Genomic DNA, 43,655 nt, shown 5'->3' with positions numbered 1-43,655 from the left:
TGCTATATTATTGTTTTTATCAATCTTATAATTGATATTATTTGCAGTAAATACTGCGAAATTGGTTGTAGAATAAAAATTATTAATATTGCTTGCAGTAAGATTTAGTGTTTCAAATTCTTCAGAAGCTATATTAAATTTTATAATCTTTCGTTGCCAAGTTGTTTTATTTAAGGAAGTATAATATATATTTCCGTTAAATAAATTTTGAGAAATAGTATAATATGATTGTTCAAACTCAGATCCTGCAGGAATTATAATCTCTTCTTTTATTTTTGTATTAATATCAAATTTTATAACCTTAAGATCACTTACAAAATAAATAGTATGATTGTCTATTACTTGATTTTTTAAAGAATCATCATTTGTATTTATTAACTCTTCTATACCGGTACTTGTTAGACGAGCAATATGGTGTATTTTATTTTGTACATAGGAAATAATCAAAAAACTAGGTTGTTTTTGCAGAATATTAAATTCAGTAAAATTTGATAAAACATTCTGTTCTCCATTAGTTTCTGAAAGCAAGTACAATTTTTTATTATCGTAACTATTCTCATCTACATAATAAATTGTTTCATCTAAATTTCCAATAAATGATACTTTATTATAATTTCCTTTTACAGTAAAATTTGATTGTTCTATTTTTTTAGAATTCTTATCTAAATTCCATAAATAATAATCACTATAATTTTTACCACTATTGGCAAAAAAATAAGCTTTATCTTTTAAAGAAACAAGACTATTTGGATTAGAATCTTCTGACTTTATAACATCAATTGTTTTAAAATTAATCTCTTGTTGAGCTTGTGCATTATGCTGTATAAATATCAAACTTAATAACAGTAAATATGTCTTCATTAGTTTTTAATTAGCTTATTCGTATAAATTTTATTGTCGGTTGTTATTGTTTGTAATAAATAAACTCCTTGTTTTAATTGTTCCGTAGATAGCTTTACCTCTTGGTTATTTATTTTTTTTGTGAAAATTATTTTTCCAAGTAAATCATATAATCTTACCTCTTTTATTACTTCGTTACTATTTCTTTTTATTGTTAGTTGATTATCAAAAGGATTTGGGTATACTAATATTTTATCTTTTTTATAGTTTTGATTATCTTGATCATTTATTGATAAATCTGCTAAATTAAAATCTTTAAAATTAGTAACAAACACTTCTTTACCTGCATAATGATGATACATGTTAAGAAAAACTTTATCATTAATAATCTCCATATCGTAAACATAATTAAGATTTAAAACTAAATCTGGCAATTCATTAAATTTTATATCAAATGCTTTATTATCATTACCATTTATCACATTAATCTTACTACCATAATAATCTCCTACATAAAACAAATTATCTTTATAACATTTGATTGAAGTGTAATTAATATTATAACCATGATCCATAATATCTATAAATTTTGTACCAATAGCACTTCCATTCGTTTCATATAAATATTTACCTGCAACAAAGTAGAATTTATTGTTACAATTTTGAAATGAATGTAAATTCTCCTCCAAATTCAGTTTCAAATTTTCTTCGTTCTTTCCATCTGTAGACCATAATTCAAAAATATAATCATTAGCTGTAGGTTTCAAAAACAATAATTTATCATTAATTGTAGCGTATGTATTTTGACTTATTTTTTTAGGAAAATATAGTTTTAGACCTTTACCATCTGCAAATTTTGTCATAGTTTGTCCATCAAAATAATACAATTGACCTGCATGCTCTACAATTATTTTATCTTTAAATTTTGCTACAAAAATAGCTTGATCAGAATCATATCCAGATTTAAATTGATATGCTATAGATGTTGTATTTATTGTGGGATTTAATTGTAATATTGTCCCTTTATTATCACCGTCTGTTGTGTAATAATAATTTCCGTTATACTCGTATAATCCTGTATAATTAGAACCTAATTTCTGAATAAATGTATTGTCAGGTTTCTTAACAGCTCCAATTTCTTTTGTTTTTTTATTAAAATAATTAAGCTGTAAATTATAATACTGTTTAGGATCATTGATGTGATGTGATTTAAAATAGACATTATCTCCTATTGTTTGTATCAAGTTAGGATATCCTTCAAATCCTGTGGAAACTGTTAAAATTGGGTCAAATTTCTGAGTGCTTTCATTTAAGATAGAAAAAACATGTTTCTCCGCAATTGATGATACAGAAATTACATCATCATTACTTTCAATAAAAGATTGTTTACCATAAGACTCTTTTTCTAAACTAGTTGGATGATTGACAACTACAGATCCAGAAGTACTATATGCTTTATTAATATTTCCTTTAAAAAATACATTATTACCAATAGGCGTCATATCTATAACTTCTCCGCTATTCTGATAATTTATATTACGAATAAACTTATTTGTATTTGTATTCTCATCATAAGTCCATAATTCGTTACCATTCAATTCATCGCTTTTTTGATAGTAAATATTATTATTAATTATTCCTAATGAATTTGAGTAATTTTTCGTTTCATCAACAGCTAACGTTCCTGTAATTGTCCCATCACTTTTGATTAATTTAATATTATTATAATCTTCATAATTATTCCCTAAAAAATAAATATTATTTTCCGAAGCATATAAATCACTATAAGTACTATAAATAGTATAAAACTTTTTTAACTGATTGTTTTCTAGCTTAAAAAGAGAATTAGAATACTGACCTCCAATAACTTCCTGTAGAATAATATAGATGTTATTTTTAAAATTTATATACTTCAACTTATTGTCTAACAAATACGTTTTTTGATTTTCAGTATCAACTTTCACTGTATTTCCTACTGTTCCATCAGTCGAGTATAATTCATTTAGATCTTCGTAAGACTCGCCTTTAGTATAGCCAAAATATAATCTATTATCAAAAATAAATGAATTAAAATTTGTCGCAATATTATTATTTTTATACTTTAAAAAAGTTTCACATTTTCCATTTGTACACTTCTTTATTTCAGGAAAATCTACATAATTACTTGTACCTATATAATAACTATTATTAAAACTTATCGCTTCACTAAATCCTGAAAAAGATGACGTAAAATCTGATATTTTTTTTACTTTTAAATCTTCAGTAATCTTATAAATTTGTATAATGCTATTCTCTGTTGCAGTAAAAAGCAACTCGTTATTGCTATTCTTTAGGTTTCTTATATCAGACAAATTTTCTGTAACAATAATTTTTGTACCATTTTTAGTACCATCTGATACATAAATATTTTTCTTAGAACTATTGTTAGATTCTTTAGCCAAATAAAATAATTTATCTTGATATAAAGCATACTCATTATCAAAATAAAATAATTCTTTAATTTCTTGAGCTTCTGAATTTTGAAGGTTTACTATATTTAAATATGATTTACTATTTTTCTCAGATACAAAAAATAAATTATTAATATTTAATTTCACAAGTGATTTATTGGAACTCAAGATTCCAAAATCATCTTTTTTTAATAACTCATTAATTCCATTTTGTTCATTGTAAGTAAAAAGTTTTCTTTCTCCAGATTTTCTTTCTGCCACAAAAGCAATCTTATTGTCTAAAGAAGTTATCATATTAATATTAGCTCCTTCTTTAGAATCTATATCAAGAATTGAAAATTTAATAGTAGAATCTTGAGCTAACAAGCTAGAGGAGCATCCACACAATAGTGAACAAATAAGTAAAATTTTATTCATAAATAGTTAATTAATTAAACGAATATAATAATTATCTAGTACACTATCCTTATCTTATATATGATCAACATCTTAACTAATTTTTTTTTTAAAATATTTAAAACACATTTTTTTATTATAAAACAAAAAAAACCTTTTACTTTTACGTAAAAGGTTTTTTAAAATTTTTTAAAAAGTAATCTATTTAATCTATTGCTTTCACAACTGCTTTTTCAGCTTCTTTTCGTGTTCCGTCAAAACCATCAACACCAGAAACTGTTGTATATTTTAAGACAAACTTTTTACCTGGATTTAAACGATTATAAACAGATTGACACATCAAGGTTGCTTCGTGAAAACCACATAAAATTAATTTTAATTTACCCGGATATGTATTTACATCACCAATAGCATAAATACCTTCGATATTTGTTTGATAATCTAACGCATTGTTCACTTTAATTGCATTTTTTTCAATCTCTAATCCCCAATTTGCAATTGGACCTAATTTCGGAGAAAGACCAAATAAAGGAATAAAATAATCGGTTTCGATTTCAAAAGTTTCACCTTCTTTTTCAATTACCAAACCTTCTACCTTATCTTCTCCTTTTATTCCTACAATTTCTGCAGGTGTTATTAGATTTATTTTTCCAGATTTTTTTAATTCAATCACTTTATCAACAGAATCTAAAGCTCCACGAAATTCATTTCTTCTATGAATCAGTGTTACATCGGCAGCTACTTCGGCTAAGAAAATTGACCAATCCAAAGCAGAATCTCCACCACCAGCAATTACAATTTTTTTATCGCGAAACATTTCAGGATCACGAACAAAATATTCGACTCCTTTTTCTTCATAATTCGCAATATTCTCAATAACTGGTTTACGAGGTTCAAAAGATCCTAATCCTCCTGCAATTGCAACAGCTTTTCCATGTATCTGTGTCCCACGATTTGTGGTAACAATAAAAGAGCCATCTTCCTGCTTATCTATTGTTGTTGCTTGTTCGCTTAATGTAAAACCTGGTTCAAATTGTTTAATTTGATCCATCAAATTATCAATCAATTCGCCAGCACCAACAGAAGGATAACCTGGAATATCAAAAATTGGTTTTTTTGGATAAAGCTCTGTTAACTGACCACCTGGTTGTGGTAAAGCATCAATAATATGACACCTTAATTTTAATAAACCAGCTTCGAAAACAGCAAAAAGACCCGTTGGTCCTGCTCCAATTATAATTATATCTGTTTGAATCATTTTTAAAATTTATTTAGAATGTTACTAAATTGATTGCAAATTTACAGATTTTGAATATATTAATCGATGATTATCATCAGAAGTGTTATAAAATTTTGTGATAATAAAAAAAGGCAAATTCAATTATCTTGAATTTGCCTTAATCTTGTAGCGAAGAGCAGAATCGAACTGCCGACCTCAGGGTTATGAATCCTGCGCTCTAACCATCTGAGCTACCTCGCCTTGTTTTTGGTGGTGCAAATATAAGAGGTTATTTTTGATTAAAACAAATATTTTTTAAAAAATATACAATAAAAACTCACTCATATAGGCTAATTGATTGAAATTCATTAAAATTAAATTCAAAAAAAACATAAAATTATCTCAAATAAAAAAATCCTCAAGCAAAACTTGAGGATTTATCTGTTTTATATTTTGATTTTGAATTACGCTAAAGCATTTTTGATGCGCGTCATCGCTTCTTGCAGTTCTTCTACAGATGCTGCATACGACATACGAATACAATTGTTAGAACCAAATGCCGAACCAGAAACTACTGCAACTTGTGCATATTCTAATAAATACAATGCCAAATCATCTGCATTGTTTATTGTTACACCTTTGTAAGTATTCCCAAAAGTTGCTGTTACATCTGGAAATAAATAAAATGCTCCTTTTGGCTCGTTTACTTTAAACGTAGGAATTTCTCTTGCCCAACCTAACATCAATTCACGACGTTCTGCAAATGCATCAATCATATATTGTAAAGAGCTTGGATCTGCTTCTAAAGCTGTAATTGCAGCACGTTGTGCAATAGAATTTGCTCCAGAAGTAACTTGACCTTGTAATGTTTCGCATGCTTTTGCTAACCAAGCTGGCGCTCCGATATAACCAATTCTCCAACCTGTCATTGCAAATGCTTTTGCTAAACCGTTAATTGTTACAGTTTGGTTATAAACTTCTGGAAAAGATGCTATCGAAATATTTTTTTCTCCATAAACAATGTGCTCATAAATTTCATCTGAAATAATGATAACATTTGGATGTTTTGCTAAAACTTGTGCTAAAGCTTTTAGTTCTTCTCCTGTATAAACAGATCCTGATGGATTACATGGAGATGAATAAATAATTGCTCTTGTTTTATCTGTAATAGCAGCCTCTAATTGAGCTGGTGTAATTTTGAAATCAGCTTCTAAAGTTCCTTCTACAAAAACGGGTGTTCCTCCTGATAATTCTACAATATCAGAATAAGAAACCCAATATGGTGTCGGAATAATAACTTCTGCTCCTTCATCTATAATAGATTGTATTACATTGTAAATAGATTGTTTTGCTCCTGTTGAAACTACAATTTGATCTGCTGTATACTCAATATTATTATCACGTTTAAATTTCGTAATCACTGCCTCTTTTAAATCTGCATAACCAGCAATAGGTGGATATCCCGAATAATTTTCGTCAATTGCTTTTTTGGCTGCCTCTTTGATAAAATCAGGTGTATTAAAATCAGGTTCACCAATACTTAAACTGATAACATCAATACCTTGTTGTTTTAATTCTCTTGCTTTTGCAGACATTGCAATTGTTGCAGATGGTTTCAAATTTTGTAAACGTTTTGAAAGTTGCATAATATTTGTGAGTTATTTGTGTGTAATAAATTATTAATGCGAAGATACTTTTTTCTACGTATTATTTTGTTACTTTTAATCATTAAAAATCTAAATAAATAAGAATATTATGGCTGAAATTACATTTAAAGGAAATCCAATTCACACAGGTGGAAGTTTACCAACGGTAGGAGAAAAAGCACCAAGTTTTGCATTAACAGCTGCTGATTTAAGCGAAAAAACCTTGGCTGACTATGCTGGTAAAAATGTTGTCTTAAATATTTTTCCTAGTGTAGATACTGGTGTTTGTGCGCAATCTGTTCGTACATTCAATAAAGAAGTTTCTTCTGCAGAGAACACTGTAGTTTTGTGTATTTCTAAGGATTTACCATTTGCTTTATCTCGTTTTTGTGCAGCAGAAGGTTTAGAAAATGTTGTGACTTTGTCTGATTTTAAAACAGATGAATTTGTAAATGCTTATGGTGTAAAAATGGTTGATGGACCATTGAATGGCTTGCTTGCTCGCGCTGTTGTAGTGATTAATCCAAACGGAGAAGTTGCTTACACAGAATTGGTTCCGGAAATTGCTCAAGAACCAGATTACAAAGATGCTTTGGCTGCTATAAAATAATAAAAATAGTTTTCAAAATAAAAAGCGTTACCCGAAAAGTAACGCTTTTTTGTTTTGACTATTTTTGCTTAATCAATAATAATGGATGAATTTATTTTTTGTAAATCTTGAATAAATTCTTGTTCATTTTTAGGCGAAATTATTACTGAATCATATTTATTATAAAATATTTCAATTCTATCTAATGATAAAGCTGGTGAACTTATTGGATTATTGGTTTTAGAAATTTTTGTGATTGAATTTATATCAATCTTTTTATTCACTAAAAAACCTGATTTCACAATTAATGTTTGTTGATTATAAATCGTATAATTTGTTGTTACAAAAAGATATACGATAAATAAAATTGTTAACACATAAACAACTACACCAAAATTATTTTTAATATTTGAATCTATTATTACAAAACCTGAAATAACAAATACAAGGATTATAAAAATCAATATACCTAAACTTATTTTAGATGTATATATTTTTTTAACCGCTGTCATTTAATTATTATTTCGCAAACTGAACAGCTAATTTTTCTGCTTTCTTCGATTCTGAATAATCATAGAAACCTTCGCCAGATTTTACTCCTTTTTTACCTGCTGTTACCATGTTTACTAACAACGGGCAAGGTGCGTATTTAGGATTTTTGAATCCGTCATATAAAACTTCTAAGATTGATAAACAAACGTCCAAACCAATAAAATCTGCTAATTGTAATGGTCCCATTGGATGCGCCATTCCTAATTTCATTACTTCGTCTATTTGTTTAACGCCCGCAACACCTTCGTACAACGAATAAATTGCTTCGTTAATCATTGGCATCAAAATACGGTTGGCGATAAAACCTGGATAATCGTTTACTTCAACAGGCGTTTTTCCTAATTTTGTAGACATTTCCATAATCGTATTTGTTACTTCATCTGTCGTGTCATAACCTCTGATAATTTCTACCAAAGTCATTACAGGAACGGGATTCATGAAATGCATTCCGATAACTTGTTTTGGACGATTGGTAACAGACGCAATCTTCGTAATAGAAATAGAAGACGTATTTGACGCTAAAATTGCATTGGTAGGCGCAGCTTCATCAATTTGTTTGAAGATTTTTAATTTCAAATCTAAATTTTCTGTTGCAGCTTCTACAACCAAATCTGCATTTTTTACTGCTTCGGCTGTATCTGTGTATGTTGTAATATTGTTAAGAGTTGCCGTTTTATCTTCTTCTGTAATTTTTGCTTTTGCAATCATACGTTCCAAATTTCCTGCAATAGTTTTCAATCCACGGTCTAAACTATCTTGAGAAACGTCAACTAAATTAACATTAAATCCTGATTGAGCGAAAACATGAGCAATTCCATTTCCCATTGTTCCTGCTCCAATAACTGTAATATTTTTCATCTTTTGTTTGTTTGGCTTTTATTATTTATATTTTTAGTAATTCAAAATTCAAAGTACGTTTTTAGTCTTTTTTGATGAGAAGCTGAAATAAATTCAGCTTGACAAGATTTCGTACTTTTAACTTCGAATTATCCTTTATCTATTGTTTGATTTTTGATAACTTGTTGTTCTTTCTCAAAATAAGCAATAATTTCTAACGCAACTTTCAATGCATTTCGTCCATCTTGTAACGAAACTTTGATAGGAGAATTATTTTCGATAGAATCTGCAAAACTTTCTAATTCATCTAAAATTGCATTATTTGGTAAAACTTCTGGATGCTCAAAACAAATTTCTCTACGATCTCCTTTATCATTTTCCAAAATCATTGCAAATTCGTTTGGATTTTCTGGCGCTTTGTGCATTTTTATGATTTCCGTCTTTTTTGTCAAGAAATCAATCGAAATATAAGCATTTCGTTGAAAAACACGCATTTTTCGCATATTTTTCATCGACATTCTGCTTGTCGAAACATTAACAACACAACCATTCTCAAACTCAATACGTGCATTTGCAATATCAGGCGTATCACTAATCACCGAAACTCCAGACGAATGAATTGATTTTATTTCTGATTTCACGATTGATAAAATCACATCCAAATCATGAATCATTAAATCTAACACAACAGGAACATCTGTTCCACGTGGATTAAATTCTGCCAAACGATGCGTTTCTATAAACAATGGTTCGTCTATAAAAGGTGCAGCCGCTGTAAATGCAGGATTGAAACGTTCTACATGCCCAACTTGCGCTTTAAGACCTTTTTCATTTGTCAATTTTAGCAAATGATCAGCTTCTTCTAACGTATGTGTAACGGGTTTTTCGATGAAAAAATGTTTATTTTTTTCAATCACTTTTAATGCAACTTCATAATGCGATAAAGTTGGTGTTACAATATCTATAACATCAACTGCATCAATCAAATCATCCATCGAACTAAAATATTTGTAACCAAATTCAGCTTCTACTTTTTTTCCATTTTCTTCAAATGAGTCAAAGAAGCCAATTAATTCGTATTTTTCCGATTGATTTAATAATTTTAAATGAATTTTCCCAAGGTGTCCTGCACCTATCACTCCTACTTTTAACATTTGGTAGATTTTGGGTTAAAATTAATGAGAATTAGTTGTATTTAATGCATTTTTGTAAAAATTTTGGAACATGCCAGTAGACGATTTTAAACATCAGGGACGACGTAAGATGTTGGTTGATTTATTAATGACCAAAGGAATTGAGGATAAAAAAGTTCTTGAAGCAATAAATATTGTTCCTCGACATCTTTTTTTAGACAGTGCTTTTGTAGAATTTGCCTACCGAGATGAGGCTTTTCCTATTGCGGCAGGACAAACCATTTCGCATCCGTACACGGTTGCTTTTCAGACGCAATTATTAGATGTGCATCCTACCGAAAAAGTTTTGGAAATAGGAACTGGTTCTGGTTATCAAACAGCAGTTTTAGTCGCAATTGGCGCAGAAGTTTTTACGATAGAACGTCAAAAAGAATTGTTTGATTTTTCTAAAATTATTCTAAAAAAAATAAATCTTGAACCGCGCTATCAAACGTATGGCGATGGTTACAAAGGTTTACCTTCTTTTGCTCCATTTGATAAAATTATTGTGACGGCTGGTGCGCCAGAAATACCAACTGATTTGTTGCAACAACTTAAAATTGGTGGAATTATGGTGATTCCTGTTGGAGAAAAATCGCAACAAATGATTGTAATTATTCGATTGGAAGAAGATAAATTTGAGAAATATCTTTTTGGAGATTTCAAATTTGTACCGATGTTAGAAAGTCGTGATAAATAAACATAAAAAACCACTTCGAAATTGAAGTGGTTTTTTGTATTATGGTAAATGCTCTACAAACTCTCCATTTTTATTAAATTTCAGGTCTATATCATTGGTTAATTCTACGATAAAACCATCTTTTTCTCGGTTTATTTTCTCTATCAATTTATCTTTATAAGCTTTCGAAATATAAAGGTGAATAGATTGATGAACAACATTTTTTGGTAAAGGGTTTTTTCCTACTTTTTCGATTGAAGTCCAGTTACCCATTTTATCAAAATCAATTAAAAATTGATCGTTCAAATTTACTTCATATAGAGAACCATCTGGCTTTTGCGGTTCAAATTGAATCACTTCTTTTACAGAAAATGGCGCAAAATGCGTTTTCAGAAAAGTAGTAGAATTTATAGACAATACAGTATTGTTGACTTTTTTTACTTCATAACTTATTCCATCATCACTTTTACAAGAAAAAGGAATAAAAGAAATCGTCAAAAGAAATATATAGATAAAACGTTTCATTCAAATAAATCTAATTTGTTGCAACTAATTTAGCATTTTTCGAAACGTTATTCAATAAAAAAGTTCAATCTTTTTGGACTGAACTTTTCTTACTTAATCATCAATTCTTACAAAATTTCCGTTTCGATCAAATTCCACATCTAAACCATTGTTTAATTCAATATCAATTGAATTTCGGTCTTTTTCAATTTTTGTAATCATCGTATTCGGAAAACTTCGTTTTACATAATTTGTAATTTTCACAGGAATAAAACCCGTCGGAATTGCGTTATGGTTACCATCAATCTCTTTCCAAGAACCATTTCCTTCAAATTCTACTTTCGTTCCATTATTCAAGTAAACTTTATATTCTTTCGAGAAATAATCATCATCCAAAATCGTACTACCAACTTGTTTTACTCCAAAATATTTGTTCACAAATTGCTGACTTGTTTTTGGCATTTGATTATAATTTATCGCTCTATCTTGCGCAAAAGAAATCATTGAAAATCCCAACATCGCAATACTTAATAACTTTTTCATCTTGTTTGATTTTTTAATTTTACAGGACAAAATTGCGATACGAATTGGGAAAGAATTGGGAATTTAGATTTTTTTCAAAATAAATTGATGTAATGAATTTTCAAATTTATAATTCAACTGAACTGAAGATTGATTTTTCAGAATTGTATCAATAATAGAAAGTCCCAATCCATTGCTATTCTCACTATTTCCTTGTTTGTAAAAACGATTAAAAATCAATTTTGGATTAAGCGCAACTTGATTACTCGTATTTGTAAAAATTAGTTGATTTTCTTCACTTTTAATCTTAATTCCTTTCTGATTATTGTTGTGTTTTATTGCATTTCTAATCAAGTTTGAAACTAAAATACGCGCTAAATCGGGATTAAATTCAACAATAAAATCATGTTGAATTAAAAATTCTAACTTAATATTTTCCGATTCAATAAAAGGTTCAAAATCTTCTATAAAATCTTGAATAATTGTTGTGAAATTAACTAATTTCTTCTCCGAAAATTGTTGATTTTCTATTCGAGAAAGCATTAATAATGATTTATTCAAATTCACCATTCGCCAAAGTGTATTTTTAGTTTCCGCTAAATCTGTCAATTGTTTTTCCGATAATTTTTCATCATCCAACAATAAATCCAATTTATTTAGCGCAATTGCCAAAGGCGTTTGTAACTCGTGCGAAGCATTCTCTATAAACAATTTTTGATCACTAAAAACTTGCTCATTTCGAAGCATCATTTCTTTAAAATTTTCTTGTAAAATCAAAAATTCTTTTACATTCGTTTCAATATTTTCCAACTTTTTAGATTCTCCAATACGATATTGCTGAATTTGATTTAAAATTCCTCTAAATGGCTTGAATGCTTTGTTCAAACCAAAATAATTAATCAACAATACACTTATCAAGATAAAAATATATAGAAATATCAACGAAATCGTCAAATCATAAATCAGATCATCTTCTTCTACTGTAGAAGTTCTGATTTCTAAAGAATAATGTTGTTTATCTACACCAATAAAACCCGTTTTCATGACACGATATGGCTCCATATCATTGTCATATTCCATAAAAATCATTTCATTCGAAAAATGATTAAATTCGGAATAATTTTCGACAGAAACTGGAATGATTTTGAATTGAGCTAAACCAAATTCATTTGTTTTTACGATTGAAGGATCAAGAAAAGCATGACGAATAATTTCTATTTTCTGATTTTTTAATCCATCGTCAACATTATCATATACTTCATCTAAAATAAGTCCACGAAATAATAAAGCCCAAATTGCTATAACTATTAAAAGCAAAAAAGTTAAATATCGAAATGTATAATTTTTTATAGAAATTTTCATCTAAATTAATTTATATCCTACACCGTAAACAGCTTGTAAATCGGCTTCAGAGTTTGCTTCTTTTAATTTTTTTCGAAGATTTTTTATTTGAGAATAAATAAAATCTAAATTATCTGCCATTTCAGTATGATCGCCCCAAACACTTTCTGCAAGCATCGTTTTCTGAAAAACGCGCTCTGGTCGTAACATAAAATAATACAACAAATCATATTCTTTCCGATTTAGTTTTATTTCTTCATTATTTACAAAAACTCGGCGATCTTCGGGATAAATAGAAAGATTTTTGAACGAAATAATTTCTTCTCCATGTTGTTGATTTTTACGCATCGCAACTTTGATACGAGCCAATAATTCGGCAAAATGAAATGGTTTTGCCAAATAATCATCCGCACCAACCAAAAGCCCTTCCACTTTATCGTCAACAGAATCTTTTGCCGATAAAATAATAACTGAAGTTTTCTTTTGTAAGTTTTTCAGTTCGCGTAAAACGTCCATTCCATCACCATCTGGTAACATCATATCCAACAAAATACAATCATAATCAAACGAAGTAATTTTATCAATCGCCTCGGAAAAATTAGTTGCAGATTCTACAATTATTTTTTCTTTTTCTAAAAATTCAATAATAGTTTCTTGTAACTTTATCTCATCTTCTACCACCAAAATTTTCATCAAAATTTGTTTAAAATCAATGTAAAATTACCATATAAAATGGGAAAGATTTAGGAAAACTCGTAATTTTAACCTTTATATTAAAGTAATTTATTTTGGAAAAATATAGTTTTAAAAATGATTATAGCGAAGGTGCACATCCTGCAATTTTGCAAAAATTAGTCGAAACAAATCTTACTCAAACCATAGGTTATGGTGAAGATGAGTTTTGTGATGAAGCGCGGGAATTAATCAAAAAACAATTGAAAAAAGAAGCAGAAATTCATTTTGTTTCAGGTGGAACACAAGCAAATTTGATTGTAATTTCTTCTATTCTGAAACCTTATGAATCTGTAATTGCAGCAGAAACTGGACACATTGCGGTACACGAAACTGGCGCAATAGAAGCAACAGGACATAAAATAAATACGATTGCAACATCGGACGGGAAAATTTCGGCAATACAAATAGAGAAAGTCCTGAAATTGCATACGGATGAACACATGGTAAAACCAAAAATGGTTTATATCTCCAATTCTACAGAAGTTGGAAGTGTATACACGAAGGCTGAATTAAAATCAATATATAATTTCTGCCAAGAAAATAATTTGATTCTTTTTGTTGATGGCGCACGTTTGGGTTCAGCTTTAACCTCATCAAAATGTGATTTAACGCTAGAAGATATGGCGAATTTGTGTGATGTTTTTTACATTGGTGGAACAAAAAATGGAGCTTTGATTGGAGAAGCTATTGTTTTTAACAAGTTGGATTTGAACGAAAATTTTAGATTTCATATCAAACAAAAAGGTGGAATGTTAGCGAAAGGACGTTTGATTGGGATTCAGTTTTCAGAATTATTTAGGAATGATTTATTTTTTGAAATGGGAAAACATGCCAATAAAATGGCAGAAAAATTAGCGAAAAACATTTCAAACAAAGGTTTTGAATTTTTAACTGAGCCATCGTCTAATCAAATTTTTCCTATTTTCCCGAATGAATTAATTGCAAAACTTCAACATCATTTTGAATTCTTTGTTTGGGAAAAAATTGATGAAGAAAAATCTGCCATTCGTCTTGTTACTTCTTGGGCGACATCAGAAGAAAAAGTAGAGTATTTTATTCAATCCATATAAATTAAAAGCCACTCAAAATTGAGCGGCTTTTATATTTTTTAATAATAATCTTTTACATTTTCTAAACGCTCTTTAGTACGTTTATATTCTGATTTTCTGATTTCTTTTTTATGTTTCATTAGATTTTTGTCGTAAGAATATCGACGTTCAATACGTTTGATATCTCTTTCATATTCATCTTCCAAACGATCCAATCTATCATCAATACGATCTTCATAATAATCATCTCTGTGAGAATTTGACCATTTATAACGTTGATTATCATTCAATATTCTATCAATATCACGTTGCAAATTGATCGAGATTTCTCGCTTTCTTCTACCTTTTTCGTATCCAGATAAATTACGATCTCTTCCTATATGTTCAAAATCTCTACTTGCTTGCTTTTTTAAGGCGATAATTTTATTTTTTTGACTACTTGAAATTTCATAATAATCAGCTCGCTCTATTAAAGCATCTACATTTCTATTACTTCCATCATTTGGTCTATGTTGCGCATAACTTGACATTGTGCATAAAACAAAACCAAAAATTAAAATCTTCTTCATATTCTAAACTTTCATTTAGACTAAGCAAAGTCCATGCTGGAATGAATAAATTTTTAAAAATTATTTTTAATCAACAATTAATCAATGATTTAAATTTTACTTCGACTTTTCTAAAGCTTGTAAAATATCTTCGATAATATCTTCCTTATCTTCCAAACCAACCGAAAGTCTGATAGAACCTGGTTTTATTCCTAAATTAATACGTTCCTCTTCTGTCAATTTAGAATGTGTTGTAGAGCCTGGATGTGTTGCAATTGTTCTCGAATCGCCCAAATTAGATGTATACAAAATCATTTCTAAAGCATCTATAAATTTAAATGCACGCTCTCTTCCTCCTTTCACTTCAAAAGTTACAATTCCTCCACCAGCTTTCATTTGTCTTTTAGCCAATTCATATTGAGGATGTGATGGTAAAAACGGATATTTAACATCTTCTATTTCTTGATTATTTTCCAAAGCTTCTGCCAAAGCCAATGCGTTACTACAATGACGATCCATACGAAGTCCTAAAGTTTCTAAACTTTTAGAAATTGTCCAAGCATTAAATGGCGACATTGCAGGGCCTGTATGGCGAATAAAAAATAACATTTCATCAATCAACTCTTGCTTACCAACTACAACTCCACCTAAAACGCGTCCTTGTCCGTCCATATATTTTGTTGCAGAATGTATCGATAAATCAAACCCAAATTGCAAAGGTTGTTGTAAATATGGTGTCGCAAAACAATTGTCTATCGCAAAAATAATATGTGGATATTTTTCTTTTAACTTTCCTAATTCAGCTAAATCAAACAATTCTAAACCTGGATTAGACGGAGATTCTAAAAATATTATACGAGTCGTTGGTTGTATAGCTTTTTCCCAATCTTCTATATTTGGTGTATCAACATAGGTATGCGTAACACCCCAACGAGGAAATAATTGTGTTAATAATTGATGTGTAGAACCAAAAATTGCACGACTAGACACAATGTGATCACCACTTTTTATGAATGATGCAAAAGAAGCAAAAACAGCTGCCATTCCTGATGCAAAAGATAAACCTGCTTCTGCATTTTCTAATTTACAAACTCGGTTTATAAACTCCGAAGTATTCGGATTTGCATAACGCGAATAAACCATTCCTTCCTCTTCGTCTGCAAAAATTGCACGACCTTGTTCTGCACTATCAAAAATAAAACTTGAGGTTAGGTATAATGGAACCGAATGCTCTCTAGTAGCTGATCTAGGAGCTTGCTCTCGAATAACTTTAGACTGATCTTTTTTCATAATAATCAAATTTAAACATTGTTTTATTAAGACATAAATAAATAATAAAGTTTTATTTAGAATATTTTTCTATTATTGATACGTTAATATGAAAAGTAATAATATGAATGATTAAGATTTAGAATGATATAAACTTTACCTAAAAACAGTATAAAAGCCTAACTTCAAAAATGGCAGATTCCTATAAAAGTCTCACAAAAAATTAATCTTTATAAAAGTTATTAAATCATGATGAATTAAATCTTTTATTAACTTCAGCTACAAAAAGTTTACCTTTGTACACTTAATATTATTTATGTCATTCGAAAATCTAGGATTATCACCATATTTATCAAAAGCAATTGCTAAAAATTTAGGTTTCATCAAACCTTTTGAAATTCAGACCGAGTCTATTCCGGCTATTTTACAAGGAAAAGATGTAATGGGAATTGCAAAAACGGGTTCGGGTAAAACGTTGTGTTTTGTTGCACCATTATTACAAAAAATTCAACATCAATCATACGAAAAATCTCGTGCTATAAAAGCATTAATTTTAGTACCAACTCGTGAATTAGCAGTTCAGATTGAACAAACTTTTGTGGGTTTACAAGAAGCTTTACGTCGTGAAGTAAAAACACAAGCCGTTTATGGAGGAACTTCTATTAATCCGCAAATGAAAAATTTGTACGGAACAGAAATTCTGATTGCTACGCCTGGACGTTTGTTAGATTTGATGGATCATAATGCATTTACGTTAGATCAATTGCAATATTTGGTGATTGATGAAGCGGACAAAATGTTTCAGATGGGATTTGGCGAAGAAATGGATCGAATTTTAAAAGCAGTTCCAGCAAAAAAACAATCAATTTTATTTTCAGCGACTTTAAATGAAAAAGTGGACGAAATTAAAGCAACTTTAAAAATTAACCCTATTGTTATCGAAGTTGAGAAACAAGATATTGATTTGGATCAAATCGAACAAATTGCTTATAAAGTTGATGGCGAAACAAAAGGTCCATTTTTGAGATATTTAATAAAATCTGAAAATTTAGATCAAGTTTTGATTTTTGTTTCATCTACAAGAACGGCAGACAATTTGGTGGAAAAACTGAAAAAGAATAAAATTCCGGCAATGGCAGTTCACAGCAAGAAATCGCAAGGTGCCAGAATGGATAATTTGGAAGATTTTAAACTTGGTGATGTTAAAGTTTTGGTAGCGACAGATTTGATTGGACGAGGAATCCATATCGAAGGATTGCCAACGGTTATAAATTACGAATTACCACGTTCGCCACTTGATTATGTTCACAGAATTGGACGTACAGGACGTGCAAACTCATCTGGAAAAGCTATAAGTTTGATTACCGAAGAGGATTTACATCATTTCAAAATCATTCAGAAAAAAATGGGTCGCAAAGTAGATTTACTTTCTATTGACGACGTTAATTTACACGGTTATTAAAAATTCATATTTCAATACATTAAAATCCACTTTTATTAAGTGGTTTTTTTTATATTTAAAAATAATATAAAACTTAAGAATGAAACCACCACGTTACTATTCGTTAGATGTTTTTCGTGGCGCAACAGTTGCGTTGATGATATTGGTAAATAATCCTGGCACTTGGTCGGCAATGTTCGATCCTTTAGAACACGCTTTATGGCACGGATGCACACCAACAGATTTGGTTTTTCCTTTCTTTTTATTTGCCGTAGGAAATGCAATGGCATTTGTAATTCCGAAATTGCAACAACAACCTCAACATATCTTTTGGAGAAAAGTTATCAAACGAACTTTACTCATTTTCGCAATTGGACTATTTATCAATTGGTGGCCATTTTTTAAATGGGAAAATAATGAATTAATTTTTAAAGTTTGGCAAGACTCAGACGAAGTTGGAATTAGAATAATGGGCGTTTTACAACGCATCGCAATTGCCTATTTCTTCGCATCTATAATTGCATTTTATTTTAAACAAAAAACAGTTTTATGGATAAACGGTTTTATTCTACTTTTTTATTGGTTATTAACAAAATTTATGGGCGGATCAGACCCTTATTCTATCGAAGGATTTATCGGAACAACATTCGACAATCAAATTCTTGGTTTAGCACATATATACAAAGGCGAATCTATTCCGTTTGATCCTGAAGGTATTTATAGTACAATTGCAACAATTCCGCAAGTTTTATTTGGATATTTGATTGGAGATTATATTCAAAAACAAGGAAATATAACATGGTTTAACCGTTCTTTACCTGAGACAAATAATACACAATACAAAATGTTGTCGGGCTTATTTGTAATTGGTTGTATAGCTCTAACAATTGGTTATTTTTGGCAATTAGATTTTCCTTTCAATAAAAAAATATGGAGTAGTTCTTATGTTTTAAATACAACAGGATTAGCAATTTTAACAATTGGAACGATGATATGGTTCATCGAAATTATTGGAATAAAAAATGGATTGATGAAGTTTTTTGACGTTTTCGGAAAAAATCCTTTATTCATATTTGTTTTAAGCGGATTATTACCTCGCATTTTAGGTTTGATACGAATTGATGGTGGATTAAATGATAAAGGCGAAATCAATTATATTTCTCCTTTAGGCTGGTTTTACCAAAATGTTTGTGCAAAAATTCCGGGAATACCAGAAGTTGGTTCATTTGTTTATTCCCTACTATTTTTAGCCGTTTTTTGGTTGTTGGCGTATTGGTTAGATAAAAATAAAATTTATATAAAGGTTTAATTATAATTTCAAAACCACTTCACATAGAAGTGGTTTTTTTGTTATATTTAGAAAACTAACTCCATACTACTATGAGAATTTTCATTATTCATTTTCTGCTACTCTTTTCAGCAACATCATTTTCTCAAGATACCATCTATTTTGACAAAGATTGGAAAGAAACAACAAAACAAAATTCAAGTTTTCATCGACCTTTACCGTTAAAAAAAGTTGGGGATTTAGTTCTCTTGAAAGATTATTACAAAGACGGTACACTTCAATTTCAGGGATATATTTATTCAAATGATGAGCATAAATATGTTGGTGATGTGTATTGGTATGATAATAATGGATTTGATAATGGTTTTCGTCAAAATCTGAATAAAAGTTCGGTAAAAGAATTAACATATTATAACCCGAACGGTTCTGTTTGGAAGAAAATAACGTATAATAAAAACGGGGAAAAAAGTAATATCGTTGTCTATTTTAATGATAAAGAATTAATAAAAGGAGAAATTAAAAATCACGAATACATTGGTTACTTTTCTCCCGAAAAGCCAAAATTAAATTATGATAATCCATTTAAAAAAAATGAAGAGGAAGATCGTGATATTCCTTTAGTTATGGGAGTTCAGACATCTGATTATAGCGGAATTTCGAAAGAAAAAGATAAAGTTTATACTCAGATAACATATTGGGATAACGGAAAAAAAGCAAAAGAAGAAACAATTAGTAATTACACTACACTAAAAACTATTTTTTGGGATAAAGCAGGAAAGTTAATTACGGAGAATACAGAAAGAGCTAAAACAAATATAGAATATTATACCAGAAATGAATTTGCTGTTGCAATAAAATCTAAAAAGGAAACTATTTCTACAAATAATTCTTATTCTTCTACAGAAACAGAGTATTATTTAGATGAAAAACCAGCAAAAATAACAAAACGAATAAATGGAGATAAAACAGAAGTAAGTTTGTTTGTAGATGGAAAAGAAAATGTTTCGAAATATAAAGATGATAAACCATTTGATGGATTTTTCAGCGATACAATTGGCGATAATGTTACTATTTATCAAATGAAAAATGGTAAAATAATAGATGAAGTAATCACTAAAAATTCAGAAAATAATCAAATTATTGCGAAAGGAATATATAAAGATGGAACACCAGACAATGGATTATTTTTCTTGAATGTAAACGATAAAGTTCAACTATTACAATATAAAAATCAGAAACAAGAAGGTGTTCAGAAAATATTTGTAAGTCGTTGGAACGATAATCCTGAGGAAGAGTTTGAAATGAAAAATGGATTATTGGACGGTTATCGAAAAATATATAAAAATGATAGTTTAACCTATCAAAGTGAATACAAAAACGGAAAACCTTTTGCTGGAACTATTATTGAGGACAATATAAAAGAGATATATAAAAACGGATATTTAATTCAAAAAGAAGAATTTGATGAAAATTCTAATCGAACTATCGTTTTAGAAACTTATGAAAATAATCAAATAAAAACGAAAACTTACCGCAACTTTTTAATAAAAGAAAAACCTCAGTCTGTTTATACAGGAATATTCAAAAATGAAAAACCATTTGAAGGCTATTTTATCAATGAAATTATTCTAAATGAAATCCCGTTAGTAGATTATTACGAAAAAGGTGAATTAAAATACCAATATTCATTTGATTTTATGAAGCAATTAGATAATTATAATTTCCACGAATATGACATAAAAACAACTTTCAAAAATGGTAAAATAATAGATGGAATTGAATATTCTGAAAACGGAAGAAATACGTTGATTGTTACAGGCTATAAAGATGGTAAACCAAATACATTTGATATTAATATTTTTGCGATGCACTACTTTAATCGAATTTCTTTTGTGTTAACCAATAATGAGCTTACAATAAAAGATTTAGAAAAAAATACATCTATAAAAATAGAGAAAAACACAACACATTTATTGGTTTCTATATATGATAATAATGGAAAATTAATTACAAATAATCAACAAAAAGAGACAAGAGAAGCAACTCCAAATTCAATTACATTTTATTTTTTAGAGAATAATAAACTCAAAAAAGAAATAAAAAACATGAATGAATTTGAAGTTTTGTATGACAAATTAGATCATGAAATAAATCCACTTTTTGGTTTAATTTACAATGCAATTTCTATTCAACCAAATTCTAATATTCAAGCTATTTTTGATCAATTTATTAAAGTTTTCAAATCTGAAAACTTAGAAGATCTAAAAGATTTAGAAAACCTCTCATTTAATTTTTCTGATAATTATAAACTAATCTCGAGCTTACGATATGATGAAAACGGAAAACCTGAAATTGGAGCGAAAATAACCGAAAATGGAAATGAATATTTGGTAGAATTATATATTGATAAAAAAATTAAAACACAGAAAAAAATAACTTCTGTTTCAGAATTAAGTGAAATTGTAAAAGAAATTTACAACAAACAAGAATAGAAAAAGGTTGCCAAAATTGGCAACCTTTCTTATTACACTTCTTCAAATTTTTCTCCTTTAAAGGTTTTTACTGGATTTCCTCTTGCAATTGTACTTTGATTATTCCATTTTTCTTGCACAAGATTTTTAATTTTTTGATTTTCATTTTCTTGTAATTTCAAAAATAATCGGGCTGTTGCCAGCTTTTTATTTTGCAATTGCGAACGAGAATCCATCGAAACAACTGTTAAACCAGTCGGAATATGTGTTGCACGAACTGCAGAATTAACCTTATTTACATTTTGACCTCCATTTCCTGAACTTCTCATTGTTTGATAAGAAATTTCTTTCGGATTTATTTTTGTTGCAATTGGTATTTCCAATTCAAAACAACCAATAAACCAATTTTTACGTTGATGAAATTTACGATACGGACTTTTCCCAATCCATAAAATTGTCCCTAACCAAGTTTCCAGAAAAAAGTTTAAATCATTACTTTCTACCTCAAGAATTATCGAAGCAAGCTGATTAAAATCTTTATCTAATTCTCTTTCTATAACATCAATTTTTATCTGATTGTCTTCACAATATTTCTGAAAACGTTTAAAAACATTTGTTACCACAAAATTACATTCTGCTGGACCTCGACCTGAAGTGATTTGTATTATTTTTTTCATCTTCTTCTTATTTATCCATTCGTACAATTTTTGGTGTAAAAGTTCCTAAAACCTTCACCAATTCTGTTTGTAAATTCATTACCGTTTTTATATTTTTATACGCAAACGGCGCCTCATCTACACTTCCTCCAATCAACTCAATTCCTGCATCTTTTATTTGAGAATTCAGCATACTTTTGGTTATTGTAGATTTACATTTTGCTCTAGAAAACTTTCTACCAGCACCGTGCGAAGCAGAATTAATACTCAATTCATTTCCTAAACCTTCTACAATATAACCGTCGGCAGTCATAGATCCCGGAATAATTCCTAGAACACCTTTTCCCGCAGGAGTTGCGCCTTTTCTATGTACAATTCGCTCTATACCATCAACCATTTCTTTCCAAGCAAAATTGTGGTGATTTTCGATATTAAAAACAATTCTTTTTCCCAAAGCTTTTGCAATTCTTCGATGAATATCATCATGGCAAGCTTTTGCATATTCACCCGCCAAATTCATTGCAGCCCAATATTCTTGTCCATCATGTGTATTCAAATCCAACCAAGCCAAATGTTGTACTTGTTTAGGTAAAGGACATTGTTTTGATGCCAAATATGTATAATGTTTAGCAATATTTGCACCCAAACCACGCGAGCCACTATGCGATAAAACAGCGATGTATTCACCTGGAATAAGGTTCCATTCAGGTTTTACTTCATTTAATTTCACTATTCCAAACTCTACAAAATGATTTCCTCCACCCGAAGTTCCTAATTGTTGATAAGCTTTAGTTTTCAAACTTTTTAGGATTGGAATTTCATTAAACAAATCATCTTCAAAAATCTGATGATCTGCTTTTACTTTATGCGTTTCATTCATTCCAAATTTGGTTTGCTCTTTTAGAATTGAAAGTAATTGATGTGATTTTCCTTTCAAAAAATTGGCAGGTAAATCAAACACAGACAAGCTCATTCTACACCCAATATCAACACCAACACCGTACGGAATTACCGCATTATCGGTTGCTAAAACACCACCAATAGGCAAACCATAACCAGAATGCGCATCAGGCATTAAAGCTCCTTTTACCGCGATTGGTAACTTTAAGGAATCGTACAATTGAAATTTAGCCTGTTCATCAATCTCATTTTCTCCAAAAATAGAAAACGGTGAACGTGTATTTTTCAACTCTTGCAAACGAACTTCAACAGGTTTTATCAAACCTTCGGCAACTTTACCCCAAATTCCGTCTCCAATATATTTTTCTGGCTGAAGTAAAACTTCTTTTGCCTCATTTAGAATTGTTTGTTTTTTTTCTTTTTTTCGATAACGTTGTATTTGTCCTAAAACAATATTAATCGAATTATTTTGTGGAAAACCTAATTTTATAAAGTCTTTCCCAGATAATTTATTTCCCATTATTTATTTCTTTTAGATAACTGATATTGTTTCTATATCAGTCTTTCAGCAATATTTGTTGCTGAAATAATTTCATTAAAACCTTTCCTTTTGTAAAAGGTGGTTTTAATAGAGGTTGTAATTTTATAAATTGATTGAACTAAACAAATCAGTTCTGGATGAACTGAAAGTGATTTCGAAAGATTTTTATGAAAATTATTCTAAAAATAATAAGAATAGAAAACAAAAAAGCCCGAAATCTAAACTTCGGGCTTCTGATATAAAAAGTAATTTATTTACGAAAGAAATGCGCGAAGAATATCCATTGCAAAAGCGTTTGCAACAGTTGAATTTTGATATGTACTTGAATTGAACATTTTATTCTTCGTTATTAAAGGTTAAACTTTATGATTTTTGTCAGTGCAAATTTATATAAATAATATTCACATTTCCAAATAATTAATCAAAAATAAATTTATATATAGGTTTAATTATAGATTTATAGTAATTATTAATAACAAAAAAAGAGATTGTAATTTACAATCTCTTTCCATTAATACTTTTGTTGAAAACTTTGAAATTAATTTATTAAAAACAAGAATCAAATTATATTTAGTAAATGTTTCTATTTTAAAAATTAAATGATTAACCAATAAATCCAAAATTATTTTCAAACATTTTTCCAATAATTGGTAATGGTTTTTTAACATTATTTGCAGCATTTATAATTCCGATTATCATTAAAATCAAGTTAACTAAACCTAAAATTCTAATCATACCAATTCCTGTTACACCTGCCAAAATACTTATAAGTATTCCCCAAATAAAAGAGAAAATAAATAATCCGAAACCTTGCTTTAAATGATATTTTAATAAATCATCTGCCTTATCTTTTCCTACAAAATAAGCGATTATCCATCCGACGATAGAGATGTACGATACAATTGATAATATCTTGTTGTCCATATTTTTTGTTTTTAATTGGTTTAATTGTTAAACAAAATTGGAGAATTAAAATCTCAATTAAAAAAAACCAAAACTACATGGTAACTACTACAAAAAACAAGAATGACTACAAAACAACTACAGAATTAACCAACAAACACATTGTCAATTCATTAAATAAGATTATTTTTATATGATTTATTGTCTAAAATAATTAAAATCTAATATTTACACCCGATTTTTACCAGATGAAATACATCCTAAAACTTATATTATGCTTTATAAACTTAACAATTGCACAAATTTGTTGGAGTCAAAACACGTATGTTGATAGTTTAAAAAATGAATTGAATAATACTAATTTATCCACTAAAGCTAAATTTTCGTTGTATAATCAACTTTCAGAAATTAGTAGAACTTCCGACCAATACAAAGACGCTAATAGTTATATTGACAAACAAATAGCACTTGCAAAAAAAGAAAATAATACGTTAGAATTGGTAAAAGCTACTGTACAAAAAGGTATTATTTATGAAAATCAGCAAATGTATAATGAAGCTCAAAGTATTTTAGACCAACTTTATGCATTGACGATAGAAAATAAGGATCCGATTGTGAATAGCTATGTCCAATATTTGCAGGCTTATCATTATTTCAACTTGAATGAATATGAAAAAGCATTAAAAACAATTCAGAGTTTTCTACCAGAATTAGAAAAAACACCAGAAGAGTTTACGTTAAAATCTAAAGCAAATTATTTTTTATACGGGATTCATGCGAATTGGAATGATGCAAAAAATTCTATTTTATATGCTCAAAAATCGTTAAAATTCGCCGAAGCTTCTGGTGACAAAAATTTATTGGTTACCGCTTATGCAAATTTGGGTGTTGCAGAATCGTTAAAATATTTAGAAAGTAAAAGCCCGAAAGATTTAGAAATTTTAATTGCAACAAGTAAAAAAGCAGTAGAAATTAGTCAAAAATATCCTAATCAAGTAAGTAAATATAATTACGCGATTGCTTTATTGAATTTGACAGATTATCAAGCAAATTTTTCTGTACAATCTTCTCAAATCAAAGAAGAAATGAAGCAAAATTGTTTCAAAATAATAGAATTATCTAAGAATATTCCGAATGCTCAAAATGTATCTTCAGGCGCTTTAGGGATATTGAGTAAGTTGGCTATTGAAGAAAATAATTTAGATGTTGCAGAAAAATATTTGTTAGATGCTAATGATATTTTATTAACTCAAAATAAAAAAGATTATTACGCTTTGATAAGTATAGCAACGGAATTGGCGAATTTATATGACAGAAAACAAAACTTTCAACAAGCATTTGAATTTCAGAAAAAAGTAACCGAATATTCTAATTTATTATACGACCAAGGACAAGCGGAAACTTCGAAAAAATTGGAAGCGCAATTTCAAGGAAAAGAAAAAGATTTGGAATTAAAATCATTAACAGAAAAAGCAGAAAACATCAAAAAAGAACGAATTTTATACATTTTTTTAGGAATTATTGGTTTTGTTGGTACATTTTTTATGTTTAGATCATATCATTTCAAACTTCGTTATTCAGTTGGCCGAGAAAAACAATTGAATGCCGAGAAAAAAGAAACTGCAATAGAGCTGAAATTTAAAGAAGAAGAACAAGCGCGTTTACAAGCTGAACAAGAATTAATGACTTTACAACAACAAAAATTGCAAGACGAAATGTTGGCAAGTCAATTACATTTAGACCATAAAAATCAAGTTTTACAATCGTTGAAAGAAAAAATATCAACAGATTCTCCTATTAATCTTAAACAAATCTTGAAAGAAGAATCTTTGATGGATAATAATTTTGAGAAAACGCAATTTATTATTCAAGAAACACATCCCAATTTTTTCAAGAATCTTTCTGAACATTCAAAACAAAAATTAACTCCACTCGATCTCAAATATTGTTCGTACATCTATCTTGGCATGGACACAAAGCAGATTGCAACAATACTTAATGTAGAACCAAAAAGTGTGAGAATGACTAAATATCGACTAAAACAAAAATTTGATTTGAAAAAAGAGGATGAATTGTATACTTTTTTCCATCAAATAATTGCTTAAAACAATTATTGTTTTATTACTTTTAGAAATTAAATTCAAAAAATGAAGAACCTTTTTCTATTAATTACCTTATCAACTTTTTGTTTTGCACAAGAATCTATTAAATATCCAGTATTTCCTGGTTGTAATAAATACAAAACGAATGAAGAGTTAAGCAAATGTTTTTCTGAAAAATTATGGTATGAATTAAATGATCAAACAAAAGATTCTGGTGAAGATTTTTATAAAGAAAATAAATTAGCTCATGATTTAACTTTATATTTTACAGTTAAAAAAGATGGAAAAGTAGCAAGTTATAGCTTTTCTAAAGACAGTGATGCTTTAATTTCAACAACTTATCTAAAAAGAATCTCTAAAGTTTTTAAATACTACGAACAAAAAGGCAAGAACATAATTCCAGCTTATCAAAATAATAAATACAAAGACTTTATAGTTACATTCAAAGTTAAATATGAAGGTTAAAAAAGGATTCCTAAACAATTAGATATCTACTCTAAATTTTATAAAACTTTTTTTTATTTCCTTATTTTAACTTCAATTCACGTTAATTTATTAAAATATAATCGATAATATTTTTTAAAATACTTGTAGTCTGCACGGAAAAGATTATTTTTGCCTATTCGACAAATAGAATATGAAAAATATCCGTAATTTCTGTATTATCGCCCATATTGACCATGGTAAAAGTACCTTGGCCGATCGTTTATTGCAAGTAACAAACACTATTTCTGATCGTGAGTTACAAAATCAAACTTTAGACGATATGGATTTGGAGCGCGAACGCGGAATCACAATTAAATCGCACGCCATCCAAATGGAATATGAAAAAGATGGTGAAAAATATATATTAAACTTAATTGACACTCCTGGTCACGTAGATTTCTCTTACGAGGTTTCTCGTTCCATTGCCGCTTGCGAAGGAGCTTTGTTAATTGTAGATGCTGCGCAAAGTATACAAGCACAAACCATTTCTAACCTATATTTAGCGTTAGAAAATGATTTGGAAATCATTCCAGTTCTTAATAAAATCGATTTACCTTCTGCAAATCCAGAAGAAGTAACAGATGATATTGTAGATTTGATTGGTTGTAAACCAGAAGACGTTTTGCGTGTAAGTGGAAAAACTGGTGAAGGTGTTTTAGAATTATTACACACAATCATCGAGAAAGTTCCAGCACCAGTTGGTGATCCTGAAGCGCCTCTACAAGCCTTAATTTTTGACTCTGTTTATAATCCTTTCCGTGGAATCGAAGCATTCTACAAAGTAATTAATGGAGAAATAAAGAAAGGAGATCAAGTAAAATTTATGTCAACTGGTAAAAAATATGGTGCCGATGAAATTGGTACTTTAAAGTTGAACCAAGTTGAGAAAAAAGTTATTAAAACCGGAGATGTTGGTTACATTATTTCTGGAATTAAAGAGGCTTCTGAAGTAAAAGTTGGTGATACAATAACGTTAGTTGATAATCCTGCTGCCGAAGCTATTGATGGTTTTGAGGATGTAAAACCAATGGTATTTGCGGGAATTTATCCTGTAGATACGGAAGATTACGAAGATTTACGTACATCTATTGAGAAACTACGTCTTAATGATGCTTCGTTAACTTTTGAAGCTGAGTCTTCTGCCGCTTTAGGTTTTGGTTTCCGATGTGGATTCTTAGGAATGTTGCATTTAGAAATTATTCAAGAACGTTTAGAGCGTGAGTTTAATATGACTGTAATTACAACAGTACCTAACGTATCTTACGAAGCATATTTAGAAAAAGATCCAGAAAAAATGATTCCGGTTCATAACCCTTCTGAGTTACCAGATCCATCAGGATTAAACCGTGTAGAAGAACCATATATTCGTGCTGCAATTATTACAAAATCTGAATTCGTAGGTCCAGTAATGGGATTATGTATTGAGAAACGTGGAGAATTACAATCTCAAAATTATTTAACACAACATCGTGTAGAAATGATTTTTAATATGCCTTTGGCAGAAGTTGTTTTCGATTTTTATGATCGATTAAAATCAATTTCGAAAGGATACGCATCTTTCGATTATGCACCTTCGGGAATGAAAGCTTCGAAATTGGTAAAAGTAGACATTATGATTCACGGTGAAATTGTAGATGCTTTATCTGCATTAATTCACGTTGATAATGCGTATAATATCGGAAAGAAAATGTGTGCGAAATTGCGCGAATTAATTCCTCGTCAACAATTTGATATTCCAATCCAAGCAGCAATTGGTGCAAAAATTATTGCACGTGAAACAATCAAAGCGTTGCGTAAAGACGTTACTGCAAAATGTTACGGTGGAGATATTTCTCGTAAACGTAAATTATTAGAAAAACAGAAAGCTGGTAAAAAGAAAATGCGTCAAATTGGACGTGTAGAAGTTCCACAATCTGCCTTTTTAGCGGTATTGAAATTAAACGATTAGAACTTATTTTATATAAACATGAAAACCACTCAATTGAGTGGTTTTTTTTGTAACAATTATTTTTTATTCCCTACTTATTTGTATAAAAAACAATATGAAAAATTTACTAAAATTAGAACAACTTGGAATTTTAATTTCAATAGTCTTTATCTATTACAAACTAGATTATTCATGGTTTTGGTTTGCAATCTTATTCTTCGCACCAGATATTTTAATGATTGGTTATCTTTTCGGAAATAAAATTGGAGCAATTAGTTACAATCTTGTTCATAACTACATTCTTACATTTAGCTTAATTATAATCGGATATTTAATAAATAATCAAACACTTATAATGATTGGACTAATATTTACAGCTCATACTTCATTCGATCGATTTTTAGGATTTGGATTAAAAACTTTCGAAGGTTTCAAGTTTACTCACCTCAATTAATGATAAAATTAGATTAAACTTTTCTACCTTAGCTATTCTATAAATAGCACATGAAAAATTTACTTTATACAACACTTACATTAGTATCAATAACTGCTTTTGGACAAAATATTCCGAATCAAACTATTGATGAAGTTACAGAAAATGCAATCAAAACATTTGATGTTCCAGGAATTTCGGTAGCCGTTATCAAAGACGGAACAATTATTCATAGCAAAGGTTATGGTCTAAAATCTATCAATAGTAAAGAAAAAGTACAATCTTCTACAAATTTCGGAATTGCATCTAATTCAAAAGCTTTTACAGCAGCGGCTTTAGCTATTTTGGTTGATGAAAATAAAATTAAATGGGACGATAAAGTCATCACGTATATTCCAGAATTTAAAATGTATAATGATTATGTAACCAATGAATTTACAATTCGCGATTTGTTAACTCATCGTAGCGGACTTGGCTTGGGTGCAGGAGATTTGATGGTTTGGCCAGATGGAAATAATTTTACACCAACAGATATTATTAACAATATACATTATCTGAAACCTGTTTCGGGATTTAGAGCAAAATATGACTATGATAATTTATTGTATATTATTGCGGGAGTTGTTGTAGAAAGAGTTTCAGGACAATCTTGGATAGATTTTGTTACAAAACGATTAATAGAACCAATAGGTATGACACACACTGCTGCAAGCTGGAATGTCTTGAAAGATCGCAAAGATGTCATCGACCCACATGTGTCTATTGATGGTAAATTACAAGTAATTGAGCGTTATAAAAACCCAATTTTTGATGCTGCGGCAGGACTTTATTCTAATGTTGATGATTTAGCAAAATGGTTACAATTTAATCTAAACAAAGGAAAAATAAATGGAAAACAAATCATTTCTGAGAAGCAAATGCAAGAAATGATTACACCTCAAACTTTGCAAGCAAATCGTACAACTTCGCCTTACAATTCATTGTTCAAAGCGTATGGTTTAGGTTGGCAATTGCAGGATATGAACGGAAAATTAGAAGTTTCGCACACTGGTGGATTAGAAGGTATTGTAACACAAACGATGTTTTATCCTCAATTAAATTTAGGAATTGTTATTTTAACTAATCAACAGCAAGGCTTGGCTTTCAGAGCGATTTCTAATACGATTAAAGATTTTTATTTAGGTAATAAATCGACAAATTGGGTTGAAAATTATGATAAAATATTAAAACAAAATGTTGCTGAAGCTGATGTTATAACAGAAGAAGTTTGGAAAACTGTAGACGCAAACAAAAAAAATAAAGCAATAAAATTTGATGCAAAAGCTTTAATCGGAACTTACAAAGACAATTGGTTTGGTGATGTGGAGATTTATGAAAAGAAAGGAAAATTAATTTTCGAATCGAAACGCTCGCCACAATTAACAGGAGAATTATTTTTCTACAAAGACAATACATTTGCTGTAAAATGGTACAACCGATATTTCCACGCTGATGCATTTGTTTATGCAGAAATGAAAGATGGAAAAATGACAGGTTTCAAAATGAAAGCCATTTCTCCGTTAACAGATTTCAGTTACGACTTCCACGATTTAGACTTTACAAGAAAATAAATTTTAAATTTTGTCAAGCTGAATTAAATTCAGCTTCTCATCAATTCAAATCAATATGTGATCCTGAAACAAGTTCAGGATGACTTAAAAAAACTCAGGGTCACATCATTTTAATTATATGAAATTCAAAGGTTACGCGTATGGATTAATTTCGTCCATATCTTATGGATTAATTCCATTATTTATCTTACCTATAAAACAAGCAAATTTTTCGATGGATACAACATTATTCTATCGATTCTTTTTCTCTGCATTGATTGTTGGAGCGTATTTATTCATCACAAAACAATCATTTAAAATAGATGTAAAACAACTTCCAGTTTTAGTTGTTTTAGGATTATTGTACGGAATATCTGCTGATGCATTATTTCTCGGTTACGATTATTTATCCGCCGGAATCGCCTCCACTCTATTATTTGTTTATCCGTTAATTGTCGCCATTATAATGGCTGTTTTTTTCAAAGAAAGAATCACAATTTCGACCATTGCAGCTATTATTTTTGTGTTAGCTGGCGTTATTTTGTTAAGTTTTAAAGATGGAAAATTCGAGTTAAATCCACTCGGATTAGGAATTGTATTCGTCAGCGCTTTAGGTTACGGATTATATATTGTGACAGTCAACAAATCGAAAGCACGAGATATAAAAGGTTTTACATTAAGCTTTTATTCATTTTTATTTACAACGATTTATTACGCAATAAAAATGATTATTCACAAAGAATCCTTCATTTTACCATCATTAGAATTAACCATCAATTTTTTTACATTCGCATTCGTTACAACAGTAATTTCGAGTATTGCATTAATATTTGCCATCAAAAATATTGGTTCTACAGCCACTTCTATTCTTGGCGCATCAGAACCTGTGGTTGCAGTCGCGGTAAGCGTATTGATTTTTGGAGAAGATTTTTCGATGAGTTTAGCTTTAGGAATTTTTATGATTATTCTGGGCGTAATGCTAAATGTGATTGGTGACGCATATCAACAAAAAAGATTGAAGAAATTGTAAATCCTATTTTTAACTTTGCAGTAATGAAACAGAAATTTAATCCCGAAGGTTGGAACCGACAAGAGCATTACAATATGTTCGCAAATATGGACAATCCGTATGTCGGAATTGTAGCAGAAGTAGACTGTACAAAGGCTTACGCATTTGCAAAAGCGAATAAAATTTCTTTTTTTGCGATTTATTTACATTGTTCTATGATTGCAGAAAATCGTATAAAAGAGTTTAAATATCGTATTGAAGATGATGAAATTTTTGTGTACGAACATTTAGATTGCGGTACAACAATTGGTCGAAAAGATGGAACTTTTGGTTTTGCTTTGATGAATTTTACAGAAGATTTTGAAACTTTCAATCTTCAATTGCAAGAACAAATTGCAAGCGTAGAAAATTCGGTTGGTTTGCACATCAAAAATGAAGAAATTACCATTGGTTTGGTGCGTCATTCTACCTTTCCTTGGTCGAGATTTACAGGATTAACACAGCCTTCTAACTTTGGAACGAAAGAGTCTATTCCTCGTATTATTTTCGGAAAAGCATATAAAGAAAATGATAAAATGTATATGCCTGTTTCAGTAGAAGCTAATCATGGTTTTGTCGACGGTTTGCATCTTGCCAACTATTTACAAGAATTTGAAAAAGAATTAGGGAAGTTTTAAAATAGTAAAACGAATTTCGAGTTTCGAAATTCGTTTTTTTTATTTTGAATTAGACTCAACTGGAGGTTCTGGTTCTACAACTTCCCAAAAAGGAAAATATTTACTATCCTCTTCAGGAATTATATCATCGTATTTGGAAACAGCAAATAATTGATATTTAGAATATTCTTCATTCCAATCAAACCGAAATGTATAATTTATATAATCACAAATTGTATATTGAGGACCTAATTTATAATATTTCATATCCTTTAATTCTACAAACTCTTTAAATAATTCTTTATCTTGAATAAAAGCTAAGTAATAATCTCGATTATTATATTTAAAAATAGCTTCAAACCTTGGATTTAGTAGACAATCTTCTATTGCAAGAGTTGGAGAAACATACAATCTATTTCCTGTAAAAACAACAATAATAGTAGCAATTCCAATCTCATTTTTTTCTGCAATATCTATTACTTGTCTTATAACATTAGCTGTAACTTTATCCTTAAAAACAAAATTTAATTTTATTTCATCTGTCTTTTCCCAACCTTTAGAAGATTTATTAATTGGCTTTTCACATTGTATAAATAAACTTAAGAATAAAAAAAACATATAAATATTTCATAAATTGTGTTTAGATTAAAGATAATCAATTCACAACTACTTTTTTATTTAATTTTTTTAACCAATAAACGATGTAAAAAGTTCCGATAATTGTAGGGAGAATCCAAACATACAAATTACCTCCAAAACCAGCTCCTGCAACCAGAAAAGCTGTAACCGAAGCAATGTAAGCGCCAACCATTTTGCCGACATGTACATTTGTCCATTTCTTGAAACGTTCAGTATTTTTGTAGAATATAAAATCTCTGTACGCCATAAACGCACCTAAAACTCCGAAAATAAGAAATAAAACTCCGATACCATTTTGTTCAAAAAGAGGAATAATTCCGAAAATAATCATCACGATAGAAGCTAAAAACATAACACCTGAAATGACTTTATCAAGCTTGTTTTCGTAGTTTTTACGTTTATAATTTAGCACACGATTTCCCATCAAAATCATATAAATTGTAAAAATACCAATCATCAATAAAAACGAATTGTGGTGATTTGGCATGCTACAAATAATAAGTGAAAGTAGAGAGCTGATTAACATTCCCAAAGAGAATATTTTCCCAAATTTGGCATGAAGTTGATTTCCTTTTTTGGCAAACATAACTGCAGTTCCGGCTAATAAACCGATTCCTCCAAAAAAAGCGTGAATATAAATAATGATTTTGACTAAATTTTCCATTGTGTGTTAATTAATTATAGAATAAAATTAACCGAAAGAAAATCAAGTTTTAAATCTTTTTTACCGAATTGTCGAATTTTGAGGATGAGTTGTAATCATTCTTCAGATTTTACCATTTCGATGGCATCGTTCATCAAATCAAATTCATAACCTTTGTAAGCTAAATAGGCTTTTACTTTGTTTATTTTCTTGAATGATTCGCGTTCTGAGGCTAATAATCTGAACTTTTTTCGTGTAAGATGCAACAAATTATTCCAATATTTATCTGCATCAATTTCTTCTTTAAAGGCTTTTTCTATTAATTTCTGATCAATTTGACGAAGTTTCAATTCTTGGCGAAGTCTATTTTTTCCCCACATTTTCTGATTCACTTTTCCACGAACAAAATTATGTGCAAAACGTTCTTCATTCAGAAAACCGTAATCTATTAATTTGAAAATAATTTCGTCTTTTGCTTCTGGAATCAGATCAAAATCGCGTAGTTTTTTCTCAACTTCCCAATGACAACGATCTTGATAAAGACAATATTTTGCCATTTTATCTTTTATTTCGTTAATCGTATAGATTTTTTTTGAGTTGTCTTTGGAGAAATTCATAGTGCAAAGATATTTTTAAAAATTCATTCTTTACTCTCATTCCCATGGATTATTCAATATATTTGTTTCGACTTAAATAAACTATAATATTACTTTTTGATGAATAGAATTTCTATCCTCGACGGATTGCGCGTTTTTGCAATTCTTATTGTTATGATTGGGCATTACTTGCATAACTATGATTTACATGGAAATCAGTTTTTAGAATTTGTAAGAAATTATGGTTATTTTGGTGTTCCTTTTTTCTTTATAATTTCTGGTTTTGTAATTCTATATTCCTTAGGCGCAACAAAAAGTTATTCAGATTTCTTGAAAAAAAGATACATCAGATTAGCGCCTGCAATGTTGATTTGTTCAATAATTACATTCAGTTTTTTTAAATTTATTTATACAGGAGAAGGATTTACAAATTCAAAATCATTTGCTAATTTACTTATCGCTAATACATTTATAGATCCACATGTTTTTAATTTACCTTCTGGATATATCAAGTATTATTATTTAGATGGTTCTTACTGGAGTCTCTGGGCAGAAGTTTGTTTTTATCTTCTCATAGGGTTTTTATATTTCAAGAATAAACAAACCTATATTAGAAATTTCATACTCATTTGTGCTATTGGATTTCCTGTATATACACTGTTAAGCAGTGGTATTTCTCATAAATTTTTACAACCATATATTGGTGAGTCAACTTTAGATTATTTGAAATTAATAGGAAGATGTTTAGTGCTTTTCCGAGAATGTTTTTGGTTTATTATCGGAATGTTTTTATACAAATTATACAATAACAAAGCGGATAAAAAATACATTGTTTACATCATAATTTGTGCTATTTTATTGATTATACAAGATAAACTTGATATTGGCTTTACGTGTTTAACTGTATTTACTTTATTAGTATATTTTACTTTTATTTATAAACCACATCTTTTACATTTTCTTACAAATCCTATTCTTACAAAAATAGGTGTCAGTTCATATTCTATTTATCTTATTCACAGCTATTTAGGATTGGGTATTATAGAAATGTATACTCAATATGTTGGAAAACAATCTTATGTCATTTATTTTATAATGATTATTGCAGTACTTCTATTCGGATTGTTTAGTTATAAATATTTAGAAAGACCAATTTCTAATTTCATCAAAAAAATATTATTTTCTCAAAAATAAAAAAACGACTGAATCCTAAGATTCAGTCGTTTTTGTTTTATTATAATTTTTCTTCTAAGCCTTCTTTAATTCTGCGATATAAGCTGTAGGATTTTCTGCATTAAAAACTGCCGAACCTGCAACAATAGCATCTGCACCAGCTTCTACTAATTTCGAAGCGTTTTGTACACCAACTCCTCCATCAATTTCGATGATAACATTTGCGCCAGCTTCCGTTATCATTTTCTTTAATTTTGATACTTTATTGTATGTATTTTCGATAAATTTTTGACCTCCAAAACCTGGATTTACACTCATGATTAAAACTAAATCTAAATCATTTATTACATCTTCTAAAACCGAAACAGGTGTATGTGGATTTAACGCTACACCAGCTTTCATACCTTCTGCTTTTATTGCTTGTATTGTACGATGAAGATGTGTACACGCCTCATAATGAACTGTCAAAATATCTGCACCAACTTCTTTGAAAGCCGTGATATAACGATCTGGATCAACAATCATCAGGTGTACGTCAAGAACTTTGTCTGTTAACAAATTTATTTTCTCGATAATTGGCATTCCGTAAGAGATATTCGGAACAAAAACGCCGTCCATAACGTCTAAATGAAACCATTCTGCTTGCGAATTATTGACCATTTCGATGTCTTTTGCTAAATTACCGAAATCTGCGGCTAAAATTGAAGGTGCTACTATTGGCATAATTAAATTGTTTGTTTGTATTTGTTTTGTCGTGCAAAGGTAAGGAATAAAAAAATCGCTGAAAAGTCAGCGATTGAAAATATTTTTAGTTAGAAATTATAACCAACTCGAAAGCCTAAATCTATTGTAGTTCCGATCTCGGTTTTTTTAGAGGAATTATAATTTTGAAGTTCATTATCCCAATTTAATTTATCTTCTTGATAAAAAGCTAAACCTAATCCTGTATAAAACTCGTAAAAGAAATTTTGAGCAAAAGAACGCTTCAATCCATAATTTACAGTTAAAGAACCTTGTGGATTTACATTTAAACGATCTCCATTAGATGCTGTAAGCCAATCTGGAATAAAATTTCCTTTTAGTGCGATATAATTTCCTGAATTGTTTTTCGTATTTCTTCCTTTACCAATTCTTCGGTCAAAATTGTAATAATAACGTCCTTCTAAGGATAAACTTGTTGTTAGAATATAATCAAAATCACTTCCACTAAAATCATTATTACTATAAGAAAAACCTCCAGCGTAGTCTAAAGAACCAACTGCCGTAAAATTATCCGAAAGTGCTTTTTCATACTGGATTCCTATACCAATAACACTGATATTTGCATTAAATAAATCTGTTGCTTTTTCTTGTGCGAACAAAGAAGAGGACAATAGAAAAGTAAAAAGTAGTTTTTTCATATTTTTGTATTAATCGACACGAATATAATATTTTCTGAATATTCAACAAAAAAAATATTAATCCAAAAATACCTTATTATCAATAAAATTATAAGGTTCTTCGTCTGTTTTATCTTCATTGATAATAAAATGAATAGAATCCTTCGACATAAACAAAAACGTATAATGATCTGCTTTTTCATCAGATTCTCTATACTCAAAATAATCCTCACCTTTTACACACCAAAACCCTTTGTCCTCAGCATATGTTATTCGATCATCGGTATATATTGTTTTAAAATTAACCGTTAACGTTCCATCTATTTTTCTCGTTACAATCCAACTATTTGTTTCGCCTTTAAAAAATTTCCCGTGATCTGTCCCAGACCAAACACCAACAAATCGTACATCAACTTCTGTTGATTTTATAAATTCTATAATTCCTATATCTTCGCCTTCATTCATACATTAAAACTAAATTAAAGTTTCTTTAAAATCTTTAAATTATTTAATTCTTCATCCGAAAAGAGTTTACTTTGCTTATGGGATAAAACTACAAAATTATGGAAAATAATATGCTTAATCAACATCCTGCTGATGTCGCAGAACAATTAGCTGGATTAGACATAAAAAGTAGAAATATTGCATTTTATATGCTTTCTAATGATGAAAAAGTAGATGTTTTCTCTTATTTTGATTCTGATATACAACAAGAAATCGTTAAAAGTTTAACCGACAAAGATTTGGCTGATGTCTTAAATAATCTTGATCCTGATGATAGAACAGAACTTTTTGAGAATTTTCCTGACGAATTAATTAAGCATTCTATTAATCTTCTTAATCCCGAAGAACGCCTAATTGCACTGAATTTGATTGGATACAAAGAAGATTCTATTGCTCGTCTGATGACGCCAAATTATATACAAGTCAAAGAATATTATACCGTAAAACAAGTTTTGGCGCACATCAAAAAATATGGTAAAAAGGCTGAAACCCTAAATTATATTTTTATTGTTGATGATCAAAATAGATTGATAGATGATCTTAAAATCGGGGAAATATTATTGGCTGATGACGAAACAAAAGTATCAGAATTAATGGATAATAATTTTGTTTCTCTAACAACAACAACCCAAATAGAAAATGCTTTTGAAGTTTTTGAAAAATATGATCGTTTTACTATTCCTATTGTAACCGTAAATGGAATTTTGGTTGGTATTGTAACCTTTGATGATATTCTTGACCGAATGAAAATGCGTGATACAGAAGATATTCAGAAATTTGGAGGTATGGAAGAATTAGATGTTTCGTATACCAAAACGCCTATTGCCGAATTAATAAAAAAACGTGCAGGTTGGTTGGTTATTCTTTTTGTTGGCGAAATGTTTACTGCTTCCGCAATGAGTTATTATGACGAAGAAATTGCAAAAGCTGTTGTCTTAGCATTATTTGTTCCGCTGATTATTTCGAGTGGAGGAAATTCTGGTTCACAAGCCGCATCGTTAATTATTCGTGCAATGGCTTTGGGAGAATTAAAGCTAAAAGATTGGTGGTATGTAATGAAAAAAGAATTTACTTCGGGCTTGATTCTTGGAGGAATTTTAGGTTTTGTAGGATTTATTCGAATTGCAATTTGGCAAAAATCTGGTATTTATGATTATGGTGAATATTGGATTTACATTGCTTTTACAGTTGCATTATCCTTAATAGCAATTGTTTTGTGGGGAACACTTTCTGGCTCATTAGTTCCATTTATTCTTCGAAAAATAGGATTTGATCCTGCCACAGCTTCATCTCCATTTGTCGCAACTTTGGTAGATGTTTCTGGATTAATCATTTATTTTTCTATCGCCGCAACTTTACTTAGTGGAAAATTATTATAACAAAAAAATCCAGTTTCTTAGAAACTGGATTTTTTTATTTTTTTCGATTATCTATAAACTCATATTCATTATTATTTTGATCAAATGACATTTCGAAAACTTTAAATTTTATTTGATTAATATTCAATACTTCAAAAGTATAAACATCTGTCATATCAGACTCTTCATGATATTCGTAAAACTTATTATCTTTTACCCACCATTTTCCTTTTTCTGTAAAACGATTTGTTTTTCCTCCTTTCATTTTAGTTTTAAAATCTAAAAGAAATGTTCCATCAGCATTTCTTGTCATTGTCCATTCTTTAGACAATCCTTCTTCTTGATTATCCTTTTCCGAACCAACCCAAACACCTACTAATCTACTGTCTTGAATACCATCAGAGGGATCGTATGAAAAGCCATTCATTTTATCATTCATATCCAACATTTTTTGTAATGTTTTTACTTTAAAAATTGAATAACGATCTTCATAATAATTTGATTGATCTGTTGTTTTTTCTTCTAAGAATTTTTCTGACCTAAAACCTAATGGAAGTTTGTTTTTTCTTACTTTAAAATCGATTTGATTTTGAATAATCTTGTAAGTATATTCATCATTATATTCTTCTCCTATTTCTGTGTATATGCCGTTATCAGTACTCCAGTGTCCGGTTTCCTTTGTATAGATAGAATCATTCTTATAAATTAATTCTAAATACAATGTAAAAGTACCATCCGCTTTCCTATCAACAAAAGAATTTCCTTTTACAGGATCATTCTTAGTTGGATATATAGTAGATTTCCAGAATCCAACTAAATTTTGATCAACTTTATTTTGACCAAATGAAAAAAATGAAAAAATGAATGTGAATAATGTAGCGTAAATAATTTTATTCATAGTAATCTGATAATTTAAATTTTATAAAAAAAATCCAGCCAATTGGCTGGATTTATATTTTTTATCGTCCGATATATGTTTTCAAGATTTTTGATCTCGATGTATGTTTTAAACGGCGAATTGCTTTTTCTTTAATTTGACGAACACGTTCTCTTGTTAAGTCAAACGTTTCTCCAATTTCTTCTAACGTCATTGGGTGTTCACCATTCAATCCAAAATATAAACGAATTAAATCTGCTTCACGAGGCGTTAATGTTTGCAATGCACGCTCAATCTCTACACGTAAAGATTCTATCATCAATTGCATATCTGGTGATGGAGATTCTCCGATGTTTAATACATCATATAAGTTAGAATCTTCTCCTTCTACCAACGGCGCGTCCATAGATACGTGACGACCAGAGTTTTTCATCGACTCTTTTACATCACCTTCAGACATATCCAATACTTCAGAAATTTCTTCTGCAGATGGAGCACGTTCGTGTTCTTGCTCTAATAAAGCGTATGCTTTATTAATTTTATTGATAGATCCAATTTTGTTTAATGGTAAACGTACAATACGAGATTGTTCTGCTAATGCTTGTAAAATAGATTGACGAATCCACCAAACAGCATACGAAATGAATTTGAAACCACGTGTTTCATCAAAACGTTGTGCAGCTTTTATCAAACCTAAATTTCCTTCATTAATTAAATCTGGTAAACTTAATCCTTGATTTTGATATTGTTTCGCAACAGAAACTACGAAACGTAAGTTTGCTTTTGTTAATTTCTCTAAGGCAACACGATCTCCTGCTTTTATGCGTTGAGCTAACTCAACTTCTTCCTCTGCAGTAATTAAATCTACTTTACCAATTTCTTGTAAATATTTATCTAATGACGCAGTTTCACGATTTGTTACCTGCTTTGTAATTTTAAGCTGTCTCATTTAACTAAAACCCTCTTATTTAATATGATTAATATCGATTTCTTTTGGTGAATTATTAACACCTCTATATATGTATACGCAGATAACTAGAAAAGGTTACAAAATATTGTAAAATATTTCAGAATTAACGTCTTAAAATTTCGTAAATCATTTGAGCAGCCAATTTTGAGGTCGAGTTATCAACATCAAACTGGGGATTATACTCCACTAAATCAAAAAGTTTTACTTTATTTGAGTTCATCAAAACCTTCAAAATATATTTAACTTGAAAAGGCGATAATCCATTAATTGTTGTCGCACTTACACCTGGCGCATATGCTGCATCAAAAACATCCATATCCAAGGAAACATAAATTGCATCAAATTGTGCGATATATTCTCTAATTTTATCTAAAGTTAGATTTAGATTGAAATGAATTTCATCTGCCAGAATAAAATTTACGTTCAACTTTTCTGCACGAGCAAATAAAGCTGTCGTATTTCCTAATTCTTGAATACCAATTGGCATATAATTAAACGTCAACTTATTTTCTTCACAATACTTTGCCATTTCGTAAAAAGGTGTTCCAGATGTAGAAATAGGTGTTGGTTGACGCAAATCAAAATGTGCATCAAGATTAATGATTGCTATTTTTTTGTAATTTTTTGCAAAAGCCAAAAAATTACCCAAAGCAGTTTCGTGTCCACCTCCAATTACAATTGGAAAATGATTTTGCCTTAAAACAGAATCTACTTGATGTATTTGTTCTTCTCTTGCTTCTTCTAAATTATGATTGTCACAATATATATTACCGGCATCAAAAATAGAATTATTTGATTCGAAATGAACAGGTAAATTTGCTAAACTTTTACGAATAATATCTGGTGCATCTTTTGCTCCAATTCTTCCTTTATTGCGTTCTACACCTTCTTCAGAACAAAATCCTAAAAATACTTTTGGTTCTATTGATGAAGTTTCAAATGTTGAATAATCGTTGATTACTTGATGAATTCTTAATCCTAAATCTCCATCTTCAGAATCAATTCTTCCCGTCCAAAGATCTTTATTAAAAGGTGTTTTTTTCATTATTTATAAAATTTTGGCAATGATAAATTAAATTTAACCGTAATAATTCGAATGATTGCTATCATCGCACCTGAAACAATAAAATTTATATTTCTATCGACACCAAAACTATCCAAAACCAAATAAACAATTCCACCTGCAATACATGCTGTAGCATAAATTTCTTCAACAAAAATAGTTGGTGTTTTATTAATTAAAATATCTCGTAATACGCCTCCCATTACTGCAGTAAACATTCCCATCATTACCGAAATAAAATCGTTTGCACCCAAAGAATGTGCCTTTTCTAAACCTACTATTGTAAATAATGCAATTCCAAGCGTATCAAATAACATGAGCGTTGTGCGCAATTTAGAAAAATATTTATAAAATAATCCAGCCAAAAGAATTCCTACAAAAACGGCGTAAATAACATTCATATCTGCAATCCAAACCAATGGATAACTGTTCAGAAATAAATCGCGCAAAGTACCACCACCAATCGCCGTGATAAAAGCAAAACATGTAATTCCAAACCAATCATGTTTTTGTCGTTCATCTGCCGCCAAAGCACCAGAAATAGCAAAAACTACTGTACCAATTAACTCGAAAATATATTGAATATCCATCTTGAAGAAGAAATTATAAATAAGTCGGCAAAGATACTAAAAGCTTTTTTAATGGCTTTTAAACTTTGGTAACGATAAGTTATACTTCACCGCACACAAACGTATTATAACTATAGCACCTCCAGAAACAAAGAAATTAATATTTCGACTAACATCTAAATTCCACAAAATCATATAAATTATTGCACCACAAAGACAAGCAAATGCATAAATCTCTTTTTTGAAAATAATTGGAACTTCATTTAACATCATATCACGAATTACAGATCCAAAAACGGCTGTAAACATTCCCATAATAGGAGCTATAACAGGATCAATTCCCAATCTTAGTGCTTTTTCTAATCCAACAATCGTAAATAAAGCAATCCCTAAAGTATCAAAAAGCATAAATGTTTTGCGTAATCTAAGTAAAGGTGTGTAGAAAATTGCAGCTAAAATAACACCAATTGTTACCGCATAAATTAAATTAACATCTTTTATCCACATAATATCTGCTGATAATAGAATATCACGAATTGTACCACCTCCTATCGAAGTAAGAAAAGCAATAAAAGTTACACCAAACCAATCATTTCCAGATTTTTCATCTGCAGCTAAAGCACCAGAAATACCAAAAAATAGAGTACCGAACAATTCGAAGAAATACTGAATCTCCATCAAAAATAATTTATTATGAATAATTATAAAATCACTACAAAATAAACAATTAAAAATGAATAAACAATTTAAATATTTCATTTTGGGCGTTCCCTTCGGTCGGGCTATTCACTCCAATCTTTTGTGGAAGAAGATTTGGGTACAATAATAACATTCAGATATCCACAAAAGGATTTCCGCTGCTATCCCTAACGCAAACTCAGTTCTAAGCTCTAAGCCGTAAGTTATAAGTTTTATATTATTATTTTAAGTTCTAAGTATAAACCCAATTTGTCCTGCTGAACTCGTTTTAGCATCGCATCTTATATTCAAGGTATAAGTATTCAGTTCTATCTTTTAAGTGTTCCTTTCTAACTTCTAGTTACTAATTCCTAACCTCTATTTTCGAACTTTCTTAAACACAAAAAAGTCTCAAGAACTAAATCTTGAGACTTTTTATAAAAACTGGCGACGACC

At 29.5% G+C, this 43,655-nt stretch carries 43 protein-coding genes and 1 tRNA gene; 16 read left to right on the top strand and 28 right to left on the bottom strand.

The window, feature by feature from the left end:
* From RSC72_RS09975 to RSC72_RS09955, 5 genes are all read right to left on the bottom strand, one after another.
* On the bottom strand, nucleotides 1-861 hold an 861-nt coding region (locus RSC72_RS09975), incomplete at its 3' end, for a hypothetical protein (protein WP_332578486.1).
* A complete protein-coding gene (locus RSC72_RS09970) occupies nucleotides 861-3,707 on the bottom strand; it encodes a T9SS type A sorting domain-containing protein (protein ID WP_332566190.1) in 2,847 nt (948 codons plus the stop codon). The genes RSC72_RS09975 and RSC72_RS09970, both read right to left, overlap by 1 nt.
* Before the next feature lie 184 nt (nucleotides 3,708-3,891).
* The gene (locus RSC72_RS09965; protein WP_332546461.1) at nucleotides 3,892-4,944 is read right to left on the bottom strand and encodes an NAD(P)/FAD-dependent oxidoreductase; all 1,053 of its coding nucleotides are present in this window, start codon (nucleotides 4,942-4,944) and stop codon (nucleotides 3,892-3,894) included.
* Between the two features lie 148 nt (nucleotides 4,945-5,092).
* A tRNA-Met gene (locus RSC72_RS09960) sits at nucleotides 5,093-5,166 on the bottom strand.
* A 203-nt stretch (nucleotides 5,167-5,369) separates the two neighbouring features.
* The gene (locus RSC72_RS09955) at nucleotides 5,370-6,551 is read right to left on the bottom strand and encodes a pyridoxal phosphate-dependent aminotransferase (RefSeq protein ID WP_332546462.1); all 1,182 of its coding nucleotides are present in this window, start codon (nucleotides 6,549-6,551) and stop codon (nucleotides 5,370-5,372) included.
* 109 nt (nucleotides 6,552-6,660) lie between these two features.
* On the opposite strand from RSC72_RS09955, the gene tpx reads away from it, so the two are divergent.
* Nucleotides 6,661-7,161, top strand: a complete 501-nt coding sequence (tpx, locus tag RSC72_RS09950) for a thiol peroxidase (protein WP_332546463.1) — start codon at nucleotides 6,661-6,663, stop codon at nucleotides 7,159-7,161.
* Between the two features lie 68 nt (nucleotides 7,162-7,229).
* Here the strand turns inward: tpx and RSC72_RS09945 are convergent, their stop codons facing one another.
* The 3 genes from RSC72_RS09945 to RSC72_RS09935 form a co-directional block, all read right to left on the bottom strand.
* Nucleotides 7,230-7,652, bottom strand: a complete 423-nt coding sequence (locus tag RSC72_RS09945) for a PH domain-containing protein (RefSeq protein ID WP_332546465.1) — start codon at nucleotides 7,650-7,652, stop codon at nucleotides 7,230-7,232.
* A gap of 7 nt (nucleotides 7,653-7,659) precedes the next feature.
* Nucleotides 7,660-8,550, bottom strand: a complete 891-nt coding sequence (locus RSC72_RS09940) for a 3-hydroxyacyl-CoA dehydrogenase family protein (protein ID WP_332546466.1) — start codon at nucleotides 8,548-8,550, stop codon at nucleotides 7,660-7,662.
* Nucleotides 8,551-8,678: 128 nt separating this feature from the next.
* Complete coding sequence (locus RSC72_RS09935) at nucleotides 8,679-9,683, bottom strand: Gfo/Idh/MocA family protein (protein ID WP_332546468.1); 1,005 nt, start codon at nucleotides 9,681-9,683, stop codon at nucleotides 8,679-8,681.
* A 70-nt stretch (nucleotides 9,684-9,753) separates the two neighbouring features.
* Here RSC72_RS09935 and RSC72_RS09930 point away from each other — a divergent pair, with 70 nt between their 5' ends.
* Entirely contained in the window at nucleotides 9,754-10,401 is a 648-nt protein-coding gene (locus RSC72_RS09930) for a protein-L-isoaspartate(D-aspartate) O-methyltransferase (RefSeq protein ID WP_332546469.1), read from the top strand.
* Nucleotides 10,402-10,440: 39 nt separating this feature from the next.
* Here the strand turns inward: RSC72_RS09930 and RSC72_RS09925 are convergent, their stop codons facing one another.
* From RSC72_RS09925 to RSC72_RS09910, 4 genes are all read right to left on the bottom strand, one after another.
* Nucleotides 10,441-10,905, bottom strand: coding sequence for a PepSY-like domain-containing protein (locus tag RSC72_RS09925; protein ID WP_332566189.1), 465 nt, complete (start codon nucleotides 10,903-10,905; stop codon nucleotides 10,441-10,443).
* 93 nt (nucleotides 10,906-10,998) lie between these two features.
* On the bottom strand, nucleotides 10,999-11,427 hold the full coding sequence (locus RSC72_RS09920; RefSeq protein ID WP_332545627.1) for a PepSY-like domain-containing protein: 429 nt from the start codon (nucleotides 11,425-11,427) through the stop codon (nucleotides 10,999-11,001).
* Between the two features lie 63 nt (nucleotides 11,428-11,490).
* Nucleotides 11,491-12,768 (bottom strand): sensor histidine kinase, encoded by a 1,278-nt coding sequence (gene porY / locus RSC72_RS09915; protein ID WP_332545626.1) that lies wholly within the window; start codon nucleotides 12,766-12,768, stop codon nucleotides 11,491-11,493.
* Nucleotides 12,769-13,440, bottom strand: a complete 672-nt coding sequence (locus RSC72_RS09910; protein WP_332545625.1) for a response regulator transcription factor — start codon at nucleotides 13,438-13,440, stop codon at nucleotides 12,769-12,771.
* A 95-nt stretch (nucleotides 13,441-13,535) separates the two neighbouring features.
* On the opposite strand from RSC72_RS09910, the gene RSC72_RS09905 reads away from it, so the two are divergent.
* Nucleotides 13,536-14,552 carry a threonine aldolase family protein gene (locus RSC72_RS09905; protein ID WP_332545624.1) on the top strand — a complete coding sequence of 339 codons (1,017 nt, stop codon included), beginning with the start codon at nucleotides 13,536-13,538 and terminating at the stop codon, nucleotides 14,550-14,552.
* A gap of 38 nt (nucleotides 14,553-14,590) precedes the next feature.
* Here the strand turns inward: RSC72_RS09905 and RSC72_RS09900 are convergent, their stop codons facing one another.
* Both RSC72_RS09900 and RSC72_RS09895 read right to left on the bottom strand, forming a co-directional pair.
* A complete protein-coding gene (locus RSC72_RS09900; protein WP_332545623.1) occupies nucleotides 14,591-15,100 on the bottom strand; it encodes a hypothetical protein in 510 nt (169 codons plus the stop codon).
* Nucleotides 15,101-15,196: 96 nt separating this feature from the next.
* The gene (locus tag RSC72_RS09895; protein ID WP_332545621.1) at nucleotides 15,197-16,369 is read right to left on the bottom strand and encodes a trans-sulfuration enzyme family protein; all 1,173 of its coding nucleotides are present in this window, start codon (nucleotides 16,367-16,369) and stop codon (nucleotides 15,197-15,199) included.
* Nucleotides 16,370-16,664: 295 nt separating this feature from the next.
* Between RSC72_RS09895 and RSC72_RS09890 the strand changes: the two genes are divergently transcribed.
* The 3 genes from RSC72_RS09890 (at nucleotide 16,665) to RSC72_RS09880 (ending at nucleotide 21,569) form a co-directional block, all read left to right on the top strand.
* Nucleotides 16,665-17,810, top strand: coding sequence for a DEAD/DEAH box helicase (locus RSC72_RS09890; RefSeq protein ID WP_332545620.1), 1,146 nt, complete (start codon nucleotides 16,665-16,667; stop codon nucleotides 17,808-17,810).
* A 79-nt stretch (nucleotides 17,811-17,889) separates the two neighbouring features.
* Nucleotides 17,890-19,098: an acyltransferase family protein gene (locus RSC72_RS09885; protein WP_332545619.1), complete on the top strand. Its 1,209-nt coding sequence runs from the start codon at nucleotides 17,890-17,892 to the stop codon at nucleotides 19,096-19,098.
* A gap of 71 nt (nucleotides 19,099-19,169) precedes the next feature.
* A complete protein-coding gene (locus RSC72_RS09880; RefSeq protein WP_332545618.1) occupies nucleotides 19,170-21,569 on the top strand; it encodes a hypothetical protein in 2,400 nt (799 codons plus the stop codon).
* Between the two features lie 32 nt (nucleotides 21,570-21,601).
* Here RSC72_RS09880 and prfH read toward each other — a convergent pair whose 3' ends face one another.
* On the bottom strand, nucleotides 21,602-22,225 hold the full coding sequence (gene prfH, locus RSC72_RS09875; protein WP_332545617.1) for a peptide chain release factor H: 624 nt from the start codon (nucleotides 22,223-22,225) through the stop codon (nucleotides 21,602-21,604).
* Nucleotides 22,226-22,232: 7 nt separating this feature from the next.
* Entirely contained in the window at nucleotides 22,233-23,624 is a 1,392-nt protein-coding gene (locus RSC72_RS09870; protein WP_332545616.1) for an RtcB family protein, read from the bottom strand.
* Between the two features lie 130 nt (nucleotides 23,625-23,754).
* On the opposite strand from RSC72_RS09870, the gene RSC72_RS09865 reads away from it, so the two are divergent.
* Nucleotides 23,755-23,976 carry a hypothetical protein gene (locus RSC72_RS09865; RefSeq protein ID WP_332545615.1) on the top strand — a complete coding sequence of 74 codons (222 nt, stop codon included), beginning with the start codon at nucleotides 23,755-23,757 and terminating at the stop codon, nucleotides 23,974-23,976.
* 272 nt (nucleotides 23,977-24,248) lie between these two features.
* Here RSC72_RS09865 and RSC72_RS09860 read toward each other — a convergent pair whose 3' ends face one another.
* Nucleotides 24,249-24,569 (bottom strand): DUF4870 domain-containing protein, encoded by a 321-nt coding sequence (locus RSC72_RS09860; RefSeq protein WP_332545614.1) that lies wholly within the window; start codon nucleotides 24,567-24,569, stop codon nucleotides 24,249-24,251.
* A 227-nt stretch (nucleotides 24,570-24,796) separates the two neighbouring features.
* On the opposite strand from RSC72_RS09860, the gene RSC72_RS09855 reads away from it, so the two are divergent.
* The 7 genes from RSC72_RS09855 (at nucleotide 24,797) to RSC72_RS09825 (ending at nucleotide 32,771) form a co-directional block, all read left to right on the top strand.
* On the top strand, nucleotides 24,797-26,653 hold the full coding sequence (locus RSC72_RS09855) for a helix-turn-helix transcriptional regulator (protein WP_332545613.1): 1,857 nt from the start codon (nucleotides 24,797-24,799) through the stop codon (nucleotides 26,651-26,653).
* A 42-nt stretch (nucleotides 26,654-26,695) separates the two neighbouring features.
* On the top strand, nucleotides 26,696-27,115 hold the full coding sequence (locus RSC72_RS09850) for a hypothetical protein (protein WP_332545612.1): 420 nt from the start codon (nucleotides 26,696-26,698) through the stop codon (nucleotides 27,113-27,115).
* Nucleotides 27,116-27,287: 172 nt separating this feature from the next.
* On the top strand, nucleotides 27,288-29,084 hold the full coding sequence (gene lepA / locus RSC72_RS09845) for a translation elongation factor 4 (protein WP_332578485.1): 1,797 nt from the start codon (nucleotides 27,288-27,290) through the stop codon (nucleotides 29,082-29,084).
* A gap of 94 nt (nucleotides 29,085-29,178) precedes the next feature.
* A complete protein-coding gene (locus RSC72_RS09840) occupies nucleotides 29,179-29,517 on the top strand; it encodes a DUF4260 domain-containing protein (RefSeq protein WP_332545958.1) in 339 nt (112 codons plus the stop codon).
* A gap of 50 nt (nucleotides 29,518-29,567) precedes the next feature.
* Entirely contained in the window at nucleotides 29,568-31,106 is a 1,539-nt protein-coding gene (locus RSC72_RS09835; RefSeq protein WP_332545956.1) for a serine hydrolase, read from the top strand.
* Nucleotides 31,107-31,224: 118 nt separating this feature from the next.
* On the top strand, nucleotides 31,225-32,115 hold the full coding sequence (locus RSC72_RS09830) for a DMT family transporter (RefSeq protein WP_332545954.1): 891 nt from the start codon (nucleotides 31,225-31,227) through the stop codon (nucleotides 32,113-32,115).
* Between the two features lie 23 nt (nucleotides 32,116-32,138).
* Nucleotides 32,139-32,771, top strand: a complete 633-nt coding sequence (locus RSC72_RS09825; protein ID WP_332545953.1) for a CatA-like O-acetyltransferase — start codon at nucleotides 32,139-32,141, stop codon at nucleotides 32,769-32,771.
* Between the two features lie 39 nt (nucleotides 32,772-32,810).
* Here RSC72_RS09825 and RSC72_RS09820 read toward each other — a convergent pair whose 3' ends face one another.
* The 3 genes from RSC72_RS09820 to RSC72_RS09810 form a co-directional block, all read right to left on the bottom strand.
* Complete coding sequence (locus tag RSC72_RS09820; RefSeq protein WP_332545951.1) at nucleotides 32,811-33,368, bottom strand: hypothetical protein; 558 nt, start codon at nucleotides 33,366-33,368, stop codon at nucleotides 32,811-32,813.
* A gap of 37 nt (nucleotides 33,369-33,405) precedes the next feature.
* Nucleotides 33,406-34,053, bottom strand: coding sequence for a hypothetical protein (locus RSC72_RS09815; RefSeq protein ID WP_332545949.1), 648 nt, complete (start codon nucleotides 34,051-34,053; stop codon nucleotides 33,406-33,408).
* A gap of 95 nt (nucleotides 34,054-34,148) precedes the next feature.
* Nucleotides 34,149-34,589, bottom strand: coding sequence for a regulatory protein RecX (locus tag RSC72_RS09810; RefSeq protein ID WP_332566010.1), 441 nt, complete (start codon nucleotides 34,587-34,589; stop codon nucleotides 34,149-34,151).
* Between the two features lie 159 nt (nucleotides 34,590-34,748).
* On the opposite strand from RSC72_RS09810, the gene RSC72_RS09805 reads away from it, so the two are divergent.
* Nucleotides 34,749-35,822, top strand: coding sequence for an acyltransferase family protein (locus tag RSC72_RS09805; protein ID WP_332545945.1), 1,074 nt, complete (start codon nucleotides 34,749-34,751; stop codon nucleotides 35,820-35,822).
* A 54-nt stretch (nucleotides 35,823-35,876) separates the two neighbouring features.
* Here RSC72_RS09805 and rpe read toward each other — a convergent pair whose 3' ends face one another.
* The 3 genes from rpe to RSC72_RS09790 all read right to left on the bottom strand — a co-directional run bounded on the left by rpe (nucleotide 35,877) and on the right by RSC72_RS09790 (nucleotide 37,645).
* Complete coding sequence (gene rpe, locus RSC72_RS09800; protein ID WP_332545943.1) at nucleotides 35,877-36,524, bottom strand: ribulose-phosphate 3-epimerase; 648 nt, start codon at nucleotides 36,522-36,524, stop codon at nucleotides 35,877-35,879.
* Nucleotides 36,525-36,613: 89 nt separating this feature from the next.
* On the bottom strand, nucleotides 36,614-37,201 hold the full coding sequence (locus RSC72_RS09795) for a hypothetical protein (protein WP_332545941.1): 588 nt from the start codon (nucleotides 37,199-37,201) through the stop codon (nucleotides 36,614-36,616).
* Between the two features lie 57 nt (nucleotides 37,202-37,258).
* The gene (locus RSC72_RS09790) at nucleotides 37,259-37,645 is read right to left on the bottom strand and encodes a hypothetical protein (RefSeq protein ID WP_332545939.1); all 387 of its coding nucleotides are present in this window, start codon (nucleotides 37,643-37,645) and stop codon (nucleotides 37,259-37,261) included.
* Between the two features lie 98 nt (nucleotides 37,646-37,743).
* Here RSC72_RS09790 and mgtE point away from each other — a divergent pair, with 98 nt between their 5' ends.
* On the top strand, nucleotides 37,744-39,063 hold the full coding sequence (mgtE, locus tag RSC72_RS09785) for a magnesium transporter (protein WP_332545937.1): 1,320 nt from the start codon (nucleotides 37,744-37,746) through the stop codon (nucleotides 39,061-39,063).
* Between the two features lie 34 nt (nucleotides 39,064-39,097).
* On the opposite strand, the gene RSC72_RS09780 is transcribed toward mgtE, so the two are convergent.
* From RSC72_RS09780 to RSC72_RS09760, 5 genes are all read right to left on the bottom strand, one after another.
* Nucleotides 39,098-39,940 (bottom strand): hypothetical protein, encoded by an 843-nt coding sequence (locus RSC72_RS09780; RefSeq protein ID WP_332545935.1) that lies wholly within the window; start codon nucleotides 39,938-39,940, stop codon nucleotides 39,098-39,100.
* A 61-nt stretch (nucleotides 39,941-40,001) separates the two neighbouring features.
* Nucleotides 40,002-40,868 carry a sigma-70 family RNA polymerase sigma factor gene (locus RSC72_RS09775; RefSeq protein WP_092907291.1) on the bottom strand — a complete coding sequence of 289 codons (867 nt, stop codon included), beginning with the start codon at nucleotides 40,866-40,868 and terminating at the stop codon, nucleotides 40,002-40,004.
* Nucleotides 40,869-40,992: 124 nt separating this feature from the next.
* A complete protein-coding gene (hutG, locus tag RSC72_RS09770; protein WP_332545932.1) occupies nucleotides 40,993-41,934 on the bottom strand; it encodes a formimidoylglutamase in 942 nt (313 codons plus the stop codon).
* The gene (locus RSC72_RS09765) at nucleotides 41,934-42,542 is read right to left on the bottom strand and encodes a trimeric intracellular cation channel family protein (RefSeq protein WP_332545930.1); all 609 of its coding nucleotides are present in this window, start codon (nucleotides 42,540-42,542) and stop codon (nucleotides 41,934-41,936) included. The genes hutG and RSC72_RS09765 overlap by 1 nt, the downstream gene beginning before the upstream one ends.
* A 48-nt stretch (nucleotides 42,543-42,590) precedes the next feature.
* Entirely contained in the window at nucleotides 42,591-43,199 is a 609-nt protein-coding gene (locus tag RSC72_RS09760; protein WP_332545928.1) for a trimeric intracellular cation channel family protein, read from the bottom strand.
* Nucleotides 43,200-43,655: the final 456 nt, after the last annotated feature.

The sequence above is a fragment of the Algoriella sp. genome (genome assembly GCF_036647415.1).
In the GTDB taxonomy this organism is placed as follows: Bacteria; Bacteroidota; Bacteroidia; order Flavobacteriales; family Weeksellaceae; genus Empedobacter.
Note: the sequence above shows the minus strand (reverse complement) of the source record. Positions and strands in the feature narration are given on the sequence as shown.

Coding starts and splice junctions, on each gene's coding strand:
- RSC72_RS09970 (WP_332566190.1), bottom strand. CDS start 3,707: ATGAATAAAATTTTACTTATTTGTTCACTATTGTGTGGATGCTCCTCT.
- RSC72_RS09965 (WP_332546461.1), bottom strand. CDS start 4,944: ATGATTCAAACAGATATAATTATAATTGGAGCAGGACCAACGGGTCTT.
- RSC72_RS09955 (WP_332546462.1), bottom strand. CDS start 6,551: ATGCAACTTTCAAAACGTTTACAAAATTTGAAACCATCTGCAACAATT.
- tpx (WP_332546463.1), top strand. CDS start 6,661: ATGGCTGAAATTACATTTAAAGGAAATCCAATTCACACAGGTGGAAGT.
- RSC72_RS09945 (WP_332546465.1), bottom strand. CDS start 7,652: ATGACAGCGGTTAAAAAAATATATACATCTAAAATAAGTTTAGGTATA.
- RSC72_RS09940 (WP_332546466.1), bottom strand. CDS start 8,550: ATGAAAAATATTACAGTTATTGGAGCAGGAACAATGGGAAATGGAATT.
- RSC72_RS09935 (WP_332546468.1), bottom strand. CDS start 9,683: ATGTTAAAAGTAGGAGTGATAGGTGCAGGACACCTTGGGAAAATTCAT.
- RSC72_RS09930 (WP_332546469.1), top strand. CDS start 9,754: ATGCCAGTAGACGATTTTAAACATCAGGGACGACGTAAGATGTTGGTT.
- RSC72_RS09925 (WP_332566189.1), bottom strand. CDS start 10,905: ATGAAACGTTTTATCTATATATTTCTTTTGACGATTTCTTTTATTCCT.
- RSC72_RS09920 (WP_332545627.1), bottom strand. CDS start 11,427: ATGAAAAAGTTATTAAGTATTGCGATGTTGGGATTTTCAATGATTTCT.
- porY (WP_332545626.1), bottom strand. CDS start 12,768: ATGAAAATTTCTATAAAAAATTATACATTTCGATATTTAACTTTTTTG.
- RSC72_RS09910 (WP_332545625.1), bottom strand. CDS start 13,440: ATGAAAATTTTGGTGGTAGAAGATGAGATAAAGTTACAAGAAACTATT.
- RSC72_RS09900 (WP_332545623.1), bottom strand. CDS start 15,100: ATGAAGAAGATTTTAATTTTTGGTTTTGTTTTATGCACAATGTCAAGT.
- RSC72_RS09895 (WP_332545621.1), bottom strand. CDS start 16,369: ATGAAAAAAGATCAGTCTAAAGTTATTCGAGAGCAAGCTCCTAGATCA.
- RSC72_RS09890 (WP_332545620.1), top strand. CDS start 16,665: ATGTCATTCGAAAATCTAGGATTATCACCATATTTATCAAAAGCAATT.
- RSC72_RS09885 (WP_332545619.1), top strand. CDS start 17,890: ATGAAACCACCACGTTACTATTCGTTAGATGTTTTTCGTGGCGCAACA.
- RSC72_RS09880 (WP_332545618.1), top strand. CDS start 19,170: ATGAGAATTTTCATTATTCATTTTCTGCTACTCTTTTCAGCAACATCA.
- prfH (WP_332545617.1), bottom strand. CDS start 22,225: ATGAAAAAAATAATACAAATCACTTCAGGTCGAGGTCCAGCAGAATGT.
- RSC72_RS09870 (WP_332545616.1), bottom strand. CDS start 23,624: ATGGGAAATAAATTATCTGGGAAAGACTTTATAAAATTAGGTTTTCCA.
- RSC72_RS09860 (WP_332545614.1), bottom strand. CDS start 24,569: ATGGACAACAAGATATTATCAATTGTATCGTACATCTCTATCGTCGGA.
- RSC72_RS09855 (WP_332545613.1), top strand. CDS start 24,797: ATGAAATACATCCTAAAACTTATATTATGCTTTATAAACTTAACAATT.
- RSC72_RS09850 (WP_332545612.1), top strand. CDS start 26,696: ATGAAGAACCTTTTTCTATTAATTACCTTATCAACTTTTTGTTTTGCA.
- lepA (WP_332578485.1), top strand. CDS start 27,288: ATGAAAAATATCCGTAATTTCTGTATTATCGCCCATATTGACCATGGT.
- RSC72_RS09840 (WP_332545958.1), top strand. CDS start 29,179: ATGAAAAATTTACTAAAATTAGAACAACTTGGAATTTTAATTTCAATA.
- RSC72_RS09835 (WP_332545956.1), top strand. CDS start 29,568: ATGAAAAATTTACTTTATACAACACTTACATTAGTATCAATAACTGCT.
- RSC72_RS09830 (WP_332545954.1), top strand. CDS start 31,225: ATGAAATTCAAAGGTTACGCGTATGGATTAATTTCGTCCATATCTTAT.
- RSC72_RS09825 (WP_332545953.1), top strand. CDS start 32,139: ATGAAACAGAAATTTAATCCCGAAGGTTGGAACCGACAAGAGCATTAC.
- RSC72_RS09820 (WP_332545951.1), bottom strand. CDS start 33,368: ATGTTTTTTTTATTCTTAAGTTTATTTATACAATGTGAAAAGCCAATT.
- RSC72_RS09815 (WP_332545949.1), bottom strand. CDS start 34,053: ATGGAAAATTTAGTCAAAATCATTATTTATATTCACGCTTTTTTTGGA.
- RSC72_RS09810 (WP_332566010.1), bottom strand. CDS start 34,589: ATGGCAAAATATTGTCTTTATCAAGATCGTTGTCATTGGGAAGTTGAG.
- RSC72_RS09805 (WP_332545945.1), top strand. CDS start 34,749: ATGAATAGAATTTCTATCCTCGACGGATTGCGCGTTTTTGCAATTCTT.
- rpe (WP_332545943.1), bottom strand. CDS start 36,524: ATGCCAATAGTAGCACCTTCAATTTTAGCCGCAGATTTCGGTAATTTA.
- RSC72_RS09795 (WP_332545941.1), bottom strand. CDS start 37,201: ATGAAAAAACTACTTTTTACTTTTCTATTGTCCTCTTCTTTGTTCGCA.
- RSC72_RS09790 (WP_332545939.1), bottom strand. CDS start 37,645: ATGAATGAAGGCGAAGATATAGGAATTATAGAATTTATAAAATCAACA.
- mgtE (WP_332545937.1), top strand. CDS start 37,744: ATGGAAAATAATATGCTTAATCAACATCCTGCTGATGTCGCAGAACAA.
- RSC72_RS09780 (WP_332545935.1), bottom strand. CDS start 39,940: ATGAATAAAATTATTTACGCTACATTATTCACATTCATTTTTTCATTT.
- RSC72_RS09775 (WP_092907291.1), bottom strand. CDS start 40,868: ATGAGACAGCTTAAAATTACAAAGCAGGTAACAAATCGTGAAACTGCG.
- hutG (WP_332545932.1), bottom strand. CDS start 41,934: ATGAAAAAAACACCTTTTAATAAAGATCTTTGGACGGGAAGAATTGAT.
- RSC72_RS09765 (WP_332545930.1), bottom strand. CDS start 42,542: ATGGATATTCAATATATTTTCGAGTTAATTGGTACAGTAGTTTTTGCT.
- RSC72_RS09760 (WP_332545928.1), bottom strand. CDS start 43,199: ATGGAGATTCAGTATTTCTTCGAATTGTTCGGTACTCTATTTTTTGGT.